Source organism: Candidatus Galacturonatibacter soehngenii (assembly GCF_008830185.1).
Taxonomy (GTDB): Bacteria; Bacillota; Clostridia; order Lachnospirales; family Lachnospiraceae; genus Lachnotalea; species Lachnotalea soehngenii.
In genome coordinates this window covers 288,357-346,027 of record NZ_WAGX01000004.1, presented here as the reverse complement: position 1 = coordinate 346,027, position 57,671 = coordinate 288,357, and the positions used below count along the sequence as shown (strand labels likewise).

The following is a 57,671-nucleotide window of genomic DNA, read 5'->3' as shown; positions in this document are numbered from 1 at the left end:
CAGGATTAACCTTAAAAGATATCCTTCAATCCATAAAAAAGGATGCTGAAGAATAAATCAGCATCTTTTTTGTGGAATAACTTCTTCTATAAAAATTATAGCAATCCCACTTTCTTAAAATAATCTTTCGCATATGCTCTTACTGTTTCAGCAGAACGATTAAAGCGTTGTTTCTCGTCTTCTAGCATATGAAGCTCTAGGATATCAGATACACCGTTGCGATTTAAAATAACTGGTACTCCAAGATACACATCTGACTGTCCATATTCTCCGTCTAGATAAGTGGATACTGGAATTATTTTATTCTCATCATTTAAGATTGCTTTGATGATTCCAACAGCGGCTGTTGCGATTCCAAAGGAAGTTGTTCCTTTTCTATCATATATCTCCCATCCTGCACGTATCGTCTTATTTACGATGTCATCTAGTTCGATTCCTTTCATTAATTCAGGGTTATCTAGCACAATATCATAGAATTTTTTCCCACCAACCGTTACCAAAGACCAAGGAACCATTTGAGAATCTCCATGTTCTCCTAATGAGTATGCATATACACTTCTTGGGTCTACATGAACGATTTCTGCTATTATGTTTTTAAGCCTTGCAGAATCAAGTGCAGTACCAGTACCAATCACTTGATTCTTTGGTAGATTAGAGATTTTTTGTACATAGTGAGCAATGATATCAACTGGGTTAGATATGACAATAAAGATACCGTCAAATCCTGCTGCCATAATTGGCTCCACAATACTTTTTGCTATTTTCGCCGATACTTCAAGTGTATCTAATCTGCTTTGCCCTTTTTTAGGAGGCGCACCTGCGGTTATAACCACTATATCAGCATCCTTGCAATCAGCATAATCCCCAGTCATAACTTTTGTATTACGATTGAGATACTCTACATCATCGCGCATATCTAGTACCTCGCCAAGCGCCTTTTCCTTATTGATATCTATCATTATTATTTCATCACAAACACCTTGTGTTAGCAAACTAAAACCTGTAGAAGCTCCCACTAGGCCACATCCAACAATTGCAACTTTACTTTTATTGATTCTCATAATAGATTCCTTTCAAATTTTTATCATAGAGTCCATAGACACAAAAAATCCATGTACATATTGCTCTATGTACACGGATTTCGTCTTTGAATCCATTTCAATTATAATCGTAATCTTAAAATATGTCAATTTCAAACTTTTATCGGCAATGAATGAGTCTTTTCTCTGTTATAATCATATCAACTGGTATGTCATATGCATCATAAGGCACTTTTTCTATCATTTGAAGTTCAAGTACAAGGGAAATCTTTTGCGCCACTTTATTCTCTTGTAGGTAGCGATCATAATAACCTTTTCCATAACCAACCCGATATCCTTTCTCATCAAAGGCAATCCCTGGAACGACCATAATTCCCGACTTATCTTTAACAGGTTTTGTCATTTCAGGCTCTCGAATTCCAAAAAATCCTTCTTTTAATTCTTTATCATTTGGTTCCAAATAATAAAATACAATCTGATCGTTTTGGACTTTTGGTATTGCAACTTTCTTCCCTTTTTGATGAGCATCCACAATAATTTGTTTCGTTACAACTTCATTTTTAAAATCCATATAAATATAGAGTAAATCTGCATTCTGGTACTGTGGAAGGGATAAAAACGAATTGCAAATCGTTTCACTTTTACTGTAGAGTTCCTCTTTTTCAATGTCTAATCGCTTGGTAAGAATTTGATGTCTAATGTCCTTTTTTTCCTGCATATTTTTCACCTAGGTTCTCAATGCTTCCATCTTCATTTTCTATGCTGATATTATTTAGCTGCCCTCTTAGGTTAGCTCGAATATTTTCGATATATTCTCTTCGTAAATCTGCCTGCTCTTTTTTTTCAGCTTCGGTAAGTCCCTCTGCTTTTGACTTTCTGTATAGTTCATTGATTCGTGTTATTCTTTCTTCTAACATTTTCTCCTCCAATTACGCTTCTAAGTATTTTATTAAACTTGGATAAAGTTGTTTTGCTATTTCATATCCATGTTGATAGAATTTATATAAGACATCAGGATTCGTCTCAGCTTGTTTCACAACAAGTTCTTCTGGCCGAATTACGAATATCTTGCCCGCTTCTTCTAATTTTTCTATATATTCAATGGTTTTGTTGTATCGGTCGGGCCTTCTTTTTATTGCTTTTACAAGATTTGGATACTCTTTATAAACCATTTGTGACACTTTATTAATTCTCGGTGTTCTTTTTTTTATATAACCTTTGTTTCTTGTTAAAATAATTACGGCTTTTTTACATCCATCCTTTAAAGCTTTTCTAATCGGAATGGAATCAGACATTCCTCCATCCATCATTGGAATATCATCTACCATTACAATTGGTGCTACCAAAGGTAAACTGCTTGATGCTCTGCATATTGCCATAATTCTTTTTTTGTTCTTTTTTTCACTTAAGTATTCTGCTTTTCCAGTCAAACAATTTGTTGCAGTTAAGATACAAGTTTGATCAGATTCAAAAAAAGTCTTATAGTCAAAAGGAATCTCACTATTTGGAAACACATCAAAGATTAAATCCATGTCAAATAAACTTCGCTTTTTAATTAAATATTTAAGGCCTGCATAACTTCCATCTCTTAAATAATCAATCATACATTCTTTGCTTCTTCCATGTTGATGCGCAACATAATTTACAGCATTGCATGCTCCAGCAGAAACTCCAATTACATAAGGAAGGTATAAGTTTTGCTCCATAAAATAATCAAGAACACCTGCACTAAATACTCCCCTTGTTCCTCCACCTTCTAAGATTAATCCTGCCTGTTTCATTTAACCGCCTTACCTTTCTGATTACTTCCCTATATTAAAACTATAAATTTTCTTCTATAAAATCAATCAAATAAAAATCTTCATTCTTATTTTGTTTGAATAAAGTTCCTACATTTTCTCCCTCTATAATCCTATGTATCACACCCATATCTTCTCCATTTGCAATAATCATATCGGTTCCCGATTCGGTTGCGATTCTAGCTGCTTGTAGCTTTGTAGCCATACCTCCTGTTCCCACATCACTTCCTGAAGAACCTTTTGCCATGTCAAGTAGCTTCTGGTCAATAGTCTCCACGCAATCAATAAACTTTGCATGTTTATTTGTGTTTGGGTCATCTGTGTATAGGCCGTTAATATCAGATAATAAAATAAGCACATCTGCCTTTATCAAAGATGCAACAATTGCAGATAATGTATCATTGTCACCAAACTGCATTTCGTAAGTTGATACCGTATCATTTTCATTGACAACAGGAATTACCCCCATACTAAGCAATTCATCAAACGTATTCTTTGCATTGATACGGCTTAAATTATTAACCATCGTATTCTTAGTCATTAAAATTTGGGCCGTATTTTGGTTATATTCTGCAAAAAGTTTTTGGTAGGTCATCATAAGCTTTGCCTGACCAACTGCTGCACATGCCTGTTTTAAAGATATGGTATTTGGTCTTTCATTTAATCCCAATGCCACTCTACCAACTCCAATTGCTCCTGAAGATACCAATACAACATCCTTGCCTTGATTTCTAAGATCACACAACTCTCGAATCAACTTTTCTAACTTTATTAAATTCAAATTACCCGTTTCTGGATGAATAAGTGAAGAAGAACCTACTTTTACCACGATTGTCTTCTTATCCTTTAATAATTCTCTTGTATTCATTTTGTTTCCCCTTTATGAAATTCAATCTTTTGTTCATCAAACATAATTTAGTTGAATGGTTGATATTCTTTCGCAATTGCTTCTGCTACTTTGATTCCATCCATAGCGGCAGAGGTTATACCACCTGCATATCCAGCTCCTTCACCACAAGGATAAATCCCCTTGATATTACATTCAAAGGATTCACCTCTTGTAATGCGAACAGGAGAAGACGTTCTACTTTCCACGCCAGCAACAATTGCATCTTCTCTACTAAATCCTTTTATATTTTTCTCAAACTGGTCAATACCTTCCATCAAAGACTCTGCTATAAACTCTGGAAAAATACTTCTAACATTGGCTAATGTATATTTTCCTTTTATCTGAGGTGTTATTCCAGCCAAACCCGTAGTCGTTTTATTCTCTTTAAAGTCACGATACAATTGGATAGGTACAGCTCCCTTTCCAACTTCATACGCACGTTTTTCAAGGCTTCGCTGAAATTCTAAGCCGCCCAAAGGAGAATTAGATGGAAAATCATTAGGGGATACACTCACAATGATTGCACTATTTGCATTTTCACCGTCACGTTTGCTATAACTCATTCCATTTACTGCAAGTCTTGCTTCTTCTGAGGACGCGTTTACCACGTAACCGCCTGGACACATGCAAAATGAATAAACGCCACGTCCATTACTGAGCGACTTTGCAATTTTATATTCTGCATTTGGTAAATGTGGATGTTTTCTCACTCCATATTGCGATGCATTAATCATTTCTTGTGGATGTTGAATTCTCACTCCAACAGCAAATGCTTTTGCTGCCATATCAATTTTTTTGGATAGAAGCATCTCAAAGGTATCTCTTGCACTATGCCCAATTGCTAGCACAACGACATCTGTCTCAATTTCTTCCTTGTGATTGACAATCACTTTCGCTATCGTATCCTTCTTTATTTCTATATCCGTTACTTGAGCATCAAAACGAACTTCACCACCACATGCTATAATTTGCTCTCTTATATTTTTAACTACTTTAGCCAAAATATCGGTTCCTATATGAGGTTTGTTCATATAAGTAATCTCTTTTTGTGCGCCTGCTTCTACGAATATTTCCAGCACCTTTTTATTTCTACCTGAGGGATCTTTTACTAATGTATTTAATTTTCCATCTGAAAACGTTCCAGCTCCTCCTTCTCCAAATTGCACATTTGAATTGGTATTTAACGTTCCAGACTTCCAAAACGCATCCACTGATTTTATGCGTTCTTCTACACATTCTCCCCTTTCTAGGACAAGGGGTTTGTAACCTTCCTTTGCTAACATCAGTGCACAAAAAAGCCCTGCAGGGCCACTTCCAATGATAACTGGCCTCTTTGTTAGTTCTTTTGTTCCTTTACTTGTGAATACGTATTTATTCTCGACGACAACTGATATATTGGGGTCGTGAATCCTTTTTAATACATCTTTTTCCTTGTCAAGCAAGACATCAATGGTGTAGATAAATTTAATATCATTCTTTTTTCTTGCATCAATGGATTGCTTGATGATTGTATATTCTTTTATTGCATCAGGGGTAGTTCGAAGCTGCTTACTTATTTTCTTAAGTATTTCTTCCTCTTTATGCCCTGGATTTAGTTTTAGTTGTTGTACTCGAATCATTTCTTCCTCTTTCCTATGACATGCTTGCAGACTTACCTGCTACATAACCGCTTGACCAAGCCCATTGAAGATTGTATCCTCCACAAATTCCATCTACATCAAGTAATTCACCTGCCAAGTAAATTCCTGGCATTTTAAGTGATTCTAACGTATCTGGAAATAATTCTCTTGTATCAACTCCACCCGAACATACTTGTGCTTGTTCGAAGGAGTTATAAGATGTAACCTTAACTTCAAAAGCTTTTATTTTTTGTATCAAACGATTGATTTGAACTTCCTTTAACTCTTTTCCCAATGATTTTCCTGATAGATTTGCTTGATTTAATAGGACGGGTACTAATTTTTTGTTGAATAATCCAATTAAAATATCTTCCATCTTTTTCTTTGGGTCATGACGAATCTGTGAATATAGAAAAGATATTATTTCTTTTTCATTCTTATCTGGAATAAAGTCAATATAAACACTGACTGCCTTCCCCTTTTCTACAGCTCTTATCGCATATCTACTAATTTGAAATGTCGGTATTCCTGATATACCATAATCTGTCAGCTGCAATTCGCCTTTATCTTCTACAACCACTTTTTTATCTATCATCAAACGAAGTCTTGCTTCACATCGAACTCCTGCAAGACTTTTAAAATAGTCTCCACTGCATCTTAATTGAACCAATGCTGGTAATGGTGTTATGATGCGATGACCTATTTGCTTTGCAAGAGCGTATCCACTTCCATCAGACCCTGTTTTGGGTGCCGCTTTTGAACCCATTGCCATTATTACTTTATCACATGTATAAGTAACTGTATCGGTTAAAATTTGAAATCTTTGTTTCTTTTTTATTTCTTTTATTGAAACAGAATATATAATATTGATATGTAGCCTATCTAACTCAAGCTTTAATAAATCAAGCACCGCACTTGCTTGTTCTGAGTAAGGGTACACATATCCAAGTTTTTGCTTGGTATAGATTCCAATTTCTTCAAAAAATTGTAAGGTCTGCTTCTCGTTAAATTGCGATATGACTTGCATCGGAAATTTATGATTATCACTTCGATAATGCTCTGGTAACTGGGATAAATTAGTCAAATTACATCTTCCGTTACCAGTTGCCAAAAGTTTTTTTCCAAAACGCTGTGTATGTTCCAATATGGTAACCTTCGCATGATTTCTTGCCGCCGTTATGGCCGCCATAACACCAGCAGCTCCAGCTCCAATTACTATAATTTCTTGTTTATTCATAGTACCTTAAAGATACTCCTTCCCTTTTGCAGTTATGCTTTACTACCTTTTATAACCCTTTAATCAATAATTATATCATATACATTTTTTATTTACTATAAATTTTTCTTTGAAAGGAATGAAAAAACGAATGCATAATATAATACAAATGCTGTCTATATAGGTTAATTTACTTAATCCATACAAACAGCATTTTTCATAGCTATTACTTTCTAGCTGGAATAATTCTCTAAGAAATTATATAGTTCGTCCAACGTTGTGATATACTTACCATTTATAACCTCTTCCTTAAGTTCTTCTGGAAGTTCTTCTGTTGATATATTCGTATATTCATAAACCGTACTTTTATCAGCATAATAAACCGTAACAAAACCATTCTCTGCTACTAAAAAATATCTATAATTATCTGCATAAGGATGATATGTCTTTCTAAGGACAATCTTATCCTTTGAAAAGGATACTAATTCAAAGCTTTCCAATCCTAACTGTTTATCCTCCAAAGAAGGTGACGATTCATAGCTTTTTAAAAATTCGATTAGTTCTTCTCTCGTTAAACCAACAAAATCAGCTGGTGTAGGAAGCGACTGCTCCTTTAAGGTAAATTCTTTGGAATTATAGTATTCTAAAATATACTTAGTTGAATTGGTTACAGTTTGGTCCGTATTGGTATCTGCCGATATGAGTAAATCTTCACTCTTTATTTCAGTTTGATTACTTTCCTCTTCATAAATATCTCTTGAAACCTTGTATGTCAAAAAATAAACAGAAACAGAAAGCAATGCAAATAAAAATAAGCTGAGTACATATGTTTTCTTCATAACTTCACCCCTCCATAAAGGTATCACATGTTATCTTTTTACATATAGTATCAGCTAATTTTTCTAAATTATTCAATTTTTTACATTAAATGAAACTTTTCCACGATAGAAATAAGGATATATCCCTTTGGTATTCGCTCCAAATCTTCTCTTGCAACTCCTTTTAATGCTACGAGTAAGATAAAGTATACGATTCCTCCTATGATAATAGCCAGTAAAGTAGAAATGCTATTACTAACTACTTTAAACAAAGCGAAGTAAATCAAATACACAACTACTCCCATAAAGATAGCTGCAATACCAGGGATGACAAAGGTAGATTTTATCTCTTGTTCATAATCAACCACTTTTCGAATGGCTACTCCATTAAGAATACACATAATTAAAGCAAAGATAATATTGCCAAATACAACTGCGTAGATACCCCATTTAAATACACCCAACATAATAACCAATGCAACCAGATGAAGAATTAAAGAGATTACTGCATTCCTAACTGGGATATTCATATGATTCAATCCCTGCAATATGCCGTTGGTCAATGTGGACAATGCATATAAGACCGTTGAGATAGAACCTATTTGTAATAATCTAGCTGGTAGTTCACTTGAGTCATGAAATAATAATTGCAAAATAGGTGATGCCAAAACGGTTAAACCAACCGCACAAGGAATGACAATTATCATAGTAAATCGAATAGATGTACTAATCTTTCTTACCGCAACATGTTCCTTTCCTTCTGCTAATGCTCTTGAAAGCGTTGGTACTGTAGATGCTGCCAATGCATTTGCAATTGCCAATGGAACATTTGTAAGTAGTTTATATTTTCCTGTAAAAACTCCATATAATTCCGCTATGTCATTACTTGCATTTCCTTGTATCATCATAATCTTATTAAATACACCTTGATCAATGATTGAATTGATATTATAGATAGCAGTACTTAGAATAACTGGAACAATCGTGAGTATTAGAATTAAGAAAATATCGGAATAGGATTCGTTGTACCTGGTTCTATCTCTTCTTATTTGTCTATTAATTACTTGTTTATACATGAGTGCGAGAAATAGAAGAAATAAAAGACCAAATAGCACGCCTGCACCTGTACCTAACGTACCTCCTGCTGCCCCATAAGCAGGAGCATACGACTCAGTAAATAATAATGCATCTAACTTTTGTCCATAAGAAAATAAATAAAAGGCCGCCGCAACGCTTACACCTGCATTTACTATCTGCTCAATAATTTGTGAAAACACAGTAGGAATCATAGTTCCAAGCCCTTGGAAATACCCTCTTAGTACTCCCATAATTGCACTTAATACCAAAGTAGGTGCCAATATTTTTAATGCAAGAGAACTCATTGGTTGAGACATTAATGTCCCTGCCAAAAAGTCTGCCCCAAAATATGTAATGACAGAAACTGTAATTCCTGCTATTCCTGCAAAAATAAGTGCTCCTTTATAGATTCTATACGCATTTCGTTTTTCTCCCTTGGCAAGTCTTGCAGATACTAGTTTTGATACTGCAACTGGTAGACTATAAGAGGATAGCAAAAGCATAATAGAATATACTTCAAATGCACAGGAATAATACCCATTCCCTTCATTACCAATTATATTCGTTAACGGAATTCTATATATAATACCAATCAGCCTGCAAATCACAGATGCGATTGCCAAGATGCTTCCTTGTATAATAAAATTCGACTCACTTCTTCTTTTACCCATCATACACCTCTAATTTGCGGATATTGAAAGTGAAACTTTCCCGCAATTATTCTTTTGTAATGCGATCACCATTACGTAATTCACCGAAGAATATTAAGCTTCTCTAGAATCGCACGCTGCTTTGCTTCCATGGTTCTAGCTTCTTCTGGCTCCATATGATCATAACCACACAAATGAAGCACACTATGTGCAATTAAAAATGCAAATTCTCTCATAACAGAGTGATTGTAATTTGTAGCTTGTTCTAACACTTTATCAATCGAAATAATGATATCACCTAGTACTAATTCACCAGTCTCAGGATTAAAATAGTCCTCTTCTTTTTCTTCTACAAGTGAAAAGTCACCAGCAATTTCAAAATCAATCATCGGAAATGATAGTACATCCGTTGGACGGTCAATATCTCGATATTCCTTGTTAATTTTATGTATTTCTTCATTATCTGTCAATATCAAATTGACTTCTGATTCATAAGGACACGCTTCGTAATCAAGAACTTCGTTGATTACTCGATGAATCATTTCTTTATAATCAAAATCAAATTCTAACTTGGTTTCGACTTCTATGTTAAAGGTCATATATCATTTCCTCCTGTTTAAAACATTTCTTGATATCACGATACATTTTTAAAGATAGTCCAGATTCATCTAGCATGTCTTTATCAAGCTTCGTATCTATGACTTGATCAATTACGATATCTTTATCAAATACAAGTTCATTTTGCTTATCTTCTAAGTATTCAAAGGCAGATATAATCGTATCGGCTAACATAACAATAGCAGCTTCTATACTCTTTGGTACCTGCGTACGACCTGTATGCTGTTTCATAATATCAATTAATTCTTGAGGGAATGAATAACTCAATGCGATTTCGACTCCATGCTTGATATAATCCTTTCCTTCTAATTTACCTATTTTATGATAATATCCACCAGCTCTTGCCAGCAAAGAATCTGCCCCAACTTTATATGCAACCCGTTCTGAGAGCTTGGCCACTCGATAAGAATGCTCATATAAATCTTTGGAATAGTTCTTAAGCATTACAATTAGTTCATAATCTGGATCCGTAATGTGACTTAACTTTGCCTTAAGTTTATTATCAACCCGGTAATATACATAAGGAAGAGCAAGAATTATAACAACAATACCACCAAAGGTACAAAGCAATGAACTAATGATATACTTACTGTCATAAGTATCATTATGCAGATATTCAAGTATTCCTGTTAATGAAAGATTTGATGTAAGCATAATAATAGCTGCATACAACATGTTCTTTTTTTGCGTAAAATATTTTGCAACTGCACAGCCAACTAAGCCTGACAGCAAATAAAAGACTAATATCTCAATTGTATCTGTTGAAATTAAAGTCATCATAACGGATAGGTAAATCTGAAACAATATCCCAAGATACTCATTCGAGACAAGAGTCATAATAATTCCAATAATGAACATTGGTCTAATATCACCAGGAACAAAAGTTAGTATAAAGGAAAATATAAAAAGCAACCAATATACATTAATAATCCTTCCATAACTTGCTAACTGTTTCGTAAAATTAACCTTAGCAAACCGTTCCTTCGCCAAATAAAACACGATAACAGTAATGAATGCAATACTAACTAAAATATTCGCTATAATATCTCCCGTATTTTTCCCCTTCATCAATGATGTTGCCAAAATTAAGGCAATGGTAACTACATACATGACGATAGTCATAATGCCGTAATAGGCTCGTGAATGATTGTACTTATCTTTCATGTTTATCTCTTTCTTATCTTAGGTTTTGTATTTGAAGACGTATTTGATTTTGACTCGTAGTCATCATAGGCTTTTACAATCTTTTGAACCAATGGATGTCTTACAACATCCTGACTCGTTAACGTACAAAATCCGATTCCTTCCACTTTTTTAAGCACCTTCATTGCCACTTCAAGTCCTGATTTTGTTCCAACGGGTAAATCTTTTTGCGTATTATCACCTGTTACAATTACTTTTGAACCAAAGCCAATTCTGGTTAAAAACATTTTCATTTGTGCTGGTGTTGTATTTTGAGCCTCATCCAAAATAATATAAGCATTGTCTAGAGTTCGACCTCTCATATAAGCAAGGGGAGCAACCTCAATTAAGCCCTTTTCCATATTTCTAGCAAAGCTTTCTGGCCCCATAATCTGGTACAAGGCATCATAAAGCGGTCTTAAATACGGATCAACCTTACTTTGTAAGTCACCTGGTAAAAAACCAAGCTTTTCACCAGCTTCAATTGCTGGTCTTGTTAAAATAATTCGACTGACTTCATTATTCTTAAACGCAGTAATTGCCATCGCCATTGCAAGATAGGTCTTTCCTGTCCCTGCTGGTCCAATACTAAATACAATCATGTTCTTCTTTATTAAATCAATATAATTTTTTTGTCCAATTGTCTTAGGCTTGATTGGCTTGCCATTTATAGTATGACAAATCAATTCTTTATCAATCTCTACAAGTGCTTCTTCATTATCCTCAAAAGATAAAGATATTGCATAATCAACATTTTGTTCATTGATAATATTGCCTCTTTTTGACAACTCAATTAGCTGATTTATTATATTTTTAGCTTTCGTTGTAGCAACTTGGGAACCCAAAATTTTGAGTTCTCCATCTCTTGCTACAATCGTTACACTTAAAGTTTTTTCTATTTTTTTTATAAAGAAATCAAATTGGCCAAAAACATTTTTTGCATGCTCAACTGGCATTTCCATCACAATTTCATTCAAGCTCATCCGTATTAGTCCTTTCTTCAGGAATTGACAAAATCTCTGTATCAACTCGTTTCCCAATCTTTTCAATCACAACAAGAAAACCGTCTATTTTACAGGATTTTTTACCTATATGTATTTTAACATTATTTTCTACAATTTGAACCCCTTTTTCAATTAAAATTTCACAAAATTCTTTGAGCATCTTATTTCCTCTTGCGATTGCTTCATCTTTTGTGTAAGTGCTGGTCGTTGAAACATACTCTTTTATTTGTACTTTTCCGAGTATGAAAGGTAGATAAAAATTGTTTCCAATCTTTAATTGTGATTCATTCGTAATCATATCGTATTCATTATAACTAATTTTCCCACTTCGTATATTTATTTTTTTATTAAGGATTCTTAAATAAAACCTTAACTTTTCATTTTCTGTGTAATTTTTACTTGTATATTTTATGTCAAATTCCTCATTATATTCTTCTAATGTCTTGGCATATATATCCGCATCTGCTGCGTAATACTGGTAATCAGCTATTTCTCCATTGTCGTTATAGACATCAACTCTGCCTGATACTAAAACATCACCTTTTTTGACCACTGAGCCTTGTGTGACCATCGGTGTACCTTTTCTTGTAATAATACTAGTTATGATACAATCCTTTGTTGCAATTATATCACTTGGTGTCGCATTTTCCGTAATCATACCAACATCTGTATTTTCCTGCACTCGAATTAACAATCTTGTACCTTTTATTTGTGCTGAGGCCCATATTATGTCATCGTATTCACTTCGAATCATTTGTTCGATCTGCTCACAGCTAATTTGCTTCTTTAACATACCATGGTAAACATCATTTTGACTTAGGAAATCAAGTATCACGTTATCGGTTCTTGAGTAGTTTCCACTTACATCAATGTCCCAGATAAACAAAGAAAGTATATAGAGAATGATCGAGAATAAAATGATTCCACCAAAAAACATTTTCCGTTTTCGGTATTTGTATAAAAAAAAAGGAAGTCCATGCCTCTCTGTAATTTTTAACTTTGTATTCGTTTTTTTTAAAATAGGCTTTAGTTTTTTAAAATCTCTTACGCTTAAAAACATCTCGTATTGGTGATTTTGATTTTCTAGCCCCCATATTAAAATATTTCGATTGCTACATAAATTGATAAATCGTTCGGGAGAAAAACCATATACTTGTATTTTTAAATATCCTCTTATGAATTTCATAAGATTAATTAACATTTTCACACTCCCTAGTGCTGATATTTTATTTCATCTATCTGACCTATTATTTTCATTTCATCGTTCGTATAATAAACTACCATCAACCGGTCACCGTTGATTTCAATTCGGCAAGTCTTTGTTTGCAGTTTTATTTTCTTGTCCGTATATTCTATAATTCCACTATAATTTTCCACATATGCTTCACATTGCCCGGTTACCGTTAATATAGCCGCACCCAAAAGCAAATCCTTGGGGAGCTTTAGAGTATCTGCTACGTTTTCCATTAACCGATTGTTCTTTTGACTAGCAGCAACTCTTTTCTTCATCTCGTTACAAACCTCCTGTCTGCTTAACATCTGTATGTAGCTAATGCTAATATATGCAAATTCAGTTTAAAAGATTCAATGCAGCCCAAAATAGGAACAAGGCGTTGCTTGCCTGCATTTGTAAGAAAAAGTTGTGCTAGTCTATATATAAAAAGCTGGTAACTCTCTTATTATACCAGCTTTTTATGTAAGCTATGTGAAATTTATTTGAATTTTTACATGAATTTATTATTCTACAATTCCTTTTATAAACTTAGGCTTTTCTTTCTTTTCATTTGTAAAAGAATAAGTCTTTTTAAATCTTTCTTTTGCGGCTTGTAGTTTATCCTTATCATTTGCATAAATAGTAGCAAGGCTATCGCCTATATTCACGTAATCTCCTACTTTTTTGTGTAAAACAAGACCTACACCCAAGTCTATCTCACTTTCCTTTGTCTCTCTTCCACCTCCAAGAATTAAGGAAACAATACCAATTTCATCTGTAATAATATGCTCTACATAACCTTGTGTTGTTGCCTTAATCTCTTCAATTAAAGATGCATTTGGAAGCAAGGAGGTATCAAAGATAGGAGCATCATTTCCTCCTTGTGCTCGAATAAATTCAGCAAATTTATTTAATGCACTTTTATCTTCTATTGTTTGATATAGTTTTTCTCTTGCCTCTTCAATTGTAGCCGCATTTTTCGTACCAACTAACATGTAAGAGCCTAGTGTAACACATAATTCAAGTAGCTCTTTTGAGCCTTCTCCATTTAGCGTATCAATTGCTTCTTTTACTTCAAGGGCATTGCCAACTGCATACCCAAGTGGCTGATCCATATCAGAAACAATGGCAACCGTATTTCTACCAGCACCTTTTCCTATCTGCACCATTTCTTTTGCAAGCGCGAAGGAATCTTCTTCTGTCTTCATAAAAGCACCACTACCAGTCTTTACATCTAAAACAATCGTATCTGCACCTGCTGCAAGCTTTTTACTCATGATACTGCTGGCAATCAATGACATATTGTCAACTGTAGCTGTTACATCTCTTAGTGCATACAGTTTTTTATCCGCTGGTGCTAAATCTGCTGTCTGACCAATAATTGCCATCTTAATAGAGTTTACGTTTTTAATAAAGTCCTCTGTCGAAATATCAACTGAAAATCCTTCAAAGCTTTCTAATTTATCAATGGTTCCTCCTGTGTGACCAAGTCCTCTTCCAGACATCTTTGCAACTGGTACACCAAGAGCTGCGACCATTGGCCCTAATACAAGAGAAGTTTTGTCACCGACACCGCCCGTACTATGCTTGTCTGCTTTTAAGCCATTGATTCGAGATAAATCAAGAATATCACCACTATGAGCCATTGCCATAGTTAAATATAATGTTTCGTCTTCATTCATTCCACGAAAATAAATCGCCATCATCATGGCAGACATTTGGTAATCTGGGATGCTTCCATTGGTAAAGCCCTCCACCATAAAGTTAATTTCTTCTTGTGTCAATACAATTCCATTTCTTTTTTTCATGATTAAATCATACATTCTCATATAAAGCACCTCGTTTTCTATTTATTTCTTATAAAAAGTCTTGATATTCATCATTATTCTTAATTTTGTCCCATTCAGTTCTTAATATTGCATATTGATACGAATCAAGCCAAATTGGTTCTCCTAACTCATTGGTCTTAAAATAAACATTTTGAAGCATGAGTCCTTCTCGTCTCATCTTTAATCTCTCCATTAATCTCCAAGAAGGAACGTTCTTGGGACTGCAATATGCAACCACTCTCCTTACATTTAGTTCTAAGAAGGCAAATTTAAGCAACGCATACACACTTTCTGTCGCAAAGCCATTCTTTTGATAGCTTTTGTTAAAAACATAACCTAATTCCCATGTATCAAAATCACCTTGGTTAAAATAAAGATTCCCAATTAATTTATTGCTTTCTTTCAAACAAATTGCAAAAAAATCTTTTCTACTAGATCTTTTAATTGCTTCTTGTAATGCTTGCTCTTTTGTAAACACATGGTATGGTTCAAATTTAACCACATCTTCATCAGATAAATATTCAAACAAGTCCTCTCCATCACTCTTTTCAAATCTTCTTATATATAATCTTTTTGTTTCTAAATTCATAAATCCCCTTTTCTTAGTATTTACTTAACCCCATTTTATTGTTGCTATTTCTTTATTTAGCGGTATTTAAAGAATTATTGTATCACGCTATTCTTAGCATATCAACTGCTTATTTACATACCTAAATCTCTAACTAATCCTATCAAGTGATCACTTGTTTTACTCTTTATTCTAGCACTAAAGTCTATACTTAAATAATAACAGATTGCTATCATTTAACAAGCATAAGTTATTAACGTTCACGTTATAAACTCTTAGTTATCCCATGTTTATTTTGGCGAACATTCGTTTGCAATCAAGTAAGAGATATGGTATGATAAGTAAGTAATAAGAATTAAGGAGGAATTTGCGAATGGCTCAGGGCAAAATAACAGCTAAGCAATCAGAAATATTAGAATACATAAAGAAAGAAATATTAAGTAAGGGGTATCCACCTGCAGTTCGTGAAATATGCGAAGCAGTGAATTTAAAATCTACTTCATCCGTGCATTCTCATCTTGAAACCCTCGAGAAGAATGGTTATATACGTCGTGACCCCACTAAGCCTAGAGCAATCGAAATTATAGATGACACCTTTAATTTGACCAGACGTGAAGTCATTAATGTCCCTATTGTAGGTACTGTAGCTGCTGGAAGTCCAATACTAGCTGAAGAGAATATTCAAAATTATTTTCCAATCCCATCTGAATTTATGCCAAATCAGGACAGTTTTATGCTCACTGTAAAAGGTGATAGCATGATTAATGCAGGCATTTATAATGGCGACCAGATTTTAGTAGCAAAACAATCAACTGCAAGAAACGGAGAAATAGTTGTTGCATTATTAAATGATTCTGCTACTGTTAAAACCTTTTATAAAGAAAAAGGACATTATCGTCTTCAACCAGAAAACGATACCATGGACCCAATAATCGTAGATGATGTTTCTATATTAGGAAAAGTATTTGGTGTGTTTCGTTTATTCAAGTAATGATTATACGCAAAAACAGTACAGTAATATTATTTTACTGTACTGTTTTTATAATTCCTTCTTCAATAGAACAAATAATAAATAACGTTAAATAAGCCTTAAAAAAACAGACAATCCCACGATTGTTAAAATCATTATAACAAGAGTAAATATTCCAACGCCTCTAATCAATTTAATACGTGTTTCTAGCTCCTCTTTACTCTTAGCATTCCTAACATATTTTTCTGGTTTAACACAAAATGAAATTCCTATATATAGTACTACTCCAATTATTAATTTATTTAACATTCATCGCACCTTTATTATCTTTCGTATAACATACTATTTTTATAATCTTGAAGCGTCCACTTCTTTTCCATCTCTCCATATTCTTTCCAAGTCATAGAACAATCTATCTTCCTTTGAAAAAACATGAATGATAATATCACCATAGTCAAGCAAAATCCAACTTGCACTGCGATATCCTTCTACTTGTTTTGCCTCGTAACCTGCTTTGTAAAGCTCTTCTTGTACATTATCAACTAATGCTTTAACTTGATTTTCATTCGTACCATTTGCAATAATAAAATAATCTGCAAGTACAGATACTCCTGATATATCAATGATGCGAATATCTTCTGCTTTTTTATCTTCTAATGCCTGAAATGCTATCTTTGTCATTTCTTTTGAATTATTCATCCTGATTCAAATCCTTTCTTGAGTCAATTAATTCTTTATAATATTCATATGTCTTTTCTGTCATAGGGTCAATACTTCCAGGCCTACTTTTTAAATATTCCAATGTATCATTCAAAATTTCAAATGTGGCCATATCTATATCAACAAAGGCCATTTTTCTACGTTCCTCTAAAAATGGAGCCTTATCTCTTCTTGGTTCAATATAATCAGCCACAAAAATAATCTTATCAAGCAAGTCCATATCTGGCTTACCAGTTGTATGGTTTAAAATAGCGCTGATAATTTCTTTATCTCGAATTTGATACTTGTGCATGGCAAGAAAAGCCCCTAATTTGGTATGAAGCAAAAACGGATTCTCTCTTTCCCATTCCGTAATATTAATATTATGCTTTTCACATAAAGCAATCTTCTTATCATTTGGGATGCATTTTGCACAATCATGCATAAGACCTGCAAGCATAGCTGACTTTATATCATACCCATATCGCATGGCTAGAGCACCTGCCGTATACATAACTCCAATGGTATGCTCATACCTTTCTTTGTCTAATTTCGTCTTTAACTTTTTTCGATATTTTTCTAAGTTAATTTCTTTCATCCGTAACACACCCTACTTCAAAAATGCTTATATAGCTTATTTTTATAGATATAACGCTCCACATCACTTGTAACGTAGTATTTAATCGATTTTCCTGTACTAACCGAAGTTCGAATTAAAGTCGATGACAAATCAATATTCGGCGTATCTAATAAGTATATCTTACCATTATACTGCTTTGCAACCTCTTTTATCTTTTTATTTAATTCTTTTGATTCGAGATTGTATCTTGTTGCAACTAAAATGGTAGCACATTGAAATATTCTTTGTGTTTCTTTCCATTTATCAACTTCCATTAAAGAGTCAGCACCTAAGATAAAATAATACTCTACATCTGGATTTTCTTTGGTTAGACTTTCTAAGGTTTCATAGGTGTATGTGTATCCACTTCTTTCCACTTCAATCAAAGAGAGTTCAAAATGCTTGTTGCCCTCGATTGCAAGTCTGGTCATTTGTACTCTATGCTTTGTTAGTGCAGACACTTCATTTTTTTTGTGGGGAGGATTACCAGCAGGCATAATCAAAACCTTATCCAGGTTAAATTTATCATATGCCTGTTCCGCAAGCATAAGATGTCCAACATGGATTGGATCAAATGTGCCACCCATAATACCTATCTTTTTTTTACACTCACGTTCCATGGAATCATCTCCTAATAAATGTTTTATTTATTTGGCAGTACAATTTTTTGCTTTTCTTTTTCTTTTGCAGGCTTGTATAAAACAATTTTTTTACCGATTACCTGCACTACTTGTGATCTGGTTCTTTCTGCAATCATCTGTGCGATTTCTTTTGGATCATCTGCACAGTTATTTAACACACTAATTTTAATCATCTCTCTCGCTTCAAGTGCCTCACCAATCGCAGCCGTTACTTCTGGAGTCACACTTGCTTTTCCAACATGAAATATTGGGTCTAAAACACTTGCAAGACTCTTTAAATATGCTCTTTGTTTGCTTGTCATAAATTTTGAAATCCTCCTAATATTACTTACCATACGTTTTATTTATTTATAATAGTCAAATTCAAGTCCATACATGCGAACTGTATCACCTTCTTGGATGCCAGCCTGTTCTAGTTCCTCAAGGATTCCACTATCCTTTAAGAAACGTTGGAAAAAGGCAAATCCCTTTTCGGATTCTAAGTTCGTATAACCTAACATTTTATCTATCTTTGGTCCTTCTACTACATATACACCGTTTTCGTCTACTTCAATCGTATAAGGTTCATCTATCATAGGTATTTCGTCTTCAAAGAACTCTTTTTCAAATACGATTGGTTCAGGGTCTAGCCCTTCTAGCAATTCATTTACATAGTATAGTAATTCCTTCAATCCTTTTCCACTTACTGCTGAAATGGCAAAAACTTTGATTCCCTGTGGTTCAAATTCATCTCGAATCTTTTGTATAGGATCTTCATCACCTTCAAAAATGGCATCAATCTTATTTGCTGCAATCACTTGAGGTCTTTTTGCTATCTGCTCATTATAACTTGATAATTCTTGATTAATGGTATAGATATCTTGTATTGGATCTCTACCTTCTGTTGATGCAGCATCCACCATATGAATGATTACCTTTGTACGTTCAATGTGTCTTAAGAATTCATGTCCAAGCCCAATACCTTCTGAAGCACCTTCAATTAACCCTGGGATATCTGCGATTACAAAGCCTTTTTGATCATCCAAATCAACTACTCCAAGATTCGGATTTAAAGTTGTAAAATGATAATTAGCAATCTTTGGTTTTGCATTGGTTACTCTTGATAATAAGGTTGATTTCCCAACATTAGGAAAACCTACTAAACCTACATCTGCAATCACCTTTAGTTCCAATGTAACATGCAGTTCTTTTGCTGGCTGTCCAGGTTGAGCATACTTAGGAGCCTGCATGGTAGCGGTCGCAAAGTTCATATTACCAAGACCACCTTTTCCACCTTTTAATATAGTTTCTCTAACATTGTCACCTGACATATCTGCAATTACTTTACCTGATTCTGCCTCTTTTATGACTGTACCAGCTGGTACTTTTATGATAATATCTTGTCCATTTGCTCCATGACATTTCTTTTTTCCGCCCTGTTCTCCATCAGCAGCACAATATTTTCTTTTATGACGAAAATCTGTCAATGTATTTAATCCTTCATCTACAACAAAGATTACATCTCCGCCTTTTCCGCCGTTTCCACCATCTGGTCCTCCATTTGGTACAAATAATTCTCTTCTAAAGCTTACATGTCCATCTCCACCTTTACCAGCGCGGATATATATTTTTGCTCTATCTGCAAACATTTTATCACCTTTTTCTTTTTATACATTTATTAAATATCGTAAATTCATATATGTTACCAAATTACTTATTTGAGTTTTCGTATTTGTTTCAAATCTTAGTTTCGCTCTACTTTTGAAAGAAATACGAAACATCAAATGTCACAAAGTGTTGTTAAGAAAAACACATTTTATCTTTATTCTATACTCTGCTCAAAAAAGCCGTCTTTATTCTCACGATAAAAGTTATCTCTTAATCTGTGAGAATAAAAACGGCTTATGGTTCTACTGAACTTTTATTCGTTACTAGCTACAGGATAGATAGAAACTTGTTTTTTATCTCTACCTTTTCTTTCAAATCTAACAACACCATCCACTAAAGCGAATAAAGTATCATCTCCACCACGTCCTACGTTGATACCTGGATGAATCTTTGTACCACGTTGTCTGTAAAGAATATTTCCAGCTTTTACGAACTGACCATCAGCTCTTTTAGCACCTAATCTCTTAGATTCTGAATCTCTACCATTCTTAGTAGAACCAACACCTTTTTTATGAGCGAAAAATTGAAGGTTCATTCTCATCATGACCTACACCTCCTTGAGTTTCATTCTAATATATCCGTCGTTATAATCCCGTCTTATTCCTTTTAATCCAAGTTCTAAGGATTCCATAAGTAAAGTTCCTCTCTCACTGATGTGATTGGTGAAACGAAACTCTATGAGTCCTTTGTTTTCATCTGATTTAATCTTTATCTTATCTTCAGTAAACGCTTCTAAAGAATTAATGGTATTGATAACAAGTACAGACACGGCTGCACATACAATATCATGTCCTCTGTCCGCATATCCTGCATGACCTAAAGACTTAAAACCAATATAATCACCATTTGAATTTTTATAAAATGTAATCTGAATCATAATCGACCTTATGTTTTTGCCAATTAAGCATTAATTTTTTCGATCTTAACTTGTGTAAACGCTTGTCTATGACCGTTTTTCTTGTGATAACCTGATTTTCTCTTATACTTGTAAACGATAACCTTTTTCGCTTTACCTTCTTTTACTACTGATGCAGTAACAGTTGCGTTTGCTACTGTAGGTTCTCCTACTTTTAAGCTTCCGTCGTTTACAGCAAGAACCTGATCAAATGTAACAGTTTCTCCAGCTTCTACTCCAAGTTTTTCAACTCTAATGATATCGCCTTCGGCTACTTTGTACTGTTTACCACCTGTTGCTATAATTGCGTACATATGGCACCTCCTATTATCATTACTCGCCAGCTTCGGTGAGTTTGCACTTCTTTGACCTCGCTGTGCGGCATACTCGTATATAATAGCATAATTATAAAGTCACGTCAATATTTTATAAATATATTTTCTATTTGCTGGGTTTCTATATAAAAATCTCCAATTTTCCCACCACTATTTGATAAAATACCATGACAGTCACTTCCTCCTGTCATGAAAAGTTGATAGGTTTTTGCATACTGTTTTATTAATTTTTGATCCTCCAATGTATTGGAGGGATGTACCAATTCAATACCTGAAAGTCCGCAGTTTACCAGTTCTTCAATTAGATAAAAGTTTTTTTGCTGCCCTGGATGAGCAAGTACTGCATTACCTCCACCTTTTACAATAGCGCAAACCAATGTTTCTGGTCTGTGATATTCTATTGTTTTGTAGGCTATCCCACCCTTTTTAAAAACCTTTTTATTAAATTCTCCAAATACTTCAGTAATCATACCTTTTTGCCAAAGTACTTGTAATATATTTTGCGTATACAAGCAGGGTTCTTGCGTAACCGCCCGCACTTCTTCTTCCGTAATATCATAGCCTAAGTCTTGTACAATTTTAATTTGCTTTCTTGTATTTTCATCCCGTTGCTCTAATACGGTTTCACAAAGCCTTTCCAGATAGGAATAATCTTTTATGTTATACCCAAGTATATGAGCGGCTTGATTTGTCTGATAATCCACCCATTCACATTCGATTCCAGAAATGATTTGAATGGGATAGGCTTTTACTAATGCTTTTTCTTGTTCTACATCAGGTATCGTGTCGTGATCTACAAAAGATACTACATCAATTCCATTTTCAATTGCTAGTTGTATCGTTTCTTGGGCAGTGTTTGAACTATCTGATCTTTGTGTATGCGTATGCAAGTCTACTTTTAACATATGAATTCCTTACTCTTTCTTGCTTATATATCCGCTTGCATGACACAAGCGACAAGGCTCCATCACTTGTTCTCTAAGTGATTTTCTCACTTTTTTTCTCGTAAGTTCTACTAGATTTAATTGACTCATTCCTACCAAATGCGTCGTAATTGGATCTTTTTTTAATATTTTATCAAATTCCTCCATCAGCTGCTTTTTGGCATCAACTTTTTCTAAGTCAATAAAATCAATTACTACAATTCCAGAAATATTTCGAATTCGAAGCTGCCTTGCAATTTCTTTAGCCGCTTCAAGATTAATCTTTAAAAAGGTTTCCTGTGTATTTTTCTTTCCTGTAAATTTGCCCGTATTAATATCAACCACCGTAAATGCTTCTGTAGGCTGAATCACTAAATAAGCACCTGACTTTAGCCATATTCTTTCTTGTGTGGCATTCTTAATTTCTGATTCTAAGTTTTTTAATTTATAAAGAGGTAATAACGAATCTTCATAAAACAAGAGATAGCGGTTTACGTCCATGTTCTGATTGGTTAAGTAGGTATGGATGTTTTGATAAATTTCTTTTTCATCGGTTACGATTTGTTCCAAGCTTTCTTCATATAGCCCCTTTAAAATAGATATATAATTGTCATCTCCCTCGTAAAGTACGCTGTAGCAGGTACGATGTTTTGCGTGATGAATCAAATGTGCAAGCTTGTTCTTTAGATTTTGGACTTCTCTTAATACATCTTCTTTTGCGGCATTTTTAATATTGGTTCTGGCAATGATTCCAAATTCTCCATCCAATTGCTCTGCAAATAACTCTTTAACCCGCTGTCTTTCTTTTAGTGAGAGCTTATTTGAAATGCCAAGCTTTTTATCACCCGCACTCACCACTACATATTTTCCTGTCAAGGTAATATTGGAAGTAAGTACAGGTTGCTTTGTTTTTATATTTTCCTTTGCTACCTGTACAATTATTTCATCGCCAATTGTTATCTTATTATTATTTTTCTTATTGATAAAAATCGGATTTTTATTATCGGTCAAAGAATAATAACACTCATATCCTTTTTCAATTTCAATAAATGCAGCCTCAATATTAGGTACCAGATTTTTTACTTTTCCAATATAGATATTATTTAAAATGGATTTTTCTTTACGATTATCACAGTCTAACAATACAAGCTTATCATGTTCAAACTGTGCTGTAACAATATAATCTGGAAGCGTTGGTATTTTGGTAATAACAACTTTATTCAATGTCCTCACCCATATTCTCTAAAGAAATTAGTTCCTTTTGATTCTCATCACCAATATTTGCATACAGTTCTTTACGATGTATCAGTAAAGAAAATTCTTTCAAATCAAAGCCAATGTAATTAGCAAACGCTTCGATTACAAGTTCTGGCTTTAAATTATTGGCACTTCCTGATGCAATCTGCATGCTGATTTTTCCATCTTTTGTAGAAATCGTATGAATCAAAGGTTTGATGTCTACTTCTTTCTCACTTTTTTTCGTCTTTTTCCATACTACGATTTCTTCCTGTGCAAAAAAAGAAGAGATTTTTTCTTCCCAATTCCCGCTTGGTGCATAGCCTTCTCGAAAACAGACTTCATAATCCGCTGCATCCACAATGGACATAGCAATTTTACTCTCTTCTGGTAATTGCTTAAAAGCAACTACTTCCATTCCCTCTACCATTGTGTCATTTAATTGCTTAAGTGCATCTTTTGTTGTAATTGGCGTATTAATCTCAATATCAATATATTCTGCATCACTTGTAATACCAACACCAAGGGGAGCTGCAAAAGACATGACCTGATGTGGGCTATATCCTCCTGAGTAGGCAATATCGATATCTGCTCGACGCATTGCTTTTTGAAAATAACGCATTACATCTAGATGTCCAACGAACTTCATAACCCCGTTCTTGCGGAACTTAATTCTAATTTTCAAAGCAAACACCTCCGTTAAATATCGTTGCCCCACATCCAGAACATCCCATGCGGCAATTTTTTGTTACTTTTTCATCCATTGCATTTTTCCATTCTCTTTTTAAGAATTCTTTTGTTACGCCCGTATCAATAAAATCCCAAGGGAACACTTCATCTAAATCTCGTTCTCTTGTCGTATAAAAATCGATATCCACACCTGTCGATTCAAATGCATCCATCCATTTTCCATAATCAAACGTTTCTGACCATGAATCATAAATACAACCGTTTTGATATGCTTGTAAAATAACTTTTCCTACTTTTCGATCTCCTCTTGCAAGGACGCCTTCTAGTACGGTCAAATCTGCTTCATGCCAATTATATTTAATGCTTTTTTGATTCAATTGCGCTTTGACTGCTTCTTTTACAATCTTAGCCTTTTCAATAAATTGCTCTTTTGTACTCATCGGCGACCACTGAAATGGTGTGAAAGGCTTTGGTACAAAGAAGGAAGTACTTGCTACAATTTGAACTTTTCCATTTCTTTGGTCTTTTGGTATTTCATAATATCTTCTTGCAATTTTATCGGATAGCTCTGCAATCCCAACCATATCTTCTTTTGTCTCTGTCGGAAGACCAAGCATAAAATATAGTTTTACACGATTCCAACCACTATCGAATGCTTTACCAGCACCTTCTATGATAATTTCTTCTGTTAAGCCCTTATTCATAACGTCTCGAAGCCTTTGTGTTCCTGCTTCTGGTGCAAAGGTAAGACTACTTTTTCTTACATCTTGTACTTTACTCATAACCTCAAGTGAAAATTCATCGATTCGAAGAGACGGTAAGGAAATATTTACTCCTTTATTTTTAAACTCTTCAATCAAGAAATTAACAAGACCTTGTAGCTGAGAATAATCACTGGAACTAAGTGAACTAAGTGAGATTTCCTCATGTCCTGTATTACGAAGCATTTCATAGGCACATTGTTTTAGCATTTCTAGACTTCTCTCACGTACTGGACGATATATCATTCCTGCTTGGCAAAAACGACACCCTCTAATACATCCTCTTTGGATTTCTAGAACAACACGATCTTGTGTTGCTTTAATAAATGGAACTACAGGCTTTCTTGGATAATACGTATCGGTCACATCCATAACAATTTCTTTACGTACACTTTTTGGTGCTTCTTCTACGATTGGACGAAACTCTAAAATAGTGCCATCTTCTTTATAGTCCACCTCATAAAAGGACGGTACATATATTCCAGGTATCTGCGCCGCCTTTTTTAAGAAATCCAGCTTACTTCCACCCTTTTTCTTGTTTTCTTTGTATGCCTCTAAAAGTGGAAAATAAGAGGTTTCACCTTCTCCAATATAAAATAAATCAAAAAAATCCGCCAATGGTTCTGGATTATAGGTACATGGTCCTCCTCCAATCACGATTGGGAATTCTTCCCCCCTCTCCTTTGCAAGAAGTGGGATTTGACCTAAATCTAATATTTGTAAAATATTTGTGTAGCACATTTCATATTGAATGGTAATCCCTAAAAAATCAAATTCCTTAATTGGATCTTGCGATTCTAATGCGAAAAGAGGAATTTGCTTCTCTCTCATAATCTTATCTAAATCTACCCATGGAGAATAAACCCTCTCACAATATACATCTTCCATGCGATTGAACATATCATACAATATTTGAATTCCTAGATGAGACATTCCAATTTCATAAACATCTGGAAAACACATTGCAAAACGAATTTCAATATCCTTTAAATCCTTTTTTACACTATTTACCTCGTTTCCAATATACCTTGCTGGTTTATCTATACTAAGAAGTATTTCATCGGTTAATGCTTGTTTTCTCATAAAATTCCTTTCTTATCTTCTTCTTTCGTGTATGTGATTTTACCAAGAATTCAACACTACATTACATCACATAATTTGCTTTCTTTATAAATATTCTTGTTATCATACATGTTCTTATCTGCTTTGTCGATTAGTTCTTTCAACGAAGCAAATTTTCCCGCTTCATACACGGCTACTCCAAAAGCCAATGAAAATTCAAATTCATTCGTTTCATTTACTGCTTTCAATAACTTTTTAAGTAACAAAATGGCGTCACAATAATTTTGAACTGTTTTGTCTTTCATAATTACTGCAAACTCATCTCCACCTATTCTATAACATTTTCCTACTTTTTCAAAGGCTTTTTTAATAATTTGTCCAGTCGTTACGATATAATAATCGCCTACACCATGTCCATGAGAGTCATTCATCTCCTTTAAATTATTCAAATCAAAAATAACATAGATTAGATTTAACTCCTTTGGGGCAAGGCAAATAAGCTTTTCATATTCTGCAATATCCTTTGTATACGCTGTACGATTATAAAGTCCTGTCATAACGTCTTTGTATGCTAGCTTTGCCATCATTTTAACCTCCGTATAACCTCTTGTTTTTTCAACATATTCTTGTATGTATTGATAAAGCATAGAAAAAACATACAGACAATAAATGTACTTTGAAAATTTGGCAATCTCGTTATGACTCATGCTAAAATAACAAAAAGAATCCAATAGTATCGTTAATAACAAGAAAACACATATTACTTTAGCAAATATCATTCTATTCTTATGAGCAATCACTCTCTTTTTGATAGCAATCAATACAAAACTATAAATCACTCCCATTATAAAAAGCAGACGTTCAAACGGAAATAAAGCTACATTGGCCTGAAGCAATTGTATCATAATACGACTGATGAAAGATACACTACATATACGAATAAGAATCTTTAGTCCCCTATCTTTTTGCAAGAAAAATAACTCTCGAAAATTAAGAAGCACTGATATCGGTAACAATACACTTATTCCATCTTGCAAAGAAACAAACACAATAGATTTATTATAAATTAACTGTAGTATATCCGTAGAAAGAAGCAATCCTGTTGAAAATAGCAACGCACATATCCCAACGTGAAAAGACATTTTTGTCTGTATTTTTTTAATAAATAAAATGGATATAAGTAAAAGTAACACTCCTATTACAAAAAGAGAACTACCCATTACAAGTTCGAAAATATTTTGAGTTACTATGTAATAAAGAAGCTGTTGGGGTTGTCCAATATATGCAAAAAGATTTCTTTCATTTGCATTGACATACTCACCTTTTAAATGAATGGTAATTTTTTTACTCTCATAGTCTGGCATTAGGTTTACAATATGATAGTAATAACCATAATTTTGGTTAAACCTTGTTCGACTTTCATAATTGCTACAATAAATCAGCTGACTTCCTACAAATACTTCCACGTTTTGAAAAGGGGTACGAAAAAGAATTGCCTGCATGTTTAAATCAGAAGGCAATGTGTGATAAAATACGGATTCTTTTTTATTGTCCAAAGTCCATCCACTATATCTGTTTATCGAGAAAGACTTAGAAGAATCCACATAAGAATCTTTTCTGCTTACTACGCAAAGAATTATTATTCCAACCAAAATACACAAAAGAAATAACAGTTCTATTAAATCATAGGAATTCTTTTTGCAATTCAATTTCATCATCACCAAACCGTTTCTATCGTACCTCTTGTTCGTTTTATTTACGGATACAGTAGAACTACTTCTACTTTGATAAATCTGTTAAGGGAATGTTCATTTGCTCAAATACTTCTTGATAGTCCATATTTTGTGCTATAATTTGGTCGATATCCTCTGCGCCAACTCCCATATACTCCATTTTATTCATACTGGAGAATACATAAAGGCCAAACAATACCAACGCAATTAGTATTCTGTACTTCATGTTACTCTTAACTCTATGACTAGTCTCGTCTAAAGGCATCGAATTATTCATGATACTATGTATGTTACTCATCGTTTTTTCATTATTTGCAGTAGCTTCTCTTAGGTTTTGAATCATGGCGACTCTGTGTTCTAACGTAGATTGTTTCAACAAAATCCCTCCAATAAATAAAGGCAGCATATAATATTACTATATTATATGCTGCCTTTATTTTAATATGACATGCAGTCGCTATTTATCCTTTATATTTGTTAAACCTATCGATTCGCTAATTCCTTTGTAATATCCTCCCATGTCACACCCTTTTCTACCATGAGAACCATAGCGTGATATAAAAAGTCAGACATTTCATACTTTATCTCTTCTGCATCTGGATTTTTTGCTGCAATTATGATTTCCGTCGCTTCTTCTCCAACTTTTTTTAGAATCTTATCAATTCCTTTCTCAAATAGATAATTTGTATAAGATCCTTCCTTTGGATTTTGTTTACGATCTTGTATCACTTGATATACTTCTTCAAATACCTTAAGTGGATTGGTTTCATTGTATTCTTTTTCTACTACCTTTTTAAAAAAGCAAGTGCGACTTCCTGTATGACATGCTGCTCCAATTTGCGAAACTTTTGCAAGCATTGTGTCACTATCACAATCCATGGTAAGCGATTTCACGTATTGAAAATGTCCAGAAGTCAAACCTTTTACCCAAAGTTCATTTCTGCTTCGACTAAAATAAGTCATTTTACCCGTTTCAATCGTTTTTCGAAAGGCCTCCTCATTCATATATGCAAGCATAAGCACTTCATTTGTTTTATAATCTTGTACAATGACTGGAATCATTCCTTCTGGGTTTTTCTTAAAATCATCCCACTTCATTTCACTTTCGAATAAATCGACTGGAATCTCTGCCAATTTACATGCAGATTTAACTCGGATTAAGTCAGTCTCTTGCTGATTTAGTAACGTAGCTCCAACTCCCACCACATTCTCATGATAGAGAGCCTTTATGATCTTTCCTAAATCAATGGTATCCATAAGTGGAATTAGTGGTGTTTTTGTATCCCTTACAATTTCTTCCATCTCTAAGTCATGGATTGTAACTATTGTATCGATATATTCTTCAATTAATTCCTTATTCTGAGTTAACTGTCTTTTTGAATCAAGGCAAACAGCTATTTTTTCTTTCCCAAAACGCTTGGATACCTCTTTTGTTAATACCACATTACTTTCCTTTGAGAAATTTAGCATCGCTTTCGTAGCACCTGCATAAAGAAGCTTTTTTACGTCTTCTACTCTTTTGATATTACCGCCTGCAATCAATGGAACTTCAATTACCCTTGCTATTTCCTTGATAATACCAATCGAGGTTTCATGCTCTGCATCATCTTTTGATAAGTCAAAAACAATGATTTCATCGGCACCATTGTCACTAAAATACTTTGCGAAAGAAACTGGGTCCAAGCTGATAGGTTCATCATTATTTTTATCCTTTACTGCCTTTCCATCTTTTATGTAAAGACAACTTATTATCTTTTTAAACATTTGGTATGTCTCCTTGTCTTATATTTTATAGCATCTTATTACTATAACTATAAACTTCCCTTGGTGGATAATACATCTTTTATTCTTTCGTCAAACTGCGTTGCTTCATCAAGTGCTTTTGCAAAAGCCTTAAACATAGCTTCAATGATATGATGATTATTGCTACCAGATAATACTTTAATGTGAAGGTTCATGCCGGCACTATAAGAAATTGCATAAAAAAATTCCTTCACCATTTCTGTATCCATATATCCTACTCTGTCCGTTGTAAACACGCCGTCAAATACAAGATAGGGTCTACCAGATAAATCGATTGCGCACAAAACCAATGTTTCGTCCATTGGTAAAATACAGCTTCCGTATCGTTTGATTCCTTTTTTATCTCCAATGGCATCTTTAATGGCTGTTCCAAGAACAATTCCAGTATCTTCTATCAAATGATGAGAATCTACTACCAAATCACCCGTTGCCGCAATTGACAAGTCAAAAAGTCCATGCCTTGCAAAGCCATCTAGCATATGGTCAAAGAAGCCTATTCCTGTTTCTATACTTGAAACGCCAACGCCGTCTAAATTTAGTTCAAGGTCAATGTCTGTTTCCTTAGTTTGTCTCTTAACTGCCCCTTTACGTTCCATTTCACTTCCTCCTTATCAAATCAACTATGATTCAAATCTTACTTTGATAGAATTTGCATGTGCGGTCAATTGTTCTGCTTCTGCAAATTTGATAATATCCTTATGAATTGGCTCTAATGCTTCTTTTGAATAGGATATGATACTGGACTTTTTCATAAAATCATCCACACCTAAAGGAGAAAAGAATTTGGCTGTACCATTGGTAGGAAGTACATGATTAGGTCCTGCAAAATAATCACCCAAAGGCTCCGAACTATATTCACCCAAAAAGATGGCTCCAGCATTTTTGATTTTTGTCATTACCGTAAAAGGATCTTTCGTTACAATTTCTAAATGTTCGGATGCAATTTCATTTGCTACATCAATTGCTTCCTCTAGGTCTTTTACTAAAAGAATATAACCATAATTGTCTAAAGATTTCTCAAGAATTTCTTTTCTGGATAAAACTGCAACAAAATCCTCCACTTCTTTTGAAACCGCTTTGGCTAACTCTTCACTTGTTGTAACCAATACAGCAGAAGCTAATTCATCATGCTCTGCCTGTGAAAGCAAATCAGCTGCAACAAATCTTGGATTAGCTGTCTCATCTGCAATTACCAATATTTCACTTGGGCCAGCAACAGAATCAATGCTTACGTAACCAAATACAGCCTTTTTAGCAAGCGCCACATAAATATTTCCTGGTCCTACTATTTTATCAACTTTTGGAATGCATTCGGTTCCAAAGGCAAGTGCTGCAATAGCCTGAGCCCCTCCTACTTTGTAGATTTCATCTGCTCCTGCTTCGTTTGCTGCTACTAAGGTATTTGGATTTACCTTACCGTCTTTTCCTGGTGGCGTCGTCATAATGATTTTCGATACTCCTGCTACTTTTGCAGGCATAATATTCATCAAAACGGAGGATGGATATACCGCTTTTCCACCAGGCACATAAACACCAACCTTTTCAAGTGGTGTAACTTTTTGGCCTAAGATAATACCATTTGGTTGACTGTCAAACCAACTGTTTTGACGCTGTTTTTCATGATAGTTTTTAATATTAATCAAAGCTTTGCGAATGACATCAATTAATTCTTGTTCAACCAAATCATAGGCTTCCTCAATTTCTTCCTTTGTAACACGTATGTTTGTAGCATCAAGCTCTACTTGATCAAATTGCTTGGTATAGGCAAAGACTGCCTTGTCTCCTTGTTTTTTCACGTCTGCAATAACTGCATTGACTGCCTCCGTGTAGGAGTCATAATTATTGGGGCTTCTTTTTAGTAAATCTTCCAGCAGACGTTTTTTACTTGCCTCATCTATTTTAATCGTTCTCACTATTTTCTCCTCCTGTAATCGTTGTATTACCTGATGCTCTTTTGCTTTATAAAAGGCTTCTTAAGTCTGTTATTAATTTGGTGATTCTTTCATTCTCCATCTTCATGCTTACCTGATTTACAACCATCCTCGCAGATAACGGACAAATTTCCTCCAGCACATCAAGTCCGTTTTCTCGTAGTGTAGAGCCAGTTTCAACAATATCAACAATCACTTCAGACAGGCCTACAATCGGTGCTAATTCAATTGAACCATTTAATTTAATAATTTCAACGGTTTGATGCTTTTTATTATAGAAATAATCTTTTGCAATGTTAGGATACTTGGTAGCTACACGAATTAGCTCATGATGTTGTAGTAACTCATTTGCAGATTTTGGTCCCGCTACACACATTCTACATTTTCCAAAGCCCAAATCAAGCACTTCAAATAACTTTCTTCCTTCTTCTAATATTGTATCTTTTCCAACAACTCCGATATCAGCCGCTCCATATTCTACATAGGTTGGAACATCAGGTGCTTTTGCAAGGAAAAATTTAAGCTTTAGCTCTTCGTTGACAAAGATTAATTTGCGTGAATCTTTATCCTTCATTTCCTCACACGTGATTCCTATTTGTTCCAACATCGCTAATGTAGTTTTTGCTAAACGTCCCTTGGCAAGGGCAAATGTTAAATATCTCATAATTTTCAGTCTCCTATTGTTCCATGGTTGATGATTTGGCGATTGCATTTACATCAATTACATCAATTTCATCTTCACTTTTTACCACCAAAACGGTCGAAGTAGCATTTCGCTTCCCATATTCTACATAATCCGATACACTTTTCTCACCCGTCATACGAATCAATTCTACCTTTTCGTTCTTCTCCCTCAGATAGTTTGCGAGAAGAATAGCATGTTTTTGTTGCTTTGCTTCGTATAACACCATTGTAATATTATGTTGTATCGGTATCTCTATGTGTTGTCTCATCAATGCAGACATTAGGGTATCTAACATAATTACAAAACCGATAGAAGGTGCCTCTTTACCAAACCAGGTAAGAAGATGATTATATCTTCCGCCTGTTGCTATAGCTTCTCCTGTTTTGTAAGTATAGGCTTTAAAAATAATACCTGTATAGTATTGATATTTACTAAGCATTCCCAAATCAAAGGAAATATACTGTTCCAGTCCATAGATTTTTAGAACTTCATATAAGCTCTCAAGCCTTTCAATGGCATGTCTAGAGCAAGCATTGCCTGCCAATTGTTTTGCCTCTGCTAAAACTTCACAAGAACCAAAAAGCTGGGGAAGTCGAAGTAGCACCTGCTTTACTTCTTCACTTATAGAAAGACTGGAAACGAGTTCTTCTACGCCAAAATAATTCTTAATCGATATTAATTCACGAAGTAAATTACTATCTTCTTCCTTTATTTTTGCCTCTTCAAGAATCCCCTTAAAAAAGTCAACTTGACCAATCTCAATTTGAAAATCTTTTAAACCAGATTCCAAAAGAGAAGAAATAACAAGCGCAATCATCTCAGCGTCTGCATCAACGGTATCATCACCAATTAATTCCGCTCCCATTTGCGTGGATTCCTTTAACTTACCTTGATATTCTGAATTATTAATAAAGGTATTGCCCAAATAGCAAAGTCTAAGAGGCAAATCCTCCTTCATATAGTATTTGGCAACACATCTTGCAATGGAAGGAGTAAAATCTGGTCTTAGAACCAAAGTATTACCCTCTCTGTCAAAAAATTTATATAAGTCTTTAGATGGAATGGTTCCAATTTCTCTACTAAATATATCAAAGTACTCAAAGGTCGGAGTTTGTATATCTTTATACCCATATAAATGAAATTGCTGATGCAATTTATTTTGTAAAATCAATTTTTTCTCACATTCTGAATTATAAATATCCCTTACACCTTCTGGGGTGTGTAATAACTTTTTCATCCTAACAAATCCTTCCTCTTGTTATTCTTATTGCAGCAAGGTCATTTCAACACTTTAGCGTGCTACCATGCTACCTTATTATCACCTTGAATTATTATAATTCATTGGAAATTTATTGTCAATCCCTCATATCTAAATCCTTTTGTATCGTTTCTAGAAAAGGAACAAACACCCCGTTTCCTGAAATAAACAAAAACTTTGTATTTAATTCATCGTATCGAAAGCTCTTTCTTCCTCCGTTTTGCATTCTACTCCAATACTTTTGCAATTCGTTATAAGACAAATAATAGTATTCATCTTTTCCTGTAAAATAAATTAATATAAAAGAAATTCCACCTTGTTTTTCAAATTCTTCCATAAACTTTACTTGATGTTCATGGATATTTTGCAAAGCAAATGTATCTTTCACACATTCCTTTGCATCAAAACAAACTGGAATTCCTTGTACGACTCCAATATAATCTACTGTACTCTTTTGCTCAAAATATGCAAGGGTAATATGACGATTCTCTTTATCAATTTTAATCGGAGTGATTGGAGTCGGGATTTTCTGAATCAGACAAAGTCCCGACTCTCTATATTTTTCTAATGTTTTATTAATTAATTCTTCTAGGGTTGAACCCCTTAGTCCTCTTGAGTTCCAAGATGGCATAGTATCACCATTTCCTGTCTTATTTATTTTTTCTCTTAATCTCTAAATGCTCTTTTACGCTTTCAAGCGCCTCATAGAATTTCTTTGAAGTTGCTCCTGGGTTACGTCTTAATATACGTACGTTTGGTAAACTTAACTTCTCGACCATAGCTTGGTATCGTTTTCTTTCATCATCAATTTTTTTCTTTAAACTTTCGGCTTCTTTTACTACTGCGCTACCTTTCTTTAAAGACTGAACAATATATTCCTTTTTTGCCTGTAAATCTTCGAATAACTCTTCTTTTTTATCTACTAATTGTGAGGTAATCTCTTCTTTATAATCGGTCAATTGTTCTACCAATTCCTCTTTTTTATCCGTTAGCTGCTCTGCAATCTGATCCTTTTTAACTTCCAATTGATGTTGTAAGGCAACAATTTCTTCTTTTGCTTTAGTGAGTGCAACAAGCAAAATGCGTAAATCCCATGCTTCCTTAGCAGAAGTAACTGCATCAAATACAAATAGAGCAGATACACATAAAACAAGACCATATTGAACCGTATCGTTTATGGAAAGTACAAAGCGCTCAATTGGTATATGTATCAATTCCGCAAGCAATACCGATAAAACTCCCCAGCAAATCGTGCTACTTAGGCAAATATATCCCTTTACATTAAAGGGCTGGTTGCTGTAATCCCAATATTTTACCTTAAATACGTATTCCATGATTGCTCCAACTACAAATTCCAATAAAGTTGCACCTACCATACCCATAACAAATTCCAAAGGGATATTGCCTCTCACTGGATAGGTTGCAATTACCATCATAATAGCTCCTTCTCCATAAATGGGAATCATTGGTCCCTTCATAAAGCCACGATTTACAAATTTTTTTGACTTTAATGATACATACGTACTTTCAAAAATCCATCCAAACACACAGTAAATATAAAAAAACAATATCCATTCCACGATTTGATAAGAATACATATCATCCCTCCTATGACATTTTCTCCTTTTGTATCTTATGATAAATATGCGGTAGTTCTGCTATCAAAATTACTTTTGACAAATCCAAAAAAGGCTCCTTCATTGCTGGAAGCTCTAAACGATAGGAATGTAGAAGCTGTGCTGTAACATTGTAATTTTTTTTATACCAGTCATTTATTGTTTTATCCCCATACTTATAATCACCAATAATTGCATGACCTATAGAAGACAAATGCGCACGTATCTGGTGAGAGCGACCTGTAAGTAACTTAACCTCTAGCAAAGTAATATCTTTCCCATTTGCAATTGGTACATATTGTGTCTTAATATAGGACGCCCCTTTACGTTCCTTAGAAAGAATCGTAACTTTATTTGTTTTTTCATCCTTATAGAGCCAACCATCAATTAGCTGTTGTTCTTTTATTACTCCTTTTACAAAACAACGATAATATTTGCTTAGATCTCTATTCCTTAACAACGCTGACATTTCTTGTAATCCAAGGAGTGTCTTACCAGCTATAACAATTCCACTTGTATTTCGATCCAAGCGATTACAAACGGCTGGTCGAAAGGTTTTTAACTCCTGCGTTGTGATTTTTTGTTGTGAAAGCAAATAAGAAATAATTGTTTCATTCAACGAAACATCTGATTCCTTCGCCTTTTGTGAAAGAACACCCGCAGGTTTATTCAGGATTAAAACATGATCATTTTCATATATAATATCCAAATTGATATCAGAAATCGTTTGTATTTCCCGTTTTGAAAACTTATGAATTGTCTCCTCTGCTAAAAAAAGTTTAATCTCATCGCCAACCGATAATTTCTCACTTCCATCTGCCTTTTTACCATTTAATGTAATATTTTTTTTGCGAAGCATCTTATATAAAAAGCTTTTTGGTGCTTCGTTTAAATACTTTGTTAAAAGCTTGTCAAGTCTTTGCCCTGCTTCGTTTTGATTTACCTGTATTACTTGCATGATTACCTCACTAAATGGAAATTGCCAATAAGGTTTCCACCGCTTTTTCTTCTTTTTCTAATCTTCTTTTTATTGCTTTTTCATTTTCTTTTGCTTCTTTTAAATTAATTTTCATCTCATTTATCCTTGACACATATGCATTTAAATCTTGATATATTTTCATAGAGCAACCATATCCATTATTTGCTAATATATCTTTTATGTACGCTGTTGTTGTGTTCATGTCAAGTTTTGTATCTTTTGAAAAGGCACAAAGGGTATTGCCATATAAGCAAATGGAATCAATTTGCATCACATTTTCATAAGAAGTTATAACCAAATCATAAAGAATACAGAGGTCTTTTTCTATCTCTTCTATTCTTTTATATTCTTCCTTGGGCATTGACTTGTGAGGCCACGCCATGATAAGTGCAACCACCATTTTTCCAACAGGCAAAGCACACATAACCGCTGCAAAGGTAAACCAATTCAATCTTGTTTTTGTTAGAATCAGTCCCATAATAAAAATAAAGATAATAACACTAAGACCAATGCTAGACTTTATCAATGCTCTTTTTCTATTATAATCAATGTAGCCATACTTTCCTTTATTTATCTTCATGTAGACTTTACTCCTTATATAAATCTAGTTAGGAATCTTAAAAGCCAAATGGACACTCCATAAATAGAAATACTTTTTTTCCGATTGGAATCTGCAATTGCTTTCCTTACAACTTGATCCGTTCTCGCCATAAAATACTTTTTGTAGGAAGGCATTTTACTTCCCTTGTCTGAAATAAGAAAGAAATCTGTATCAACTGGACCTGGACATACCGCAGTTACATATATCTCACTCTTTTTAAGTTCTTTATTTAAAGCCCTAGAAAAATTAAGAACATAGGATTTACTTGCCGAATAAACTGCAAAGCCAGCTTGCGGAAGAAAAGAAGCGGCAGACGCAACTTGAATGATTCGTCCCCCTTTTTGCATGTAAGGAAGACATAGGTAAGTCAATGCAGTTAAACTAATACAATTCACCTCAATCATGCCAAGCTCTTCTTCAAGACTACCTTTGCTAAATTCTTTCCGAATTCCATAGCCCGCGCAATTGACCAGTAAACCAATCGAAGGCTTTTCTTTTTTTAGCATATCCTCTAACTGCTTTATATTATCCTTTATTTGTAAATCCATTGCAATTACTTTAACCGATTTCTTTACTGTTTTACCAATCTGCTCTAACTTTTGTCTTCGCCTTGCAATCATCCAAATCTCATCAATCTTTGTTTGTCTTGCTACTTGTCTGACAAATTCCTCACCAATTCCAGAGGAAGCGCCCGTAATTATTGCTACGTTCATAGTATCACCTTTGTTCAAACGAATGGTTACGCTTTTTTCTTATGCACGTTACGTATCGTTTTCTTTTTTGCTGGTTTATTTGATTTTTTATCTGCTTGCTTTAAACCATCGTTCCTATAATTTTTCTCACCTTTTTTTGGTCTAATCAGGCACTTTTTATCAAAGCCTATGAGATCAGTACGCTTTGCAAGTGTCAGCGCTTCTACCACTAAGTCATAATTTTTAGGATTTCGATATTGTATCAAAGCTCTTTGCATTGCTTTTTCATGTGGATTCGTTGGGACATATACTTTTTCCATGGTTCTTGGATCTACACCTGTATAATACATACACGTAGATATGGTAGACGGTGTCGGATAAAAGTCTTGAACCTGTTCTGGCATATATCCTAAATCTCTTAGATATTCTGCAAGCTTTACCGCTTCTTTCATAGTAGAGCCTGGATGCGAAGACATTAGATATGGTACCACAAATTGTTTTTTACCTAGCTTTTCATTTACTTGTTTAAACTTATGCAAGAATTTTTCATAGACACTGTTTTCTGGTTTTCCCATTTTGCTTAATACTGCGTCGGCAACATGTTCTGGAGCTACCTTTAACTGCCCGCTCACATGATGCTCACATAATTCTTCAAAAAACTCCTCCTCTTGATCGTTAATCAAGTAGTCAAAACGAATTCCTGATCGGATAAATACTTTTTTTACATTTGGCAACGCCCTTAATTCTCGTAGTAGTGATAAATAATCTTTATGGTCAATCTCAAGATTACTACAAGGTTTTGGAAATAAACATTGTTTATTTGGACAAACGCCCTTTGTCAACTGCTTTTCACATGAGGTATGTCTAAAATTCGCTGTTGGGCCACCTACATCATGAATATAGCCTTTAAAATCCTTGTCCCATACTATTTGATTGCCTTCAGAAAGTATTGATTCATGGCTTCTAACCTGTATAATTCTTCCTTGGTGAAAAGTGAGAGCACAAAAATTACAGCCACCAAAGCATCCACGATTGCTTATAATGCTAAATTTCACTTCTTCGATTGCAGGAATTCCTCCTAAAGCTTCATAGCTTGGGTGATAGGTCCTCATATAAGGAAGAGAATAGACACGGTCCATCTCTTGAGAGGACAATGGTTTTGATGCTGTATTTTGTACTACATACAAATTATCATTATATTTTTCTACCAAGCGTTTCCCTACAAATGGATCGGTATTTTGGTATTGTATGTAAAAGCTTTTTGCATAATTTAATTTATCTTTCAATAAAGATTGGTAATCAGGAAGGTCAATGGCATCATATACATCTTCTCTATTTTTTGTTTTATAAGCACTGCCCTCAATAAAAGTCACATCCTTAATTGCAAGTCCGCTATTTAGAGCATCCGCCATCTCAACAATACAACGCTCTCCCATACCATAAAGTACCAAATCAGCACCAGAATCAAGAAGTATTGACCTTTTCATACTATTTGACCAGTAGTCATAATGAGCAAGGCGTCTTAAGCTTGCTTCAATGCCTCCAACAATAATTGGTTTGTTTTTAAAGGATTGACGAATCAGATTACAATAGACAATCGTTGCATTATCTGGTCTTTTTCCCATCACTCCACCTGGTGTGTAGGCGTCTGTTGTACGTCTTTTCTTTGAAACGGAATAGTGATTAACCATCGAATCCATATTTCCTGCCGAAACAAGAAAACCTAGCCTTGGTTCTCCTAGTATCGAAATGCTATTTTTATCTTTCCAGTCAGGTTGTGATATGATTCCTACCGTATAACCATTTGCCTCTAATACTCTACTTACAATTGCGTGTCCAAAGGAAGGATGATCAACATAAGCATCCCCAATTACATATACAAAATCTAGTTGTTTTATTTTTCGTTCTTCCATATCAGCCTTGCTGATTGGTAAAAAGCCTTTACTCATTCATTAATACCTCATAGGTTCCTTCTAATACTTCTTTAAATGTATTTATGTAATAATCTGCTAAACTACGTTTTTTTATGTCTTGATTTTTTGAAAAATCATCATATATGGTACATACCTTCATATTCGCATTTTTACCAGCCATAATTCCCATGGGAATATCTTCAAACACCAAGCAATCCTTAGGTTCTACATTTAATAGCCTAGCAGTTTCCAGATAAATATCTGGTGATGGTTTTCCAGCATTGACTTGACATGCGGTTACTACAACATCAAAATACGGCTCTATTTCTTTTGCTTTTAAAACGCCTTGTACCAATTCAATTGAATTACTGGTTGATATTCCAGTTCTTATATTATGACTCTTTAAATAAGACAAAAAATCAAGGACTCCGTCTTTTAATTTTACAAATTGGGTATAATGTTCATACGCCATCTCATTCCATATTGCCTTGATTTCTTCCACCGATTCTTTAAACTGAAATCTTTTTCTAAAATAATCCGCTGTCTCAGTAAAACTCATTCCTTCAATGCTATTTTGCAAATCAGCAGGAAGTTCGATGCCATAATTACCTAAAAATTCAATATCAATATCTTTCCAAACCGACATGGAATCGATTAAGGTTCCATCCAAATCAAATAACACTGCTTTTATATCGTTTAACATTAGGTTCTCCTTAATAAGTTTATTTCTTCCTTTGTTAATTTTCTATACTCACCTGGCTTAAGGCTTTCATCAAGCTTAAGTCCACCCATTTCGATTCTTTTTAAGAACAATACTTTCTTTCCAACCGCTTCAAACATTCTTTTTACTTGATGAAAACGACCTTCACGAATGGTTAATTTAATTTCTGAAATGTTGTCACTACTTAGTATCTCTAATTTTGCAGGCATTGTTAATTTCTCATCACCAATATCAACACCTTCTAAGAAAAGTGCAACATCATCTTTTGTTACAATCCCTTCAATGGTTGCATAATACGTTTTATCAACATGTTTTCTTGGTGATAACATATTATGCGACAGTTCTCCATCATTCGTAATGATAAGCAATCCTTGTGTATCCTTATCAAGCCTGCCTACAGGAAATAAATCCTCACGTTTTTTGTCTTTGATTAATTCGATTACTGTTTTTGACACATTGTCTTTTGTAGCTGATACAACACCTTCTGGTTTGTTTAACATATAGTATTCAAATGCCACGTATTCCACTATTTCTCCATGAAACTTTACAACATCTTTCTCTATATCAACTTTTTGCTCTGCTTTCTTTACTATCTCTTCATTGACAGTAACCATTCCCTTTTTAACATAGGTTTTTACCTGACTTCTACTTCCAATTCCTGCTTCTGCTAAAAACTTATCTAATCTCATACATACTCTCTCTTGTAATTGCTTGAGCCCGATATCCTTCAGAAATAATATCAAGCTGTTTATTAAACCTTTTTAACTTTTCTACATCTTCTGTTTTATATATTTTATAAAATTCATCTTGAATTTTGCTTACTTCTCTTTTATTTGCTACCTTGTATAGATTTTGAATATTGTTTAATATGTCAGCCACAACATTCGCTTTGATTTGAAATGAATTCTGTGCGTCCATAATTTCACTTCGAACGGAAGACATTTCGTTATCTAATACTTGTACTGCGTGTGCCGCACTTGTTAGTCTGTCCTTAATATGCTCTGGCATATTATGCTTGTATTTATATTGCAAAGAGTGTTCCACCGTAGCCCAAAAGTCCATGGCAAGTGTTCGAATTTGTATCTCTACTTGAATCTTTTTGGGACCTTTAATGGTTTGCACATTGTAATAAATAATAAGATGATAACTGCGATACCCACTATCTTTTACATTATTCAAATAATCCTTTACTAATTTAACCTCTATATCATCTCGCTGATTCATTAATTCTACTACTTTGTAAATATCTTCTACAAACTGGCATATAATACGTATCCCTGCAATATCTTCTATCTTTTCCTCCAGTTCCTCGAATGGAATCTGCTTTTTCTGCATTTTTTCTAAGATACTGGATATCGTCTTTACCCTTCCTGTCACCTGCTCGATCGGAGAATATAGTCCATTTTCTTTATGTTCTTTTATAAAATGGCGAAACTTAAGTATAAGTTCATTCACTGCCAACTCATAAGGATTTAGCAGTTCTCTCCATAATTGTATTTCCATAAAACCCTCTCCTTTACATTCATAAGCCATTTTCATTATATCATACACAATATATCCGTGTCACTTTCAAATAACTCAATAGGCATAGCTTAATTTTTTATCCTCCAAATACTTTAAAACCCAATAGGGGTTAATACTTTCTTCCTCATTATTTTTTGTTTTAATATAAAGTCCTACATGTAAATGAACATCAAAATTTCCCGTAGTCCCTTCTTTTCCATATCCAGAGTTACCCATATATCCTAATAATTCTCCTGCTATTACAGTATCGCCTTGTTTTAGATTTTTTGCGTAGGAGGATAAATGTGCATAATAAAGATAAGCTCCCCTTTTTGTTCGTATCCCAATTCGCCAGCCACCTTTTTCAAGCCATCCCATCTTTTCAACCACGCCATCGCTCATACTAATAACGGGATATACTTCAGGTTCATTGATACCTGCCATAATATCTGTACCTTCGTGAAATCGTTTTCCTCCATAGGTTCGTTCTGCTAACCAAGAATTTTCAAAACGAATGGTTGCCTCTTTCGTTATTTTCGATTCTGGAACAGGAAAATAAACCACATCTGACCAGATTGTATCATAATATCCGACCAGTTCCACCAATTCATTTGGTCTTCTTTTGTATTTATATGAGTAACTGGATTGATACTCTTTTGCTGTATAATTTGTAAAGTCACTGTTTGTCAAATCAAAATTATTATCAAGCATCATCACCGTTACTAAGTTCGGAATTTCTACCTCGTCTTGCTCTTTCATCTCCTTTATTTTATTTAACGCACCTTCGGATAAATTCATACTGCGAAATTCTATCGTTTCCTCCACGTTATCCTTTAAATTCTTAATGCCTGTCATGCGATAAATCTGTTTTTCAAAGGATACAATAAAAATGCAATTAAGTAAGAGAAAGAGCATTAATATATAAATAGATTTCACTCTCGATTTTTGATTTGAATGATTAAAATTAAACTTCATAATCCAACCTAAAAAGTGCCATTATTTATATATATGCTCTTTTTTTAAAATTATTAATATAACTCTTTTGCTCTAACTGTTCTATCGAGGATATTATTACATCAATTCTCTACTTTAGCAAAACCAGTAATTACATTTCGTAAAAATCTCCAATATCGTTCAACTGATTCTACATTCATTCTCTCTTTTGGAGTATGAATATCAAATACTTCTGGTCCAAGAGAAATAGCATCTAACCCATCAATTTTTTGACAAAACAGTCCGCATTCTAAACCTGCGTGTATCGCTTCAATTTTAGGTGCAACACCAAATTGTTCTTCATAAGCCTTTGTCATATAGTCTCTAAGCTTTGAATCTTTTTTAAATGGCCATGAAGGATAATCACCATGTACACTGTAAACACCTTGTAAAAATTCTGTCAAATATCTCAGTTGATTGCTCAATGCTTGTTTTTCTGAATCGATTGAGCTTCTTACCGCGAAAGTCAGCTTACATTTTTCCTCATCCAAAGTTAAGATTCCAAGATTAAGTGAAGTTTGTACCAAGCCCTTAATATCACTGCTCATATTTTGAACTCCGTTTGGCGCATTCACAAGCATAAATTGAATCAATTCCTTGCTCTTTGGTGTTAACATAGACGCGGTCTTCATTCCGTTCTTTTTCTGCGTTAATGACACATTCGGATCATTTGATGCAAATTCATTCTTTAATATTTGGTCAAATGCAGCTACTGTTTCTTCCAATAAAGCAGCATCCTCTTCTTCAATAAAAACTTCCATAATTGTTTCTCTTGGTATTGCATTATCCATTAAACCACCGTTTAGCGAAATAATGCCAAAATTTATAACGTCGCTTAAATAACTCATAAAGCGTCCCATTAATTTATTGGAATTACCTCTGTATTGATCGATTTCTGCACCTGAATGTCCACCTTTTAGACCAGAAAGTTTAATGGTATAGCTCGTCATTGTTTCTTCCTTGTATTCAACAAAAAGAGTACAATCTGCTCTTAAACCTCCTGCACAAGAGGTTAAAAACATGCCCTCTACATCAGAATCAATATTAATGAGATATTTGCCTTTTAGCATGGATAAATCAATTGCCGTTGCACCAAGTAGTCCGATTTCTTCATCCGTAGTTAAAACAATTTCAAGTCTTGGATGCTCTAGTGTATCGTCTGCAAGTAATGCCAGTGAATATGCCACTGCCACTCCATCGTCCGCACCAAGAGTCGTACCCTTTGCACTTAAAAAGTTACCATCTAGTTCGAGCGTTAATCCATCTTTTGTAAAATCAATTTCATAATCCGATTCTTTTTCACAAACCATATCTAGATGTCCCTGGATAATAATTGCTGGAACTGCCTCATAGCCTTTGCTTGCCTCTTTTATCAAAATGACATTATTTGACTCATCTTGTATATACTCTAAATTATGTGCCTTGGCAAATGCAACGCAGTAGTCACTGATTTGTTTTGTATTTCTTGACCCACGAGGAATTGCTGAAATTTCCTTAAAATATTTATAAAATTCCTTCGGTTTTAAATCTTCCATTGTATACATTCAATCTACCTCCATGATTCATATTCTTTTTTCTTTTTTAATATATTATTAAAAACTAAGAGAGTACTTCACCTTGAAAAAGACTATTTATTCTCTCATAATTTTAAGCTTATTACTTTTTATTTTTATCTTTCCCGTTGAGTCCGTTCGCGCAGCAAAAGGTGGATTACTCCTATGGTTTAATGTTATTATACCGAATCTGTTGCCTTTTATTATTTTATCCAACTTAATCATAGCATTAAATGCTGCTTCCTACATTACTTTTTTATTTGCGCCCATTTTTAAATTGCTATTTGGTATCAGCAAAGATGGAAGTTATGCTGTAATAACTGGATTTTTATGTGGGTATCCAATGGGGGCAAAGGTAACTTCTGATTTGGTAGCAAACAAAAAAATTTCATACGAGGAAGGGACCTTTCTACTTTCCTTTTGTAATAATGTAAGTCCTGTTTTTATCATCAACTACATTGTAAATGAAACTTTTCAATCCTCTTCTTTGTTGAAACCTGTTTTTATCATTCTTTATTTATCACCAATTATAAGTGCCATTTTACTAAGAATCATCTATCATAGAAAAATGTTTGAAAAAGAAAAAAAAATTTCACTTTATCCATGTAACACAAACGTTGATTTTCGCTTTATTGATGCGGCTATCATGAATGGATTTGAAACCATAACAAAGCTTGGAGGGTACATCATATTATTTGCTATTTTATCGCAAATGTTAATTTATATTCCCATACATAATGCATTTATAAAATACTCTATTATTTCTATCACAGAAATCACAAACGGTATCTCTGTGGTAGCCTCTTCCTCTTTATCGTTTCAAAAAAAATTCATTATCGTTTTATCTTCGGTATCCTTTGGAGGAATTTCTTGCGTCGCTCAAACACAAAGCATGATAAAAAACTCTGGTTTATCCATAGGTCACTACACTCTATCAAAGGTTCTTAATATGGGAATCACGTTACTTCTTTGCATTGCATATCTAGCTTTCTTATCCTAAAAATATGAGCTAAGCCTACAAAAAGTGTCTGCCAAGCAGACACTTTCTCTATTCTTGTTCCATTACCTCTTCTTCAACTTCTTGCTCTTCCTCTTCTTCACTTGGTGCTAATTCTACTCGATTCGCATTCACAATATCATAGCAATCTTGTAAAGATTTCATTAAATTATCGTATTTTGCAGTGCTAGTATTAATGGTATGACTAATAATTCCTTGCAGATTCGCTAACATATCATCCGTGTATTGAATTGCTCCATAACGAATATTATTCGCATCAATGGTCGCTTTATCTAAAATCTCTTGTGCTTGATTGGTGGCAATTTGAACAATTTCATTTGCCTGCGCATATGCCTGCTGCATAATTTCATGTTCATTGATTAATTCGTTGGTATGTACAGTAGCCTGCGCAATAATAGCATCCGCTTTTGCTTGTGCATCTGCCAAAATTGCTTCTTTGTTATTAATGATTTTTTGATATCTTTTAATTTCATCTGGAGTCTTTAACCTTAACTCCGTTAAAAGTTCATCAATTTCTTCTTTGTTAACTACAATTTTTGTATTCGATAAAGGTTGATATTTACAACTGTTAATATATTCTTCAATCTCTTCAATGATTTGTTCAATTTTGCTACTCACAAGTATTCCACTCCTTAATTATTTTTATCTTCTATTCCATACTTCTCATACATTCTTTTTGCCACTTCATCTGGTACAAATTTTGATATATCACCACCAAAACTTGCCACTTCTCTAACGATAGTTGAGCTTAAATAGGAATATTCTAGCTTAGCAGTTAAAAACATGGTATCTACACTTGGGTATAGTACATGATTTGTCTGTGCCAATTGTAGTTCATATTCAAAATCAGTAATTGCTCTTAATCCCCTTACAACAACAGAAGCATCAATTTCTTTTACAAAGTCTACTAAGAGTCCTTGAAAAGAAACCACTTTAATATTCCTAATTTCTGCCGTTGCTTCTTTTAACATATTAACACGTTCCTCCACAGAAAACAACGGACTTTTTGAAGTGTTATTTAAAACACCTACATAAAGTTCATCAAATAATTCTGCGGAACGTTTTATAATATCTAAATGTCCATTTGTAACTGGATCAAAACTTCCTGGGTATATTGCTCTATTCATGCTTGCCTCTTTCTAACCCTAAAAAAATATGCATATTAGTCTTATATTCTTTTCTTTTTATTATTTCAAAACCTAATTCATTTACATAATCAAATGCAGTCTCAAAAGATGATTCTACAATTATAACACTTGACGTAGTGATAAGTGAAGAATTTTTTAAATATTCAAGTACTTGTTTTTCTAATTGTTGATTATATGGCGGGTCCATAAATATATAATCAAACGTAATGCTTCCTTCCAAACTCCTTAAAGCATGTAAGACATCTGAAGCAATTATTTTCGCATTCTCTTTCAATTTCGTAACACTTAAATTATGTTCTATGCAAGAAACAGCCAACTTGTTATTTTCAACAAATACTGCTGTTTTTGCACCTCTGCTTAAGGCTTCTATTCCCATTTGTCCGCTTCCTGCAAACAAATCCAAAAAAGTAGCATCCATTAAGTAAGGATTTATCATATTAAACAAAGTTTCCTTAATTCGGTCTGTTGTTGGTCTTGTATCTGTACTTGGTATGGTTTTCAGATTTAATCTTCTTGCACTTCCTGCTATTACTCTCATACCCAACTCCTTTCACACTTTTTCAACTTCTATTTGCAGACTCTATTCTTCACCTAATTTTATCTTTAATAAATTATTTGTATTTAAGGATAATGATGCCACAAGCGTTCCTTCTGCATACGGAACAACCATATTCGGGTTATAGAAAAAGTTTATATTTTCTGTATCCAAATAAAATTCTACATATTGTGTATTTGCTAATATTTCTTCTTTGTAATAGGTCTTAACTCTTTCTTCTATTTTATCTGAATCCAAAAAAGCCTGTCCTACCACATTTGCAATTTCTTGATTGGTTCCAGCTAATACCTTATCAATTGTAAAACGTTCTCCTGTATTTATATCAAAGACATATCCCATAGCATATGAATTTATCTCTTCTTTTCCTGTATACTTTTCACTAAATTTTTGTAAAATTGATAAAATACCATTTGCATTATATTTTACTTCAAAAGTAACATCATATTCGCTATAGAAATATTGCACCGTCGATTGTTCTTCTAAATCTTGCGTAACTGATTCCACGTTATCAATTGCATACGTGTTATTTTCTTCATACAACGCCTCTGCTGTCTCTTTAAAGAATTCATTAATTTTTACTATCCCTTCACTGTTTGATTCGTCTAAAATCACTGGATAATCAATTCTAACATAAGACACAACAACACCATTACTATCCTTATATTCTCTTTGCAGCGTCTTTATTGTAACCTCCACCGGTTCTACTTTCACTTCATTCTCTACATTCATGACGTCTACAGAAATATCATTTAGTCCAGGAATTTGTTCGACCGTCTCAATTTCTTCCTCTTTTGGATCTACTTTAAAATCAGCTTCGCTAGAAGGCGATACTTCTTCCTTTGTTTCAACCGCTTCCTTATTAGAATTTAATGAACATCCAGTAACCACCAGACAAACAGCAAGTAACAATAAATATTTTTTCATAAACGCCTCCGTTACTATATCCCTCCAGATATAAACTGCGAAATCGCATATAATAGCAATAAATGTGCTGGGTAGAATATGTAAAAGAAATATTTCATTTGAATACCTCTTTTTCCATTATATAATGTGATCGGTATAAACGCAATTGTCGCAGGTGCCTCCCACAATACCGCAATACAACCTATGATATTTCTCAATATGATTTTGTCATGTAGGATATATAATAATAAAATTAATACAACGCCAAACCCCGCATAGTCGGTATGTAAGAAATTCGCTGTCATAATTCCAACTAGCATGGAAATAATTTGCATAAATTTATTTGCTTCAAAATATTTTACTGCCATTAATGTTAAAAGACCAATAAAAAGCGTAAAATATACATTTTGATATCTAAACTCAAGTATTTGATTACTAAAAGCTAAATCAAACGGTATTTCAGATATAAGTGCAAAGAAAAATAAACGAGCCGCATACTTTTTAGAATCTCTTGTATGTAAAAATCCTTCTACCAATAAAAAACAAAAGATTGGGAATGCAATGCGACCAATTCCACGTAATATCATATCAAGATGATAAAGGTTATTACCTTTTGATATGGAAAATGTCGGCATTTGTTCAACGATAGCCGCTCCTATGTGGTCAATTAACATTGTAATAATCGCAATTAGTTTTAAGGTACTTCCTGTAATTACTTTCCCTTTCTTTCCTATTTGATTCTCCACCTTATGCCCTCCATGTGTATTTTTTCACTATATATCCTAACATTAACCATTAAAACATACAACTATTTTATGCTATTTCTAGTATAAAACTGATTATTTTTTCCGAAACATGAACAAGAAAAATTTGTAAAAATATGAAACAACTTCTAGATTATAACTTTTATATTCGTACATAATATGATTGTAACCACTTAACAAATTAAATTCAACAACAGTTTGTTAGGTAAACAACAAATCAATGAACTTTCGTTTGGTAATATTAGCATTGTAAAACACAGTATTGATATTACCAAAAAGGCGAAAGTGAAATGGAGGTTTTATTATGACAAGTTCAAGTAATTCTGCATCAGTACCTGAAGCAAAAAGCGCATTAAACAAATTCAAGTATGAAGTAGCTAACGAATTAGGGGTTCCATTAACAGATGGTTATAATGGAAACCTTACTTCAAAACAGAACGGTTCTGTAGGTGGTTACATGGTTAAAAAAATGATCGAAGAACAAGAAAGACAGATGGCAGGAAAATCTGGACTTTAATTCTTGGCAAATGAAGTGACAAATCACTTCAACTGCACCTGGACATCATTTGATAACCAAAATGCGAAAGCATAATAAAAGAGGTAAAGTCCTAGTGGCTTTACCTCTTTTATTGCGGCTGTCAACTTTGTTGACAGCCTTTAAAATTTATGTCTAAGCCATAAATTTTAGTTGCCATGTGTCTCAAACTCTCCACTTTATTTTTCCTTCTTTAAGAAAAAATATATACCAAACACAAAAAATATAATAGACATCAAAACTAGCTCTAGATTATGAACCAAAGATATATTACCTACAGTTCCCATATTTGACATTGATAATATAAATAAACTTTTTGTAACATATTCTCCAAGTATAAGTATTGAAGAAATAAGCCATAAAATACTCCCTATTAGTTTATTCATTTGATATTTTTATCCCCCTTCCAAATATAGGCTCATCACTATTGATTTAGGATTTTTAATTTTCACGATATATCAAAATGTTACATAATTAATAATATACTATTCTATAAATCTAAACATAAACTTTTTCTTACAATAGTTTGATAATTTCATTACAAAACCTATACTCTGGCTTTCGTCCCCTTCGTATCTCTACTTGCAAGCTTTAATCGATTGAGCGAAATTTCTTTTTCTTTATAATTAATCTGAATCGAGGTATTCTCATTAAATTTATAGATTTCTTCGATGTAATCATCTTTTGAAAGCTTTATACCACGCACTCCAATAGCTCCACGTTTCTTTTGCGGTACTTCATCGGATAAGAATCTTAAAAAGATTCCTTTGTTTGTCTGAATGACAATATTTTGCACACCTTCCATTATATCAATCGAAACAAGTTCATCACCTTCTGCTAATTTCGTGGCCGCAATTGTTCTTTTGGAAACATCAAATTCTTCTCCGCTTACTTGCTTCATCATTCCATTTTTAGTTGTAAACAAAAGAAGTTTATCCTTCATCTCACTCAAAGCTGAGACAAATATCAAGTTCTCATCACTACTATTATAATTACATGCATTGTCAATTGGAATTCCCTTATCTCTAAATTTGCCAAATGGCAAATCCAATACTTTCACACTATGAAGCATACCCTGATCGGTGAAAATACATATTTTATCTGTGTTCATACAGGAAAAGACATATCTGTTTTCAGACAGCACCGCTTCTTTATTTCGTTCAAAAGCAGCCAAATCAATTGTTTTGGTATATCCAAAACGATCCATCAAAAATACAACCTCTTGCTCTTCTATTTTCTTTTCTTCGTAAACGGCTTCTGCTGCATTCTCGATTATCGTTTTTCTTGGTTTTGCATATTCCTTTTTAATGGCATCTAATTCTTTTTTTATTGTTGCTATCATAGTAGCCTGATTACTTAAAATATCTTCATAATGAGCAATATTTTTTAGTGTTGTCTCATGATCCTTCATAAGCGCTTCTATTTCAAGTCCAATCAACTTATACAATCTCATTTCCAATATGGCAGTTGCCTGTCGTTCTGTAAAATGCAATTGGCTTGCACTTTTTTCGGAAGCTTTTGTTTTAAACTTAATATTTGCCGTGTTGCCAGTTATTAAGCAGTCTTTTGCTTCTTTTATATTCTTGCTTCCTCTTAAAATTTCAATAATCAAATCAATGACGTCGCAGGCACGCATTAAGCCTTCCTGTACCTCTTTTTTATCAAGTTCTTTTGATAAAAGCGTCTTATACTTTCTTGTAGTAAGCTCGATTTGGAAATTCACATTTCTTTTGATTATTTCCTTTAACCCCATAGTTTCTGGCTTACCATCTGCAACTGCAAGCATGTTTACACCAAAAGTATCCTCAAGCTTTGTTTTTTTATAGAGTAAATTTAACAAATTATCAACATCTGCATGTTTCTTTAAATCTAAAACAATTCGAATTCCATCTTTTGATGATTGGTTGGATATATCGATAATATCATTTGTTTTTTTATTTTCTACTAAAGTACAGATGTCATTTAAGAATTTTCCAATGTTTGCCCCAATCATAGTATATGGTATTTCAGTAATGACAAGTTTATCTTTCCCATTTTTACCATTTTCAATTATAACGTTTCCTCTAATTTTAACTTTTCCTTGACCTGTTTCATAAATGGATAACAGCTCATCTTTATTAACAACACGCCCTCCTGTTGGAAAATCTGGGCCTTTTATATATTTCATAAGTTCGCTTGTTGTTATCTCTGGATTCGTCATATAGGCTTTAACCCCATCAATTACCTCACCTAGATTGTGAGGGGGAATATTGGTTGCCATACCAACTGCAATTCCGTCTGCGCCATTGATTAATAGATTAGGTATCTTAACTGGAAGAACCGCTGGCTCTTTTTCAGTCTCATCAAAGTTTGGTACAAAATCTACTACGTCTTTATCCAAATCAGCAAGATATGCCTCTTGTGTGATTTTTTGCAGACGTGCCTCCGTATAACGCATAGCCGCTGCCCCATCTCCTTCAATGGAACCAAAGTTACCATGTCCATCAACAAGTGGCAATCCTTTTTTAAATTCTTGTGACATTACCACCAATGACTCGTATATGGAAGAATCTCCATGAGGATGATACTTACCCATAGTATCCCCCACAATACGTGCGCATTTTCGGTACGGTTTATCATATCGAATTCCAAGCTCATACATATCATATAACGTACGTCTTTGAACCGGTTTTAATCCATCTCTGACATCTGGCAAAGCTCTGGCGACGATAACACTCATAGCATAATCAATATATGATTTTTGCATTACATCAGAGTATTCCGTTTTTATAATCTGTTCATCCATTCTGTTTTTCCTCCACTCTTATATATCTAATTCTGCCGTCTGGGCGTATTCATAAATAAAGGCTTTTCTTGGGGGAACTTCACTTCCCATAAGCATTTCTGTTACCTCAGATGCCATTCTTGCATCCTCAATCTCTACAAGCTTAAGTTTCCTTGTTTGTGGATTTAATGTTGTTTCCCACAACTGATCCGCATCCATTTCTCCAAGTCCTTTATACCTTTGAAGAGTAAAGGAGCCTTTGTGTGTCTTGCGATATTTTTCAAGAGCTTTATCATCATATAAATATTCTTCTTTTCCCTTTGCAGGCATAGCCTTATATAAAGGAGGCATCGCAATATAGACATGCCCTTCATATATAAGTTCTGGCATAAAACGGTAAAACAAAGTTAAAAGCAAAGTACAAATATGCGCTCCATCCACATCTGCATCTGCCATAATAACAATCTTATCATATCTTAATTTGCTAATATCAAAATCATTTCCATATCCTTCGGAAAAACCGCAGCCAAAAGCATTGATCATTGTTTTTATTTCTGCATTCGCAAGCACCTTATCAATACTTGCTTTCTCAACATTTAGTATCTTACCGCGAATTGGCAAGATTGCCTGAAAATTGCGATCACGCGCCGTTTTTGCAGAACCACCAGCCGAATCTCCTTCCACAATAAATATTTCACATTTACTTGGTTCTCTACTCTCACAGTTAGCAAGTTTTCCATTGGAATCAAAGGAATACTTTTGTTTGGTCAAAAGATTTGTTTTTGCTTTTTCCTCAGCCTTTCGTATCTTTGCCGCTTTTTCCGCGCATGCTAGAATGGCTTTTAGGGTATCTAGATTCTTATCTAGGTATCTTTGTAATTCCTCTCCCGCTACTTTTCCAGTTGCCTTTGAGGCATCTTGATTGTCAAGCTTTGTCTTAGTCTGTCCTTCAAATCTTGGAGCTGGATGTTTGATTGAAATAACTGCTGTCATTCCATTTCGAATATCAACACCAGTAAAATTTGCATCTTTTTCCTTTAATACACCTAGTTCTCTCGCATATGAATTCATAACAGAGGTAAAAACGGTCTTAAACCCAGTTAAATGTGTTCCACCTTCCGCATTATAGATATTATTACAAAAGCCTAATACATTTTCATGAAACTCATTTACATATTGTAAGGCTCCTTCTACCGTAATTCCATCCACTTCTCCCTTAAAATAAATTGGGTCATGTATCTTTTCTTTGTTTTTATTCAAATCTAAGATAAACCCAATAATACCTTCTGGTTCGTGAAATTTAATTCGCTCAATCTCTTCACCACGCCTATCTTCAAAAAAGATTGTTAACGCAGGGTTTAAATACGCTGTTTCATGAAGTCTACTTTTTACCTCGCTTGCTTTAAATCGTGTCTTTTCAAAGATTGTATCATCTGGTAAAAAGTTAATAGTAGTACCTGTCTCTTTTGTTTTACCAAGCTTTGGTAAGAGTCCATTTTCCAATTCCATAACTGGAATTCCTCTCTCATAACGGTCATGATGCACATATCCTTCTCTACTTATCTTAATATCTAAATAAGTGGACAATGCATTTACAACCGAGGAACCTACTCCATGAAGACCTCCACTGGTTTTATATACGGAATCATCAAATTTCCCACCAGCATGAAGGGTAGTAAAGACTACTCGCTCTGCTGAAACTCCCTTTTCATGCATTCCAACAGGTATTCCACGTCCATTATCAGAAATGGTGGCCGATCCATCTTGTTCCAATATGACTGTAATCGTATCGCAAAAACCTGCCAAATGTTCATCCACTGAGTTGTCAACAATTTCATATATTAAATGATTTAAACCTTTTCTCGAAACACTTCCTATATACATTCCTGGTCTTTTTCTTACTGCTTCAAGACCTTCCAAAACAGAAATGCTGGAAGCATCATATGTTGTTTGTTTCATACCATTGTTCCTCCCTGATACTCTATTTTAATTTATCCATTTTTTAGCCATAATCCGCTCTATAATACATGAAAAATGAAAAAAAGTCCATAAAATATATTTTATTACAGCGGTGAAGAATAAATTTTATTTATTCCATTTCAAAAATAGTATTTTCTATTTTTGCTAATTATCCACTTTTTTTCATTTGTTTCTTATTGTTATGCACATCCTACTGCGCTACTTAACCAATTTTTAAAGCTTGTGGATAAATATTCTGTTATTTCATCTTTCATTCAATCACCACCTGTGCTACAATTAGCTTGTTATTCGAGATACACAGTTGTGTATCTGTTTATGTAAGATACATCTTCTTGTGTTACTGTTAGTCCTCGAAAACTTTCCAGTAGGCCTGAAGATGTATTTTTTATGCTCTGTTTTAGTTCCTTTATATACGGATTCCACGCAAGATAGAGTTGCATCAGAATATCCGATATCTGTGTCAGCAGGTAATGGTTCTTCATCGCATTACTGTTTTTACTGTTAAGATGTTCGATGCGATAAATTCCATTCTTCTGATTATTAAATCCTTCATTTTCTATTTTCCAACGACCTCTTCCTGCAAGTATTATTTCTTCCAGATTTCGATTGGTTACTTCTAGACTACTTATCCATTGAAAACGAATTATCTGCTTTTTCCCTTCTTTATCTTTCGTCTCATATTCATACTCTAATACATTCATGACCTCTTCTTTTTCAGCAAGTTCTTCCACATGGTTTGCATAATAGGCCGTTCCTTTTTCTTTACAGAGCCCTTTCTTTCGCGTTGTATCTTCGCCGCTTTTGATCCATTCAAATCCCTCACCCAGTTTCTTTTGTCTGGTATTTTTCTGTGTAAAAAGATACTCCCAATGATATTTTTTTCGGCAAAGATTCATGAATGGTTCTGTTGCATACAAAGCATCCCCCTGTACACAAATCGGCAGTCTTTTGTAGTCTTTCTTTATTTTCTTTAGCAGACGTTTTGCTGCGTTTATTTCACAATCTTGCTTGCTTATATCTTCTTTTTCATTTTCTATGAATTCCGTACCTAGGCTTATAACTACATTATCATTCAATACAATTTTTGCTTCCAACACTTTATGATAGTACAACTTCATTGCCTTTCCATCGTCCGTCTTCCTTGTCACGCAAAGACAGTTATCACAATGCTTCTCTTTGAAATAGAACAAACCCGTTCCATCCAGAATAATACGCCAGTATTTTCCTAGCATACGTCCTCTGTTGAACTGTTTCCCACGGATTAGACTTGTAACCATCTTTTTCCTCAAGCCTGACAGGCAATCTGGCGAAAGTTTTTCGAGATAATAATTCAAGGTATCATAGTGAGGCATTTCCTCTAGGTTCTGATTTCCTGACATAAGACGTAAAGTAGCAATACATGTTTCCTTATTAAAGTTTTCTTCCATTTCCCTCATTGAGTGCTGTCCACATACATTTTTCAGAATTGCCATATAAGTTAGATCCGTTTGTGTATATGTGGTATAACTCGGGTTCCTTGGATCATCCATTTCCAAAATCCATTCTTTCAATGCATGAAAAAAATGATTAGCAACCATCATAAAATCAACAATTCCACGGTCCTGTTTTTTACGCTTACGTTTTTCCTTTTTTGTCATCTGTATCCTCCTGTGCGAAAAGTTTCTTGCTTATATTTTACCGCACAGGTGGTCACCCTGCATGAAATTTAAATATTTTATTGCGAAAAATTTTTATTCCTCAAAGCTGATTTTATTATAATTTTTTTATATCTTGTTGTCTAGATTTTTTATAATCCCAAAACAATCATGCGTATCAAGCAAAATACTTTCTCTCCATATAATTATTATAAATTCATAAAATTGTGCTTGTCGCTTGTTTCTAGGCAGATAGCATATTATAATAATATCAAATGATACACTATTTATTCTTACAAAAGAGAGGGAAAACTTATGAAACGTCATAACAAAACATCACTTTATCGTTTTTTATCCTTTGCGATGTGCTTTTTTATTATTCTTGAAACTATGTTTGGTTACAGCAATATAACTGCCCATGCAAAGACTACAACTGATATTGAAGTTTTGGAGGATATCACAACAGATGAATCACTTACTGCTGATTTACCTTTATCATCTAACGATAAGCAAACGATTCGTTTATCACAAGATATTTTTCCAGATGAAATCTTTTTAAACTACTTGATTCAAAATTTTGATTCCGACAAAGATAATGAATTATCTGAAGAAGAAATCACACAGATTCATAAAATTGATGTAAGTAATCTAGGTATTACTTCCTTAGAAGGCATTGAAATTTTTACGAATTTGGAGGAGTTGGTTTGTCGCAATAATTTTATTACCACTTTAAACCTTGACGCCCTTCAAAACCTTATCACACTTGATTGCTCTTTTAATCAATTAACTTCGCTTGATTTATCACATCAACCAAACTTAACGAATTTGACTTGTGTGGGGAATGCAAGAGCACTTAAAGTAGATGAAAGCAATCTTTTTGATTTATCCACTTTAGACGATTTTGATATTGCTAAAACTACTTCTTGGTCAGAGGAATTCATATTAGAAGACAATAAAATTAATTTTCCATCTTTTACAGATTCCTTAGTGGTTACCTATGAAGTAGATACAAAAGATACTACGTCGACACATACTACACTTAATTTTTCTTTCCTTTTTTATAAGAACGAATGTAGTGACATCATGGTTGATGAAACCACATTTCCTGATTTGGTTTTAAGGAATCTACTACTAGATAAGTACGATAAGAATAAGGATCAAATTTTAGACCAAGAGGAATTAAGTCTTATTACCTGTCTTGACATTGCTTCATACGATATCAAGGACCTAACAGGACTACAACTTCTTGTGAATCTGGTATCATTTAACTACTCCGATCAACAAAGCAGTGAGCTTGATTTCTCCGTTATACCAACTAACGTAAAACGGTATGTAAACGATGAAGTCATTGAAGTTGATTTTTCTGATTCTACTAATGATGAATCTATTGATCCAAAGGAATCAACAAAAGAAGGTGAGTCGACAAGTCATACTGAATCCGAGACTTCTTTAGAGTCTAGCAAAAATGATTCCAACCAAGAAAACACAGAAGAAAAAAGTAATCTTGACATAGAATCTGATACAATTCCTACCAAAGAGGAAACTAATCCAACTTCACCTATTGCTGATACAAATGACGCTTCACCTGACCAAAACTTGGTGACGATTGATGCGAATACGGCAAAGCCAAAAAAGACCACACATAACATCACGTATCAATTAGATGGTGGAAGTAACCCCGCTGATGCGGTTCTTACTTTTCAAGAGGATACTACGGTTACTTTACCAATTCCCGTAAAGAAGGGATATGTATTTGACGGTTGGTATAAAGATAATAACTACTCTTTGCCCCTTTCTTCCATTCCTTCGGGAACTACTACAGATATCACTGTTTATGCAAAATGGACACAACTTTCTGTTAATGAAACTACAACAATTAAAAAGTTGACAGCCTCTGGAAAAGGAAAGCTTACTATTACTTATCCAGCCATAGAAGGGGTGAAAGGATATGAAGTTCTTTGTTCCACTGCTAAAAATTTCAAAAGCAATTTAAGAACCACCACTACTTCAAAAACGACTGTTACAGTAAAAAACTTAATTAAAAATAAAACTTACTATGTAAAAGTACGTGGATACTTGCTTGATTCTAGCGGTGAAAAAGTATATGGCTCATACAGCGGTGTCAAAAAGATTAAAATAAAATCAGGCGTTGAAGAAGTAAAGGCAACTTCCTCCTCTGCTAAAATTAGTAGCTGTAAAATTACGAATACAGATACTGTAACTGTAAAAGCAAAAGCAAGTAAAATTGTTAAAAGTAGTGACAGCTACTATTATTTGTTTAGTGTGCCATCTACACAGACAAATATTAAAAAGCTAAAACCGATAGCAAAATCAGAAAAATCCACGAGTGTAACCTTTGCGGCTCCACTTGATATAGAAGGAAGCAAT

At 34.0% G+C, this 57,671-nt stretch carries 61 protein-coding genes (2 of these 61 cut by a window edge); 5 read left to right on the top strand and 56 right to left on the bottom strand.

Annotation, left to right across the window (positions count from 1 at the left end):
* Positions 1-56, top strand: the end of a protein-coding gene (locus F7O84_RS04135) for a DUF6774 domain-containing protein (protein ID WP_151142243.1). The gene continues 253 nt to the left of window position 1, outside the view; 56 of the gene's 309 nt are visible here — the last part of the coding sequence; its start codon lies beyond the left edge, outside the window; the stop codon is at positions 54-56.
* Between the two features lie 39 nt (positions 57-95).
* Here the strand turns inward: F7O84_RS04135 and F7O84_RS04130 are convergent, their stop codons facing one another.
* The 16 genes from F7O84_RS04130 to F7O84_RS04055 all read right to left on the bottom strand — a co-directional run bounded on the left by F7O84_RS04130 (position 96) and on the right by F7O84_RS04055 (position 15,543).
* Positions 96-1,061 carry an L-lactate dehydrogenase gene (locus F7O84_RS04130; protein ID WP_151142241.1) on the bottom strand — a complete coding sequence of 322 codons (966 nt, stop codon included), beginning with the start codon at positions 1,059-1,061 and terminating at the stop codon, positions 96-98.
* A 139-nt stretch (positions 1,062-1,200) separates the two neighbouring features.
* The gene (locus F7O84_RS04125) at positions 1,201-1,758 is read right to left on the bottom strand and encodes a 5-formyltetrahydrofolate cyclo-ligase (protein WP_151142239.1); all 558 of its coding nucleotides are present in this window, start codon (positions 1,756-1,758) and stop codon (positions 1,201-1,203) included.
* Positions 1,736-1,957, bottom strand: coding sequence for a DUF896 domain-containing protein (locus F7O84_RS04120; protein ID WP_151142237.1), 222 nt, complete (start codon positions 1,955-1,957; stop codon positions 1,736-1,738). Before F7O84_RS04120 ends, F7O84_RS04125 begins: the two co-directional genes overlap by 23 nt.
* Before the next feature lie 12 nt (positions 1,958-1,969).
* A complete protein-coding gene (locus F7O84_RS04115; protein ID WP_151142235.1) occupies positions 1,970-2,821 on the bottom strand; it encodes a patatin-like phospholipase family protein in 852 nt (283 codons plus the stop codon).
* A gap of 40 nt (positions 2,822-2,861) precedes the next feature.
* A complete protein-coding gene (gene proB / locus F7O84_RS04110) occupies positions 2,862-3,707 on the bottom strand; it encodes a glutamate 5-kinase (RefSeq protein WP_151142233.1) in 846 nt (281 codons plus the stop codon).
* 47 nt (positions 3,708-3,754) lie between these two features.
* Positions 3,755-5,347 (bottom strand): NAD(P)/FAD-dependent oxidoreductase, encoded by a 1,593-nt coding sequence (locus F7O84_RS04105; protein WP_151142230.1) that lies wholly within the window; start codon positions 5,345-5,347, stop codon positions 3,755-3,757.
* A 13-nt stretch (positions 5,348-5,360) separates the two neighbouring features.
* Positions 5,361-6,584: a BaiN/RdsA family NAD(P)/FAD-dependent oxidoreductase gene (locus F7O84_RS04100; RefSeq protein ID WP_151142228.1), complete on the bottom strand. Its 1,224-nt coding sequence runs from the start codon at positions 6,582-6,584 to the stop codon at positions 5,361-5,363.
* Positions 6,585-6,796: 212 nt separating this feature from the next.
* Positions 6,797-7,402, bottom strand: coding sequence for a hypothetical protein (locus tag F7O84_RS04095; RefSeq protein ID WP_151142226.1), 606 nt, complete (start codon positions 7,400-7,402; stop codon positions 6,797-6,799).
* Between the two features lie 80 nt (positions 7,403-7,482).
* Positions 7,483-9,129, bottom strand: a complete 1,647-nt coding sequence (locus tag F7O84_RS04090; RefSeq protein WP_151142223.1) for a putative polysaccharide biosynthesis protein — start codon at positions 9,127-9,129, stop codon at positions 7,483-7,485.
* A gap of 80 nt (positions 9,130-9,209) precedes the next feature.
* A complete protein-coding gene (gene ybeY, locus F7O84_RS04085) occupies positions 9,210-9,707 on the bottom strand; it encodes an rRNA maturation RNase YbeY (RefSeq protein ID WP_151142221.1) in 498 nt (165 codons plus the stop codon).
* On the bottom strand, positions 9,697-10,890 hold the full coding sequence (locus tag F7O84_RS04080; RefSeq protein ID WP_151142219.1) for an HDIG domain-containing metalloprotein: 1,194 nt from the start codon (positions 10,888-10,890) through the stop codon (positions 9,697-9,699). Before F7O84_RS04080 ends, ybeY begins: the two co-directional genes overlap by 11 nt.
* A gap of 2 nt (positions 10,891-10,892) precedes the next feature.
* The gene (locus F7O84_RS04075; RefSeq protein ID WP_151142217.1) at positions 10,893-11,891 is read right to left on the bottom strand and encodes a PhoH family protein; all 999 of its coding nucleotides are present in this window, start codon (positions 11,889-11,891) and stop codon (positions 10,893-10,895) included.
* Positions 11,878-13,113 carry a sporulation protein YqfD gene (yqfD, locus tag F7O84_RS04070; protein ID WP_151142215.1) on the bottom strand — a complete coding sequence of 412 codons (1,236 nt, stop codon included), beginning with the start codon at positions 13,111-13,113 and terminating at the stop codon, positions 11,878-11,880. The genes F7O84_RS04075 and yqfD overlap by 14 nt, the downstream gene beginning before the upstream one ends.
* Positions 13,114-13,124: 11 nt before the next feature.
* Positions 13,125-13,421: a YabP/YqfC family sporulation protein gene (locus F7O84_RS04065; protein ID WP_151142213.1), complete on the bottom strand. Its 297-nt coding sequence runs from the start codon at positions 13,419-13,421 to the stop codon at positions 13,125-13,127.
* A gap of 228 nt (positions 13,422-13,649) precedes the next feature.
* Positions 13,650-14,954 (bottom strand): pyrimidine-nucleoside phosphorylase, encoded by a 1,305-nt coding sequence (locus tag F7O84_RS04060; RefSeq protein WP_151142211.1) that lies wholly within the window; start codon positions 14,952-14,954, stop codon positions 13,650-13,652.
* A 28-nt stretch (positions 14,955-14,982) separates the two neighbouring features.
* Positions 14,983-15,543, bottom strand: a complete 561-nt coding sequence (locus F7O84_RS04055; RefSeq protein WP_151142209.1) for a GNAT family N-acetyltransferase — start codon at positions 15,541-15,543, stop codon at positions 14,983-14,985.
* 352 nt (positions 15,544-15,895) lie between these two features.
* Here F7O84_RS04055 and lexA point away from each other — a divergent pair, with 352 nt between their 5' ends.
* A complete protein-coding gene (lexA, locus tag F7O84_RS04050) occupies positions 15,896-16,513 on the top strand; it encodes a transcriptional repressor LexA (protein ID WP_151142207.1) in 618 nt (205 codons plus the stop codon).
* An 87-nt stretch (positions 16,514-16,600) separates the two neighbouring features.
* Here the strand turns inward: lexA and F7O84_RS04045 are convergent, their stop codons facing one another.
* The 31 genes from F7O84_RS04045 to F7O84_RS03895 form a co-directional block, all read right to left on the bottom strand.
* Positions 16,601-16,801: a hypothetical protein gene (locus tag F7O84_RS04045; protein ID WP_151142205.1), complete on the bottom strand. Its 201-nt coding sequence runs from the start codon at positions 16,799-16,801 to the stop codon at positions 16,601-16,603.
* A 39-nt stretch (positions 16,802-16,840) separates the two neighbouring features.
* Complete coding sequence (gene rsfS, locus F7O84_RS04040) at positions 16,841-17,191, bottom strand: ribosome silencing factor (protein ID WP_151142203.1); 351 nt, start codon at positions 17,189-17,191, stop codon at positions 16,841-16,843.
* A complete protein-coding gene (gene yqeK, locus F7O84_RS04035; protein WP_151142201.1) occupies positions 17,184-17,789 on the bottom strand; it encodes a bis(5'-nucleosyl)-tetraphosphatase (symmetrical) YqeK in 606 nt (201 codons plus the stop codon). Before yqeK ends, rsfS begins: the two co-directional genes overlap by 8 nt.
* A 17-nt stretch (positions 17,790-17,806) precedes the next feature.
* Positions 17,807-18,430: a nicotinate-nucleotide adenylyltransferase gene (gene nadD / locus F7O84_RS04030; protein ID WP_151142199.1), complete on the bottom strand. Its 624-nt coding sequence runs from the start codon at positions 18,428-18,430 to the stop codon at positions 17,807-17,809.
* 23 nt (positions 18,431-18,453) lie between these two features.
* Complete coding sequence (gene yhbY / locus F7O84_RS04025; protein WP_151142197.1) at positions 18,454-18,753, bottom strand: ribosome assembly RNA-binding protein YhbY; 300 nt, start codon at positions 18,751-18,753, stop codon at positions 18,454-18,456.
* 42 nt (positions 18,754-18,795) lie between these two features.
* A complete protein-coding gene (gene obgE / locus F7O84_RS04020) occupies positions 18,796-20,079 on the bottom strand; it encodes a GTPase ObgE (protein WP_151142195.1) in 1,284 nt (427 codons plus the stop codon).
* A 272-nt stretch (positions 20,080-20,351) separates the two neighbouring features.
* Entirely contained in the window at positions 20,352-20,642 is a 291-nt protein-coding gene (gene rpmA / locus F7O84_RS04015; protein ID WP_151142193.1) for a 50S ribosomal protein L27, read from the bottom strand.
* Positions 20,643-20,645: 3 nt separating this feature from the next.
* Positions 20,646-20,975 carry a ribosomal-processing cysteine protease Prp gene (locus tag F7O84_RS04010; RefSeq protein WP_151142191.1) on the bottom strand — a complete coding sequence of 110 codons (330 nt, stop codon included), beginning with the start codon at positions 20,973-20,975 and terminating at the stop codon, positions 20,646-20,648.
* Positions 20,976-20,998: 23 nt separating this feature from the next.
* Positions 20,999-21,307, bottom strand: coding sequence for a 50S ribosomal protein L21 (gene rplU / locus F7O84_RS04005; RefSeq protein ID WP_151142189.1), 309 nt, complete (start codon positions 21,305-21,307; stop codon positions 20,999-21,001).
* A gap of 104 nt (positions 21,308-21,411) precedes the next feature.
* Positions 21,412-22,233 (bottom strand): PHP domain-containing protein, encoded by an 822-nt coding sequence (locus tag F7O84_RS04000; RefSeq protein ID WP_151142187.1) that lies wholly within the window; start codon positions 22,231-22,233, stop codon positions 21,412-21,414.
* A 9-nt stretch (positions 22,234-22,242) separates the two neighbouring features.
* Positions 22,243-23,475: an Rne/Rng family ribonuclease gene (locus tag F7O84_RS03995; RefSeq protein ID WP_192451648.1), complete on the bottom strand. Its 1,233-nt coding sequence runs from the start codon at positions 23,473-23,475 to the stop codon at positions 22,243-22,245.
* Entirely contained in the window at positions 23,468-24,172 is a 705-nt protein-coding gene (locus F7O84_RS03990) for a TIGR03936 family radical SAM-associated protein (protein ID WP_151142183.1), read from the bottom strand. The genes F7O84_RS03995 and F7O84_RS03990 overlap by 8 nt, the downstream gene beginning before the upstream one ends.
* The gene (locus F7O84_RS03985) at positions 24,162-26,021 is read right to left on the bottom strand and encodes a TIGR03960 family B12-binding radical SAM protein (protein WP_151142181.1); all 1,860 of its coding nucleotides are present in this window, start codon (positions 26,019-26,021) and stop codon (positions 24,162-24,164) included. The genes F7O84_RS03990 and F7O84_RS03985 overlap by 11 nt, the downstream gene beginning before the upstream one ends.
* 56 nt (positions 26,022-26,077) lie before the next feature.
* Positions 26,078-27,718: a GGDEF domain-containing protein gene (locus F7O84_RS03980; protein WP_151142178.1), complete on the bottom strand. Its 1,641-nt coding sequence runs from the start codon at positions 27,716-27,718 to the stop codon at positions 26,078-26,080.
* Between the two features lie 61 nt (positions 27,719-27,779).
* Positions 27,780-28,109, bottom strand: coding sequence for a hypothetical protein (locus tag F7O84_RS03975; RefSeq protein ID WP_151142177.1), 330 nt, complete (start codon positions 28,107-28,109; stop codon positions 27,780-27,782).
* A 107-nt stretch (positions 28,110-28,216) separates the two neighbouring features.
* Positions 28,217-29,497 carry a bifunctional phosphoribosyl-AMP cyclohydrolase/phosphoribosyl-ATP diphosphatase HisIE gene (hisIE, locus tag F7O84_RS03970; protein ID WP_151142175.1) on the bottom strand — a complete coding sequence of 427 codons (1,281 nt, stop codon included), beginning with the start codon at positions 29,495-29,497 and terminating at the stop codon, positions 28,217-28,219.
* A 47-nt stretch (positions 29,498-29,544) separates the two neighbouring features.
* Positions 29,545-30,132 carry an imidazoleglycerol-phosphate dehydratase HisB gene (gene hisB, locus F7O84_RS03965; RefSeq protein WP_151142173.1) on the bottom strand — a complete coding sequence of 196 codons (588 nt, stop codon included), beginning with the start codon at positions 30,130-30,132 and terminating at the stop codon, positions 29,545-29,547.
* 24 nt (positions 30,133-30,156) lie between these two features.
* Entirely contained in the window at positions 30,157-31,449 is a 1,293-nt protein-coding gene (gene hisD, locus F7O84_RS03960) for a histidinol dehydrogenase (RefSeq protein ID WP_151142171.1), read from the bottom strand.
* Positions 31,450-31,495: 46 nt separating this feature from the next.
* A complete protein-coding gene (gene hisG / locus F7O84_RS03955; RefSeq protein WP_192451647.1) occupies positions 31,496-32,131 on the bottom strand; it encodes an ATP phosphoribosyltransferase in 636 nt (211 codons plus the stop codon).
* A gap of 13 nt (positions 32,132-32,144) precedes the next feature.
* A complete protein-coding gene (gene hisZ, locus F7O84_RS03950) occupies positions 32,145-33,389 on the bottom strand; it encodes an ATP phosphoribosyltransferase regulatory subunit (RefSeq protein ID WP_151142169.1) in 1,245 nt (414 codons plus the stop codon).
* A gap of 118 nt (positions 33,390-33,507) precedes the next feature.
* The gene (locus F7O84_RS03945) at positions 33,508-34,041 is read right to left on the bottom strand and encodes a Holliday junction resolvase RecU (protein ID WP_151142167.1); all 534 of its coding nucleotides are present in this window, start codon (positions 34,039-34,041) and stop codon (positions 33,508-33,510) included.
* A gap of 19 nt (positions 34,042-34,060) precedes the next feature.
* Entirely contained in the window at positions 34,061-35,008 is a 948-nt protein-coding gene (locus tag F7O84_RS03940; protein ID WP_151142165.1) for a putative ABC transporter permease, read from the bottom strand.
* Between the two features lie 10 nt (positions 35,009-35,018).
* Positions 35,019-35,984 (bottom strand): RluA family pseudouridine synthase, encoded by a 966-nt coding sequence (locus F7O84_RS03935; protein WP_151142163.1) that lies wholly within the window; start codon positions 35,982-35,984, stop codon positions 35,019-35,021.
* A 10-nt stretch (positions 35,985-35,994) separates the two neighbouring features.
* Positions 35,995-36,585: a hypothetical protein gene (locus tag F7O84_RS03930; protein WP_151142161.1), complete on the bottom strand. Its 591-nt coding sequence runs from the start codon at positions 36,583-36,585 to the stop codon at positions 35,995-35,997.
* Positions 36,586-36,599: 14 nt separating this feature from the next.
* Positions 36,600-37,319 carry an SDR family NAD(P)-dependent oxidoreductase gene (locus tag F7O84_RS03925; protein ID WP_151142159.1) on the bottom strand — a complete coding sequence of 240 codons (720 nt, stop codon included), beginning with the start codon at positions 37,317-37,319 and terminating at the stop codon, positions 36,600-36,602.
* 26 nt (positions 37,320-37,345) lie between these two features.
* A complete protein-coding gene (locus F7O84_RS03920; RefSeq protein WP_151142157.1) occupies positions 37,346-39,247 on the bottom strand; it encodes a YgiQ family radical SAM protein in 1,902 nt (633 codons plus the stop codon).
* Positions 39,240-39,914, bottom strand: a complete 675-nt coding sequence (locus F7O84_RS03915) for an HAD family hydrolase (RefSeq protein WP_151142155.1) — start codon at positions 39,912-39,914, stop codon at positions 39,240-39,242. Before F7O84_RS03915 ends, F7O84_RS03920 begins: the two co-directional genes overlap by 8 nt.
* Positions 39,914-40,621, bottom strand: coding sequence for a pseudouridine synthase (locus F7O84_RS03910; RefSeq protein ID WP_151142153.1), 708 nt, complete (start codon positions 40,619-40,621; stop codon positions 39,914-39,916). The genes F7O84_RS03915 and F7O84_RS03910 overlap by 1 nt, the downstream gene beginning before the upstream one ends.
* Entirely contained in the window at positions 40,608-41,435 is an 828-nt protein-coding gene (locus F7O84_RS03905) for a GTP pyrophosphokinase (protein ID WP_151142151.1), read from the bottom strand. Before F7O84_RS03905 ends, F7O84_RS03910 begins: the two co-directional genes overlap by 14 nt.
* Before the next feature lie 75 nt (positions 41,436-41,510).
* Entirely contained in the window at positions 41,511-42,410 is a 900-nt protein-coding gene (locus F7O84_RS03900) for a M23 family metallopeptidase (RefSeq protein WP_243140800.1), read from the bottom strand.
* A gap of 101 nt (positions 42,411-42,511) precedes the next feature.
* Positions 42,512-43,972 (bottom strand): aminoacyl-histidine dipeptidase, encoded by a 1,461-nt coding sequence (locus F7O84_RS03895; RefSeq protein ID WP_151142148.1) that lies wholly within the window; start codon positions 43,970-43,972, stop codon positions 42,512-42,514.
* A gap of 73 nt (positions 43,973-44,045) precedes the next feature.
* Here F7O84_RS03895 and F7O84_RS03890 point away from each other — a divergent pair, with 73 nt between their 5' ends.
* Entirely contained in the window at positions 44,046-44,981 is a 936-nt protein-coding gene (locus tag F7O84_RS03890) for a transporter (protein ID WP_151142146.1), read from the top strand.
* A 48-nt stretch (positions 44,982-45,029) separates the two neighbouring features.
* On the opposite strand, the gene F7O84_RS03885 is transcribed toward F7O84_RS03890, so the two are convergent.
* From F7O84_RS03885 to F7O84_RS03865, 5 genes are read right to left on the bottom strand one after another with little or no spacing between them, the layout of a single operon-like run.
* Positions 45,030-45,617: an ATPase gene (locus F7O84_RS03885; RefSeq protein ID WP_151142144.1), complete on the bottom strand. Its 588-nt coding sequence runs from the start codon at positions 45,615-45,617 to the stop codon at positions 45,030-45,032.
* Positions 45,618-45,631: 14 nt separating this feature from the next.
* A complete protein-coding gene (coaD, locus tag F7O84_RS03880; RefSeq protein ID WP_151142142.1) occupies positions 45,632-46,126 on the bottom strand; it encodes a pantetheine-phosphate adenylyltransferase in 495 nt (164 codons plus the stop codon).
* Positions 46,119-46,685, bottom strand: coding sequence for a 16S rRNA (guanine(966)-N(2))-methyltransferase RsmD (gene rsmD / locus F7O84_RS03875; protein WP_151142140.1), 567 nt, complete (start codon positions 46,683-46,685; stop codon positions 46,119-46,121). Before rsmD ends, coaD begins: the two co-directional genes overlap by 8 nt.
* 42 nt (positions 46,686-46,727) lie before the next feature.
* Entirely contained in the window at positions 46,728-47,627 is a 900-nt protein-coding gene (locus F7O84_RS03870; protein ID WP_151142138.1) for a polysaccharide deacetylase family protein, read from the bottom strand.
* A 14-nt stretch (positions 47,628-47,641) separates the two neighbouring features.
* Positions 47,642-48,352: a TraX family protein gene (locus F7O84_RS03865; RefSeq protein ID WP_151142136.1), complete on the bottom strand. Its 711-nt coding sequence runs from the start codon at positions 48,350-48,352 to the stop codon at positions 47,642-47,644.
* A gap of 319 nt (positions 48,353-48,671) precedes the next feature.
* Here F7O84_RS03865 and F7O84_RS03860 point away from each other — a divergent pair, with 319 nt between their 5' ends.
* Positions 48,672-48,887: an alpha/beta-type small acid-soluble spore protein gene (locus tag F7O84_RS03860; RefSeq protein ID WP_151142134.1), complete on the top strand. Its 216-nt coding sequence runs from the start codon at positions 48,672-48,674 to the stop codon at positions 48,885-48,887.
* Positions 48,888-49,084: 197 nt separating this feature from the next.
* Here the strand turns inward: F7O84_RS03860 and F7O84_RS03855 are convergent, their stop codons facing one another.
* The 4 genes from F7O84_RS03855 to F7O84_RS03840 all read right to left on the bottom strand — a co-directional run bounded on the left by F7O84_RS03855 (position 49,085) and on the right by F7O84_RS03840 (position 55,286).
* The gene (locus tag F7O84_RS03855; RefSeq protein WP_151142132.1) at positions 49,085-49,291 is read right to left on the bottom strand and encodes a hypothetical protein; all 207 of its coding nucleotides are present in this window, start codon (positions 49,289-49,291) and stop codon (positions 49,085-49,087) included.
* Positions 49,292-49,452: 161 nt separating this feature from the next.
* Positions 49,453-51,690, bottom strand: a complete 2,238-nt coding sequence (locus tag F7O84_RS03850; protein ID WP_151142130.1) for a DNA gyrase/topoisomerase IV subunit A — start codon at positions 51,688-51,690, stop codon at positions 49,453-49,455.
* Positions 51,691-51,708: 18 nt separating this feature from the next.
* On the bottom strand, positions 51,709-53,628 hold the full coding sequence (locus tag F7O84_RS03845; protein ID WP_151142128.1) for a DNA gyrase/topoisomerase IV subunit B: 1,920 nt from the start codon (positions 53,626-53,628) through the stop codon (positions 51,709-51,711).
* 305 nt (positions 53,629-53,933) lie between these two features.
* Positions 53,934-55,286: a transposase gene (locus tag F7O84_RS03840; RefSeq protein WP_151142126.1), complete on the bottom strand. Its 1,353-nt coding sequence runs from the start codon at positions 55,284-55,286 to the stop codon at positions 53,934-53,936.
* 312 nt (positions 55,287-55,598) lie between these two features.
* Between F7O84_RS03840 and F7O84_RS03835 the strand changes: the two genes are divergently transcribed.
* On the top strand, positions 55,599-57,671 hold the 5' portion of the coding sequence (locus F7O84_RS03835) for a DUF5722 domain-containing protein (RefSeq protein WP_151142124.1). It continues 1,272 nt past the right edge of the window; 2,073 of the gene's 3,345 nt are visible here — the first part of the coding sequence; it begins with the start codon at positions 55,599-55,601; its stop codon lies off the right edge, out of view.

What these genes read in the sequence shown, in the direction of transcription:
- F7O84_RS04130 (WP_151142241.1), bottom strand. Translation starts at nt 1,061, where the DNA reads ATGAGAATCAATAAAAGTAAAGTTGCAATTGTTGGATGTGGCCTAGTG.
- rsmD (WP_151142140.1), bottom strand. Translation starts at nt 46,685, where the DNA reads ATGAGAGTAATAGCAGGAAGTGCAAGAAGATTAAATCTGAAAACCATA.
- F7O84_RS03900 (WP_243140800.1), bottom strand. Translation starts at nt 42,410, where the DNA reads ATGAAGTTTAATTTTAATCATTCAAATCAAAAATCGAGAGTGAAATCT.
- F7O84_RS04000 (WP_151142187.1), bottom strand. Translation starts at nt 22,233, where the DNA reads ATGTTAAAAGTAGACTTGCATACGCATACACAAAGATCAGATAGTTCA.
- obgE (WP_151142195.1), bottom strand. Translation starts at nt 20,079, where the DNA reads ATGTTTGCAGATAGAGCAAAAATATATATCCGCGCTGGTAAAGGTGGA.
- F7O84_RS04080 (WP_151142219.1), bottom strand. Translation starts at nt 10,890, where the DNA reads ATGAAAGATAAGTACAATCATTCACGAGCCTATTACGGCATTATGACT.
- F7O84_RS03985 (WP_151142181.1), bottom strand. Translation starts at nt 26,021, where the DNA reads ATGAGAAAACAAGCATTAACCGATGAAATACTTCTTAGTATAGATAAA.
- nadD (WP_151142199.1), bottom strand. Translation starts at nt 18,430, where the DNA reads ATGGAACGTGAGTGTAAAAAAAAGATAGGTATTATGGGTGGCACATTT.
- lexA (WP_151142207.1), top strand. Translation starts at nt 15,896, where the DNA reads ATGGCTCAGGGCAAAATAACAGCTAAGCAATCAGAAATATTAGAATAC.
- yqfD (WP_151142215.1), bottom strand. Translation starts at nt 13,113, where the DNA reads ATGTTAATTAATCTTATGAAATTCATAAGAGGATATTTAAAAATACAA.
- F7O84_RS03855 (WP_151142132.1), bottom strand. Translation starts at nt 49,291, where the DNA reads ATGAATAAACTAATAGGGAGTATTTTATGGCTTATTTCTTCAATACTT.
- F7O84_RS03930 (WP_151142161.1), bottom strand. Translation starts at nt 36,585, where the DNA reads ATGAAGATAAATAAAGGAAAGTATGGCTACATTGATTATAATAGAAAA.
- F7O84_RS03895 (WP_151142148.1), bottom strand. Translation starts at nt 43,972, where the DNA reads ATGTATACAATGGAAGATTTAAAACCGAAGGAATTTTATAAATATTTT.
- F7O84_RS03915 (WP_151142155.1), bottom strand. Translation starts at nt 39,914, where the DNA reads ATGTTAAACGATATAAAAGCAGTGTTATTTGATTTGGATGGAACCTTA.
- coaD (WP_151142142.1), bottom strand. Translation starts at nt 46,126, where the DNA reads ATGAATAGAGCAATATACCCAGGAAGTTTTGATCCAGTTACAAATGGA.
- F7O84_RS03925 (WP_151142159.1), bottom strand. Translation starts at nt 37,319, where the DNA reads ATGAACGTAGCAATAATTACGGGCGCTTCCTCTGGAATTGGTGAGGAA.
- F7O84_RS03845 (WP_151142128.1), bottom strand. Translation starts at nt 53,628, where the DNA reads ATGAAACAAACAACATATGATGCTTCCAGCATTTCTGTTTTGGAAGGT.
- hisB (WP_151142173.1), bottom strand. Translation starts at nt 30,132, where the DNA reads ATGGAACGTAAAGGGGCAGTTAAGAGACAAACTAAGGAAACAGACATT.
- F7O84_RS03920 (WP_151142157.1), bottom strand. Translation starts at nt 39,247, where the DNA reads ATGAGTAAAGGCTTTTTACCAATCAGCAAGGCTGATATGGAAGAACGA.
- rplU (WP_151142189.1), bottom strand. Translation starts at nt 21,307, where the DNA reads ATGTACGCAATTATAGCAACAGGTGGTAAACAGTACAAAGTAGCCGAA.
- rsfS (WP_151142203.1), bottom strand. Translation starts at nt 17,191, where the DNA reads ATGAATAATTCAAAAGAAATGACAAAGATAGCATTTCAGGCATTAGAA.
- F7O84_RS04055 (WP_151142209.1), bottom strand. Translation starts at nt 15,543, where the DNA reads ATGAATTTAGAAACAAAAAGATTATATATAAGAAGATTTGAAAAGAGT.
- F7O84_RS03980 (WP_151142178.1), bottom strand. Translation starts at nt 27,718, where the DNA reads ATGATGAAATTGAATTGCAAAAAGAATTCCTATGATTTAATAGAACTG.
- ybeY (WP_151142221.1), bottom strand. Translation starts at nt 9,707, where the DNA reads ATGACCTTTAACATAGAAGTCGAAACCAAGTTAGAATTTGATTTTGAT.
- F7O84_RS04120 (WP_151142237.1), bottom strand. Translation starts at nt 1,957, where the DNA reads ATGTTAGAAGAAAGAATAACACGAATCAATGAACTATACAGAAAGTCA.
- F7O84_RS04045 (WP_151142205.1), bottom strand. Translation starts at nt 16,801, where the DNA reads ATGTTAAATAAATTAATAATTGGAGTAGTACTATATATAGGAATTTCA.
- F7O84_RS04065 (WP_151142213.1), bottom strand. Translation starts at nt 13,421, where the DNA reads ATGAAGAAAAGAGTTGCTGCTAGTCAAAAGAACAATCGGTTAATGGAA.
- hisIE (WP_151142175.1), bottom strand. Translation starts at nt 29,497, where the DNA reads ATGTTTAAAAAGATAATAAGTTGTCTTTACATAAAAGATGGAAAGGCA.
- F7O84_RS04060 (WP_151142211.1), bottom strand. Translation starts at nt 14,954, where the DNA reads ATGAGAATGTATGATTTAATCATGAAAAAAAGAAATGGAATTGTATTG.
- F7O84_RS04090 (WP_151142223.1), bottom strand. Translation starts at nt 9,129, where the DNA reads ATGGGTAAAAGAAGAAGTGAGTCGAATTTTATTATACAAGGAAGCATC.
- F7O84_RS03870 (WP_151142138.1), bottom strand. Translation starts at nt 47,627, where the DNA reads ATGAAAAAATATTTATTGTTACTTGCTGTTTGTCTGGTGGTTACTGGA.
- F7O84_RS03850 (WP_151142130.1), bottom strand. Translation starts at nt 51,690, where the DNA reads ATGGATGAACAGATTATAAAAACGGAATACTCTGATGTAATGCAAAAA.
- F7O84_RS04010 (WP_151142191.1), bottom strand. Translation starts at nt 20,975, where the DNA reads ATGATTCAGATTACATTTTATAAAAATTCAAATGGTGATTATATTGGT.
- F7O84_RS04095 (WP_151142226.1), bottom strand. Translation starts at nt 7,402, where the DNA reads ATGAAGAAAACATATGTACTCAGCTTATTTTTATTTGCATTGCTTTCT.
- rpmA (WP_151142193.1), bottom strand. Translation starts at nt 20,642, where the DNA reads ATGATGAGAATGAACCTTCAATTTTTCGCTCATAAAAAAGGTGTTGGT.
- F7O84_RS04100 (WP_151142228.1), bottom strand. Translation starts at nt 6,584, where the DNA reads ATGAATAAACAAGAAATTATAGTAATTGGAGCTGGAGCTGCTGGTGTT.
- yhbY (WP_151142197.1), bottom strand. Translation starts at nt 18,753, where the DNA reads ATGACAAGCAAACAAAGAGCATATTTAAAGAGTCTTGCAAGTGTTTTA.
- F7O84_RS03940 (WP_151142165.1), bottom strand. Translation starts at nt 35,008, where the DNA reads ATGTATTCTTATCAAATCGTGGAATGGATATTGTTTTTTTATATTTAC.
- F7O84_RS03935 (WP_151142163.1), bottom strand. Translation starts at nt 35,984, where the DNA reads ATGCAAGTAATACAGGTAAATCAAAACGAAGCAGGGCAAAGACTTGAC.
- yqeK (WP_151142201.1), bottom strand. Translation starts at nt 17,789, where the DNA reads ATGAAAGAAATTAACTTAGAAAAATATCGAAAAAAGTTAAAGACGAAA.
- F7O84_RS03840 (WP_151142126.1), bottom strand. Translation starts at nt 55,286, where the DNA reads ATGACAAAAAAGGAAAAACGTAAGCGTAAAAAACAGGACCGTGGAATT.
- hisG (WP_192451647.1), bottom strand. Translation starts at nt 32,131, where the DNA reads ATGAGATATTTAACATTTGCCCTTGCCAAGGGACGTTTAGCAAAAACT.
- F7O84_RS04075 (WP_151142217.1), bottom strand. Translation starts at nt 11,891, where the DNA reads ATGAGCTTGAATGAAATTGTGATGGAAATGCCAGTTGAGCATGCAAAA.
- hisZ (WP_151142169.1), bottom strand. Translation starts at nt 33,389, where the DNA reads ATGAAAAAGTTATTACACACCCCAGAAGGTGTAAGGGATATTTATAAT.
- F7O84_RS03945 (WP_151142167.1), bottom strand. Translation starts at nt 34,041, where the DNA reads ATGCCATCTTGGAACTCAAGAGGACTAAGGGGTTCAACCCTAGAAGAA.
- F7O84_RS03910 (WP_151142153.1), bottom strand. Translation starts at nt 40,621, where the DNA reads ATGAGATTAGATAAGTTTTTAGCAGAAGCAGGAATTGGAAGTAGAAGT.
- proB (WP_151142233.1), bottom strand. Translation starts at nt 3,707, where the DNA reads ATGAATACAAGAGAATTATTAAAGGATAAGAAGACAATCGTGGTAAAA.
- F7O84_RS04125 (WP_151142239.1), bottom strand. Translation starts at nt 1,758, where the DNA reads ATGCAGGAAAAAAAGGACATTAGACATCAAATTCTTACCAAGCGATTA.
- F7O84_RS04105 (WP_151142230.1), bottom strand. Translation starts at nt 5,347, where the DNA reads ATGATTCGAGTACAACAACTAAAACTAAATCCAGGGCATAAAGAGGAA.
- F7O84_RS04115 (WP_151142235.1), bottom strand. Translation starts at nt 2,821, where the DNA reads ATGAAACAGGCAGGATTAATCTTAGAAGGTGGAGGAACAAGGGGAGTA.
- F7O84_RS03905 (WP_151142151.1), bottom strand. Translation starts at nt 41,435, where the DNA reads ATGGAAATACAATTATGGAGAGAACTGCTAAATCCTTATGAGTTGGCA.